Annotated in this window: 44 protein-coding genes, 1 tRNA gene and 1 pseudogene (2 of these 46 running past the window's edge); 23 read left to right on the top strand and 23 right to left on the bottom strand. The window is 56.8% G+C overall.

All coding sequences use genetic code 11. The features are described from left to right. The 6 genes from menH to HMPREF3143_RS20760 all read left to right on the top strand — a co-directional run. Positions 1-732, top strand: partial view of a 2-succinyl-6-hydroxy-2,4-cyclohexadiene-1-carboxylate synthase gene (menH, locus tag HMPREF3143_RS20785; protein WP_070534241.1) — the 3' portion only. 45 nt of this gene lie to the left of the window's left edge; only the last 732 of its 777 coding nucleotides appear in the window; the start codon falls outside the window, past its left edge; the stop codon is at positions 730-732. After that, on the top strand, positions 729-1,586 hold the full coding sequence (gene menB / locus HMPREF3143_RS20780) for a 1,4-dihydroxy-2-naphthoyl-CoA synthase (RefSeq protein ID WP_008500223.1): 858 nt from the start codon (positions 729-731) through the stop codon (positions 1,584-1,586). The genes menH and menB overlap by 4 nt, the downstream gene beginning before the upstream one ends. Further along, positions 1,586-2,551 (top strand): o-succinylbenzoate synthase, encoded by a 966-nt coding sequence (gene menC / locus HMPREF3143_RS20775; RefSeq protein ID WP_070534240.1) that lies wholly within the window; start codon positions 1,586-1,588, stop codon positions 2,549-2,551. Before menB ends, menC begins: the two co-directional genes overlap by 1 nt. After that, entirely contained in the window at positions 2,548-3,909 is a 1,362-nt protein-coding gene (menE, locus tag HMPREF3143_RS20770) for an o-succinylbenzoate--CoA ligase (protein WP_045414680.1), read from the top strand. Before menC ends, menE begins: the two co-directional genes overlap by 4 nt. A 124-nt stretch (positions 3,910-4,033) precedes the next feature. Then, positions 4,034-4,573 carry a YfaZ family outer membrane protein gene (locus HMPREF3143_RS20765; RefSeq protein ID WP_023294110.1) on the top strand — a complete coding sequence of 180 codons (540 nt, stop codon included), beginning with the start codon at positions 4,034-4,036 and terminating at the stop codon, positions 4,571-4,573. A 94-nt stretch (positions 4,574-4,667) separates the two neighbouring features. Continuing rightward, a complete protein-coding gene (locus HMPREF3143_RS20760; RefSeq protein ID WP_070534239.1) occupies positions 4,668-5,867 on the top strand; it encodes a nicotinamide mononucleotide deamidase-related protein YfaY in 1,200 nt (399 codons plus the stop codon). Between the two features lie 33 nt (positions 5,868-5,900). On the opposite strand, the gene glpC is transcribed toward HMPREF3143_RS20760, so the two are convergent. From glpC to glpA, 3 genes are read right to left on the bottom strand one after another with little or no spacing between them, the layout of a single operon-like run. Further along, entirely contained in the window at positions 5,901-7,091 is a 1,191-nt protein-coding gene (gene glpC, locus HMPREF3143_RS20755) for an anaerobic glycerol-3-phosphate dehydrogenase subunit GlpC (RefSeq protein ID WP_045414678.1), read from the bottom strand. Continuing rightward, positions 7,088-8,305, bottom strand: coding sequence for a glycerol-3-phosphate dehydrogenase subunit GlpB (gene glpB / locus HMPREF3143_RS20750; protein ID WP_045414676.1), 1,218 nt, complete (start codon positions 8,303-8,305; stop codon positions 7,088-7,090). Before glpB ends, glpC begins: the two co-directional genes overlap by 4 nt. Beyond that, the gene (gene glpA, locus HMPREF3143_RS20745; protein ID WP_070534238.1) at positions 8,295-9,923 is read right to left on the bottom strand and encodes an anaerobic glycerol-3-phosphate dehydrogenase subunit A; all 1,629 of its coding nucleotides are present in this window, start codon (positions 9,921-9,923) and stop codon (positions 8,295-8,297) included. The genes glpB and glpA overlap by 11 nt, the downstream gene beginning before the upstream one ends. Positions 9,924-10,174: 251 nt before the next feature. Here glpA and glpT point away from each other — a divergent pair, with 251 nt between their 5' ends. Both glpT and glpQ read left to right on the top strand, forming a co-directional pair. After that, the gene (glpT, locus tag HMPREF3143_RS20740) at positions 10,175-11,527 is read left to right on the top strand and encodes a glycerol-3-phosphate transporter (RefSeq protein WP_021241541.1); all 1,353 of its coding nucleotides are present in this window, start codon (positions 10,175-10,177) and stop codon (positions 11,525-11,527) included. Positions 11,528-11,538: 11 nt separating this feature from the next. Then, positions 11,539-12,594 carry a glycerophosphodiester phosphodiesterase gene (glpQ, locus tag HMPREF3143_RS20735; RefSeq protein WP_032675223.1) on the top strand — a complete coding sequence of 352 codons (1,056 nt, stop codon included), beginning with the start codon at positions 11,539-11,541 and terminating at the stop codon, positions 12,592-12,594. Between the two features lie 89 nt (positions 12,595-12,683). Here glpQ and yfaE read toward each other — a convergent pair whose 3' ends face one another. The 4 genes from yfaE to ubiG form a co-directional block, all read right to left on the bottom strand. Beyond that, on the bottom strand, positions 12,684-12,938 hold the full coding sequence (gene yfaE / locus HMPREF3143_RS20730) for a class I ribonucleotide reductase maintenance protein YfaE (RefSeq protein WP_070534237.1): 255 nt from the start codon (positions 12,936-12,938) through the stop codon (positions 12,684-12,686). After that, positions 12,938-14,068, bottom strand: a complete 1,131-nt coding sequence (gene nrdB, locus HMPREF3143_RS20725; protein ID WP_008500235.1) for a class Ia ribonucleoside-diphosphate reductase subunit beta — start codon at positions 14,066-14,068, stop codon at positions 12,938-12,940. The genes yfaE and nrdB overlap by 1 nt, the downstream gene beginning before the upstream one ends. A 54-nt stretch (positions 14,069-14,122) precedes the next feature. After that, positions 14,123-16,408 (bottom strand): class 1a ribonucleoside-diphosphate reductase subunit alpha, encoded by a 2,286-nt coding sequence (gene nrdA, locus HMPREF3143_RS20720; protein ID WP_008500237.1) that lies wholly within the window; start codon positions 16,406-16,408, stop codon positions 14,123-14,125. Positions 16,409-16,756: 348 nt separating this feature from the next. Further along, positions 16,757-17,485, bottom strand: coding sequence for a bifunctional 2-polyprenyl-6-hydroxyphenol methylase/3-demethylubiquinol 3-O-methyltransferase UbiG (gene ubiG, locus HMPREF3143_RS20715; RefSeq protein WP_021241539.1), 729 nt, complete (start codon positions 17,483-17,485; stop codon positions 16,757-16,759). Positions 17,486-17,631: 146 nt separating this feature from the next. Between ubiG and gyrA the strand changes: the two genes are divergently transcribed. Together gyrA and rcsC are read left to right on the top strand one after the other, a co-directional pair. Continuing rightward, a complete protein-coding gene (gene gyrA / locus HMPREF3143_RS20710) occupies positions 17,632-20,268 on the top strand; it encodes a DNA topoisomerase (ATP-hydrolyzing) subunit A (protein WP_021241538.1) in 2,637 nt (878 codons plus the stop codon). Between the two features lie 135 nt (positions 20,269-20,403). After that, positions 20,404-23,250, top strand: a pseudogene (rcsC, locus tag HMPREF3143_RS20705) (two-component system sensor histidine kinase RcsC). 111 nt (positions 23,251-23,361) lie between these two features. Here the strand turns inward: rcsC and rcsB are convergent. Beyond that, positions 23,362-24,012: a response regulator transcription factor RcsB gene (gene rcsB / locus HMPREF3143_RS20700; protein ID WP_003859405.1), complete on the bottom strand. Its 651-nt coding sequence runs from the start codon at positions 24,010-24,012 to the stop codon at positions 23,362-23,364. 16 nt (positions 24,013-24,028) lie between these two features. Continuing rightward, positions 24,029-26,701, bottom strand: a complete 2,673-nt coding sequence (gene rcsD, locus HMPREF3143_RS20695; RefSeq protein ID WP_070534236.1) for a phosphotransferase RcsD — start codon at positions 26,699-26,701, stop codon at positions 24,029-24,031. Between the two features lie 743 nt (positions 26,702-27,444). Here rcsD and HMPREF3143_RS20690 point away from each other — a divergent pair. The 6 genes from HMPREF3143_RS20690 to mgtE all read left to right on the top strand — a co-directional run bounded on the left by HMPREF3143_RS20690 (position 27,445) and on the right by mgtE (position 34,856). Further along, the gene (locus HMPREF3143_RS20690) at positions 27,445-28,557 is read left to right on the top strand and encodes a porin OmpC (RefSeq protein WP_070534235.1); all 1,113 of its coding nucleotides are present in this window, start codon (positions 27,445-27,447) and stop codon (positions 28,555-28,557) included. Positions 28,558-28,673: 116 nt separating this feature from the next. Beyond that, positions 28,674-29,729 (top strand): FAD:protein FMN transferase ApbE, encoded by a 1,056-nt coding sequence (apbE, locus tag HMPREF3143_RS20685; RefSeq protein WP_008500243.1) that lies wholly within the window; start codon positions 28,674-28,676, stop codon positions 29,727-29,729. Positions 29,730-29,801: 72 nt separating this feature from the next. Beyond that, positions 29,802-30,860, top strand: a complete 1,059-nt coding sequence (gene ada / locus HMPREF3143_RS20680; RefSeq protein WP_023294099.1) for a bifunctional DNA-binding transcriptional regulator/O6-methylguanine-DNA methyltransferase Ada — start codon at positions 29,802-29,804, stop codon at positions 30,858-30,860. Then, on the top strand, positions 30,860-31,516 hold the full coding sequence (gene alkB, locus HMPREF3143_RS20675) for a DNA oxidative demethylase AlkB (RefSeq protein ID WP_047748463.1): 657 nt from the start codon (positions 30,860-30,862) through the stop codon (positions 31,514-31,516). Before ada ends, alkB begins: the two co-directional genes overlap by 1 nt. Positions 31,517-31,585: 69 nt before the next feature. Then, on the top strand, positions 31,586-33,229 hold the full coding sequence (locus HMPREF3143_RS20670) for a multidrug ABC transporter permease/ATP-binding protein (protein ID WP_025913168.1): 1,644 nt from the start codon (positions 31,586-31,588) through the stop codon (positions 33,227-33,229). A gap of 190 nt (positions 33,230-33,419) precedes the next feature. Then, positions 33,420-34,856, top strand: coding sequence for a magnesium transporter (gene mgtE / locus HMPREF3143_RS20665; protein ID WP_021241530.1), 1,437 nt, complete (start codon positions 33,420-33,422; stop codon positions 34,854-34,856). Here the strand turns inward: mgtE and HMPREF3143_RS20660 are convergent. After that, positions 34,819-36,108 (bottom strand): SulP family inorganic anion transporter, encoded by a 1,290-nt coding sequence (locus HMPREF3143_RS20660; protein WP_025913169.1) that lies wholly within the window; start codon positions 36,106-36,108, stop codon positions 34,819-34,821. The genes mgtE and HMPREF3143_RS20660 overlap by 38 nt on opposite strands. Positions 36,109-36,295: 187 nt before the next feature. Between HMPREF3143_RS20660 and mqo the strand changes: the two genes are divergently transcribed. Continuing rightward, the gene (gene mqo, locus HMPREF3143_RS20655) at positions 36,296-37,945 is read left to right on the top strand and encodes a malate dehydrogenase (quinone) (RefSeq protein ID WP_023325740.1); all 1,650 of its coding nucleotides are present in this window, start codon (positions 36,296-36,298) and stop codon (positions 37,943-37,945) included. A 93-nt stretch (positions 37,946-38,038) separates the two neighbouring features. Here mqo and eco read toward each other — a convergent pair whose 3' ends face one another. Then, positions 38,039-38,542 (bottom strand): serine protease inhibitor ecotin, encoded by a 504-nt coding sequence (gene eco, locus HMPREF3143_RS20650; RefSeq protein WP_070534234.1) that lies wholly within the window; start codon positions 38,540-38,542, stop codon positions 38,039-38,041. A gap of 209 nt (positions 38,543-38,751) precedes the next feature. On the opposite strand from eco, the gene HMPREF3143_RS20645 reads away from it, so the two are divergent. Both HMPREF3143_RS20645 and HMPREF3143_RS20640 read left to right on the top strand, forming a co-directional pair. Then, positions 38,752-39,012 carry a DUF2534 family protein gene (locus HMPREF3143_RS20645; RefSeq protein ID WP_070534233.1) on the top strand — a complete coding sequence of 87 codons (261 nt, stop codon included), beginning with the start codon at positions 38,752-38,754 and terminating at the stop codon, positions 39,010-39,012. Positions 39,013-39,136: 124 nt separating this feature from the next. Then, complete coding sequence (locus HMPREF3143_RS20640; RefSeq protein ID WP_023294093.1) at positions 39,137-40,324, top strand: MFS transporter; 1,188 nt, start codon at positions 39,137-39,139, stop codon at positions 40,322-40,324. A gap of 37 nt (positions 40,325-40,361) precedes the next feature. Here the strand turns inward: HMPREF3143_RS20640 and HMPREF3143_RS20635 are convergent. The 3 genes from HMPREF3143_RS20635 to HMPREF3143_RS20625 all read right to left on the bottom strand — a co-directional run bounded on the left by HMPREF3143_RS20635 (position 40,362) and on the right by HMPREF3143_RS20625 (position 42,518). Next, positions 40,362-40,438 (bottom strand) — tRNA-Pro (locus HMPREF3143_RS20635). A 72-nt stretch (positions 40,439-40,510) separates the two neighbouring features. Next, positions 40,511-42,271, bottom strand: a complete 1,761-nt coding sequence (gene yejM, locus HMPREF3143_RS20630) for an LPS biosynthesis-modulating metalloenzyme YejM (protein WP_070534232.1) — start codon at positions 42,269-42,271, stop codon at positions 40,511-40,513. Positions 42,272-42,290: 19 nt separating this feature from the next. Continuing rightward, positions 42,291-42,518, bottom strand: coding sequence for a YejL family protein (locus tag HMPREF3143_RS20625; protein WP_008500958.1), 228 nt, complete (start codon positions 42,516-42,518; stop codon positions 42,291-42,293). A gap of 134 nt (positions 42,519-42,652) precedes the next feature. Here HMPREF3143_RS20625 and yejK point away from each other — a divergent pair, with 134 nt between their 5' ends. Next, positions 42,653-43,660, top strand: a complete 1,008-nt coding sequence (gene yejK / locus HMPREF3143_RS20620; RefSeq protein ID WP_070534231.1) for a nucleoid-associated protein YejK — start codon at positions 42,653-42,655, stop codon at positions 43,658-43,660. A 50-nt stretch (positions 43,661-43,710) separates the two neighbouring features. Here yejK and rplY read toward each other — a convergent pair whose 3' ends face one another. Beyond that, positions 43,711-43,995: a 50S ribosomal protein L25 gene (gene rplY / locus HMPREF3143_RS20615; RefSeq protein ID WP_008500956.1), complete on the bottom strand. Its 285-nt coding sequence runs from the start codon at positions 43,993-43,995 to the stop codon at positions 43,711-43,713. A gap of 125 nt (positions 43,996-44,120) precedes the next feature. After that, positions 44,121-45,881: a DNA repair helicase RadD gene (locus tag HMPREF3143_RS20610; RefSeq protein ID WP_070534230.1), complete on the bottom strand. Its 1,761-nt coding sequence runs from the start codon at positions 45,879-45,881 to the stop codon at positions 44,121-44,123. A 281-nt stretch (positions 45,882-46,162) separates the two neighbouring features. Between HMPREF3143_RS20610 and rsuA the strand changes: the two genes are divergently transcribed. The 3 genes from rsuA to HMPREF3143_RS20595 all read left to right on the top strand — a co-directional run bounded on the left by rsuA (position 46,163) and on the right by HMPREF3143_RS20595 (position 48,706). Beyond that, positions 46,163-46,870 (top strand): 16S rRNA pseudouridine(516) synthase RsuA, encoded by a 708-nt coding sequence (gene rsuA / locus HMPREF3143_RS20605; protein WP_021241522.1) that lies wholly within the window; start codon positions 46,163-46,165, stop codon positions 46,868-46,870. Between the two features lie 15 nt (positions 46,871-46,885). Further along, a complete protein-coding gene (locus HMPREF3143_RS20600) occupies positions 46,886-48,082 on the top strand; it encodes a Bcr/CflA family multidrug efflux MFS transporter (RefSeq protein WP_008500953.1) in 1,197 nt (398 codons plus the stop codon). A 279-nt stretch (positions 48,083-48,361) separates the two neighbouring features. Next, positions 48,362-48,706, top strand: a complete 345-nt coding sequence (locus tag HMPREF3143_RS20595) for a YejG family protein (RefSeq protein ID WP_008500952.1) — start codon at positions 48,362-48,364, stop codon at positions 48,704-48,706. 3 nt (positions 48,707-48,709) lie between these two features. Here the strand turns inward: HMPREF3143_RS20595 and yejF are convergent, their stop codons facing one another. The 7 genes from yejF to HMPREF3143_RS20560 all read right to left on the bottom strand — a co-directional run. Further along, a complete protein-coding gene (gene yejF / locus HMPREF3143_RS20590; protein ID WP_021241521.1) occupies positions 48,710-50,299 on the bottom strand; it encodes a microcin C ABC transporter ATP-binding protein YejF in 1,590 nt (529 codons plus the stop codon). A gap of 1 nt (position 50,300) precedes the next feature. Continuing rightward, positions 50,301-51,326 (bottom strand): ABC transporter permease, encoded by a 1,026-nt coding sequence (locus tag HMPREF3143_RS20585; RefSeq protein WP_032652768.1) that lies wholly within the window; start codon positions 51,324-51,326, stop codon positions 50,301-50,303. Beyond that, positions 51,326-52,420: a microcin C ABC transporter permease YejB gene (locus tag HMPREF3143_RS20580; protein WP_008500949.1), complete on the bottom strand. Its 1,095-nt coding sequence runs from the start codon at positions 52,418-52,420 to the stop codon at positions 51,326-51,328. The genes HMPREF3143_RS20585 and HMPREF3143_RS20580 overlap by 1 nt, the downstream gene beginning before the upstream one ends. Positions 52,421-52,429: 9 nt before the next feature. Continuing rightward, a complete protein-coding gene (locus HMPREF3143_RS20575) occupies positions 52,430-54,235 on the bottom strand; it encodes an extracellular solute-binding protein (RefSeq protein ID WP_008500948.1) in 1,806 nt (601 codons plus the stop codon). Positions 54,236-54,308: 73 nt separating this feature from the next. Continuing rightward, on the bottom strand, positions 54,309-55,865 hold the full coding sequence (locus tag HMPREF3143_RS20570) for a cyclic di-GMP phosphodiesterase (protein WP_008500947.1): 1,557 nt from the start codon (positions 55,863-55,865) through the stop codon (positions 54,309-54,311). 127 nt (positions 55,866-55,992) lie between these two features. After that, positions 55,993-56,562 carry a bifunctional murein DD-endopeptidase/murein LD-carboxypeptidase gene (gene mepS, locus HMPREF3143_RS20565; protein ID WP_008500946.1) on the bottom strand — a complete coding sequence of 190 codons (570 nt, stop codon included), beginning with the start codon at positions 56,560-56,562 and terminating at the stop codon, positions 55,993-55,995. Between the two features lie 415 nt (positions 56,563-56,977). Beyond that, positions 56,978-57,671, bottom strand: partial view of a phosphatase PAP2 family protein gene (locus HMPREF3143_RS20560; RefSeq protein ID WP_021241518.1) — the 3' portion only. The gene runs 20 nt beyond the window's last position; 694 of the gene's 714 nt are visible here — the last part of the coding sequence; the start codon falls outside the window, past its right edge — the gene reads right to left on this strand; its stop codon occupies positions 56,978-56,980.

Raw genomic sequence — 57,671 nt, 5'->3', positions numbered from 1 at the left:
TGGCTGGTCTTTTTGCACGGTTTTTCCGGCGATTGCCGCGAGTGGCAGGGTGTTGGTGAGCGGCTTTGCGATTACCCCAGGCTGTATCTGGATCTGCCGGGACACGGCGGATCCCGGAATCTGGGCGTGACGGGCTTCGACGAGATGAGCGCGTTGCTTATCCGAACTTTGATTAGTTACAACATACTGAAATTCTGGCTCGTCGGGTACTCCCTCGGCGGCCGCATTGCGATGTTCCATGCCTGCCAGCAGCCAAAGGGGCTGTTGGGCGTGACGGTAGAAGGCGGCCATCCGGGCCTGCAGGATGCCGATGCGCGACAGGCGCGGCTGGCATCAGACCGCCGCTGGGCGACGCGTTTTCGCAGCGAACCGTTGGAAAAGGTATTCGCTGACTGGTACCAACAGCCCGTGTTTGCCTCCCTGACGGACGCACAGCGCGACGCGCTGATTACCCTGCGCAGCCAGAACAACGGCGCGGCGCTGGCGATGATGCTCGAGGCGACGTCGCTGGCCGTGCAGCCCGACCTGCGTACCGCGCTCAGCGCACGTGATTTCACTTTTGATTATCTCTATGGCGAACGTGATGAGAAGTTTACGGCCCTTGCTGCGGAGCTGAACGCCGTTTGCCATGCAATTCCCAACGCCGGACACAACGCCCACCGGGAAAACCCCGACGCGGTTGCCGCGAGTCTGGCTCAGATACTGCGTCTTCGAATAAAGGACACTCTATGATCTATCCTGATGAACACATGCTTTACGCCCCGGTTGAATGGCAGGACTGCTCCGAAGGCTACACCGACATTCGTTACCACAAATCCACCGACGGTATTGCCAAAATCACCATCAACCGCCCGCAGGTGCGTAACGCCTTCCGTCCGCTGACCGTGAAAGAGATGATTCAGGCCCTGGCGGATGCGCGCTATGACGACAACATCGGCGTGATTGTCCTGACCGGCGAAGGCGAGAAAGCGTTCTGCTCCGGTGGCGATCAGAAAGTGCGCGGCGACTACGGCGGATACCAGGACGATGCGGGGACGCACCACCTGAACGTCCTCGATTTCCAGCGTCAGATCCGCACCTGTCCAAAACCGGTGGTGGCGATGGTGGCGGGCTACTCCATCGGCGGCGGCCACGTGCTGCACATGATGTGCGACCTGACCATTGCCGCTGAAAACGCCATCTTCGGCCAGACCGGCCCGAAAGTGGGATCTTTCGACGGCGGCTGGGGTGCCTCCTACATGGCGCGCATCGTCGGGCAGAAAAAAGCCCGTGAAATCTGGTTCCTGTGCCGTCAGTACAACGCGCAGGAAGCGCTGGATATGGGCCTGGTGAATACCGTGGTGCCGCTTGCCGATCTCGAAAAAGAGACCGTGCGCTGGTGTCGCGAAATGCTGCAAAACAGCCCGATGGCGCTGCGCTGTCTGAAAGCGGCACTCAACGCCGACTGCGACGGTCAGGCGGGTCTGCAGGAGCTGGCGGGCAACGCCACCATGCTGTTCTACATGACCGAAGAGGGTCAGGAAGGGCGCAACGCGTTTAACGAAAAACGCCAGCCAGACTTCAGCAAATACAAACGGAATCCGTAATGCGTCGCGCGCAGGTTTACCGCTGGCAGATACCGATGGACGCGGGCGTGGTGCTGCGTGAACGGCGGTTAAAAACCCGTGACGGTTTCTTCGTGTATCTGCAGCAGGACGAGCGGGAAGGCTGGGGCGAGATTTCGCCTCTGCCGGGCTTTAGCCTCGAGTCGCTGGAGGATGCGCAGGCTGCATTGCTGGCGTGGGCGGACGCGTGGCGTGAGGGGGCGGATCCGGCGCTGCCGGATGTCCCTTCCGCGGCCTTTGGTATCAGCTGCGCGCTGGCGGAGCTGGACGGCAGCCTGCCTGAAGAGGCTAACTACCGCGCGGCACCGCTCTGTACAGGGGATCCGGACGAGCTCTTCGCGCTTCTCTCTGCCATGCCGGGCGAGAAGGTCGCGAAAATCAAAGTCGGGCTTTATGAAGCGGTGCGTGACGGCATGGTCGCCAACCTGCTGCTGGAGGCGATCCCCGATCTGCATCTGCGTCTGGACGCCAACCGCGCCTGGACGCCGCTTAAGGCGCAGCAGTTTGCAAAGTACGTCAATCCGGCGTACCGCAGCCGCATTGCCTTCCTCGAAGAGCCGTGCAAAACCCGCGAGGATTCGCGCGCGTTCGCCCGCGAAACGGGGATTGCCATCGCCTGGGATGAAAGCCTGCGCGAGGCCGATTTTGAATTTGCTGCAGAGCCCGGCGTCAGCGCGGTGGTGATTAAACCGACGTTGACCGGCAGCCTGGCGAAAGTGCGCGAGCAGGTCGCGGCGGCGCACGCCTTAGGGCTGACGGCGGTCATCAGCTCGTCGATTGAGTCCAGCCTTGGGCTAACCCAGCTGGCGCGCATTGCCGCCTGGTTAACGCCTGACACGGTCCCCGGCCTCGACACGCTGAACCTGATGCAGGCTCAGCTTCTTCGCCCGTGGCCGGACAGCGCGCTGCCGTGCCTCGACGTCGCGGCGCTGGAGCCGTTGCGATGAGTTTTACCGACTGGCCGTGGCGGCACTGGCGTGCGCAATTTGCCGATAAACCGGCTCTGAGGCTGAACGACGAGGTGCTCAGCTGGCAACAGCTGTGCGCGCGCATCGACAGCCTTGCGGCGGGCTTTCACCGTCAGGGCGTGGAGGAGGGCGACGGCGTGCTGCTGCTGGCCCATAACCACCCGCACACCCTGCTGGCGTGGCTGGCTCTGCTCCAGTGCGGGGCGCGTATTCTTCCCGTTAATCCGCAGCTGCCGCGCCCGCTGCTGGACGTGCTGCTCCCGCAGATGACGCTGCGCTTTGCGCTGGTGCTGGACGGCAGCTACGACGGCCTTCCTGCCCTGAGCATGCGCGAGACCGCCGATGCGTATTGCGCTGCGTGGCAACCGGCGCGGCTGGCCTCCATGACGCTGACCTCAGGCTCCACAGGACTGCCGAAAGCGGCGGTCCATACCTGCGAGGCCCATCTTGCCAGCGCGCGCGGCGTTTTGGCGCTGATGCCCTACGGTGAAGATGACGACTGGCTGCTTTCGCTGCCGCTGTTTCACGTTTCCGGCCAGGGGATTTTATGGCGCTGGCTGCAGGCTGGCGCGCGGTTAACCGTGCGCGAGAAACAGCCTCTGGAGCAGGCGCTGTGCGGCTGCACCCACGCCTCGCTGGTGCCAACCCAGCTCTGGCGTCTGCTTAATGCCCACCAGCCTGTCGCACTGAAAGCGGTGCTGCTGGGCGGGGCGGCCATCCCTGTGGAATTGACCGAACAGGCGCGAGAGCAGGATATACGCACCTTCTGCGGCTACGGTCTGACCGAGTTTGCCTCTACCGTCTGTGCGAAAGAGGCGGATGGCGAGCCGGACGTGGGCCGTGCGCTGCCGGGCAGAGAGGTGCAGGTCGTTAACGGTGAAGTCTGGATCAGAGCGCAAAGCATGGCCTCAGGCTACTGGCGGGATGGCGAACTGATTCCGCTGACCAACGCGCAGGGATGGTTCGCCACCCGCGATCGCGGCGAATGGCATGACGGCCGTCTGACGATCCTCGGCCGCATGGATAACCTCTTTTTTAGCGGCGGAGAAGGGATCCAGCCGGAATCGCTCGAGCGCGTTATCGCCACGCACCCGCAGGTTAACCAGGTGTTTATCGTTCCGCTGGACGACGCTGAGTTCGGGCAACGTCCGGTGGCGGTGGTGGAGTGCGAGCCGGGAACGGATATCACCACTTTACCCGACTGGGTCAGGGACAAGGTGGCGCGTTTTGAGCAACCCGTCCGCTGGCTGCTTTTGCCGACCGAACTCAAAAATGGCGGCATTAAAGTTTCGCGCCGCGCGCTGCAGGAGTGGGTGAACGCAACGCTGAAGGGATAATAGCCGTTTCAAATAGTTACAATCTACTGGCCTGCCGCACGCAGAGTGCTTGATCCCCGGAAGACCCAGGTTAAAATCTCGCGGTTTTGGGACTTCTCTATAAAAATTGTGCGGGATCACGACAATGAAAAAAGTGGCATTACTGGGCTTCGGCCTGATGGTTGTATCTGCGGCGGCGAACGCCATTAGCATTAACGGCTCGGCGGGTCAGGATTATACCCACCTGGGCTTCGGCATGGGGACCGAGACATCCGGTCTGGCGATGACCGGCGGCTGGACGCATAACGATGACGACGGCGACGCGGCAAGCCTCGGCCTGGGCCTCAACATTCCTCTGGGCCCGTTCCTGGCGACCGTCGGCGGTAAAGGTATCTATACCAACCCAAATGACGGTGACGAAGGATATGCGGCGGCAGTGGGCGGCGGCCTGCAGTGGAAAATTGGCGACAGCTTCGGCCTGTTTGGCGAGTACTACTACTCTCCAGATTCCCTCTCAAGCGGTATCGACAGCTATGAGGAAGCCAACGCCGGCGCGCGCTGGACCATCATGCGTCCAATCACCATCGAAGCAGGCTATCGCTATCTGAACCTGGCCGGTAAAGACGGCAACCGCGACAACGCGCTGGCCGACGGTCCGTACGTGGGCGTGAGCGCAGGCTTCTAATCTCTCCGGCGCGGCATGCTGTCGCGCCAGTTTCTCCTCTTCTCCACCCCGCGTTTGCGCTATAGTGTTTTGACCAAATAAGCGGGAGAACACAATGATTAACGTGGAGATGTTATCCACCGGCGACGAAGTGCTGCATGGACAAATTATTGATACCAATGCTGCCTGGCTTGCCGATCTTTTCTTTGAGCAAGGATTACCGTTAACGCGCCGCAATACGGTGGGCGACAATCTTGAATCACTGGTCGCTGTTCTGCGCGAGCGCAGTGAACAGTGCGACGTGCTGATTGTGAACGGCGGGCTCGGCCCCACCAGTGACGATCTCAGTGCCCTGGCCGCCGCGACCGCAAAAGGCGAAGGGCTGGTGCTGCATGAGGCGTGGCTCTCGCAGATGGCGCGCTTTTTCTCCGAACGTGGCCGCGTCATGGCCCCCAGCAACCGCAAACAGGCTGAAATTCCCGCCAGTGCTGAACTGGTCGATAACCCGGTCGGTACCGCGTGCGGGTTTGCCATGCAGCTGAACCGCTGCCTGATGTTCTTTACGCCGGGCGTGCCCTCAGAATTTAAAGTGATGGTCGAGCAGCAGATCCTGCCGCGCCTTCGCCAGCGTTTTACCCTGCCGGAACCCCCGCTGTGCCTGCGTCTGACCACTTTTGGCCGTTCGGAAAGCGATCTGGCTCAGAGCCTCGATCACCTCTCACTCCCGCCGGGCGTGTCTATGGGCTATCGCTCCTCCATGCCGATCATTGAGCTTAAGCTGACCGGACCGGCCACCCAGAAAGAGGCGATGCTGGCGCTGTGGCCTGAGGTGCAGCGCGTAGCGTGTGAAAGCCTGATCTTTGAAGGCACGGAAGGGCTACCGGCGCAGATTGCGAAGCATCTGCAGTCGCGTCAGCTGAGCGTGACCTTAAGCGAGCAGTTCACCGGTGGCCTGCTGGCACTTCAGCTGTCGCGCGTCAACGCGCCGCTGCTGGCCAGCGAAGTGGTGCCGTTCCAGCAGGAGACTCTCGCGCAAACCGCCCGCTGGGCGTCCGAGAGAAGGGTGAAGCATTTTGCCGGTCTGGCGCTGTTTGTCGGCGGGCTGGATGAGGAATACCTCAACTTCGCGCTGGCGACGCCCGAGGGCACCCACGCCCTGCGGGTAAAAATGAGCATTACCCGCCACAGCCTGGCGGTGCGTCAGGAGGTGTGCGCCATGATGGCGCTGAACATGCTGCGCCGCTGGCTGAATGGCAAAGAGGTGGCCAGCGAGCACGGCTGGATTAACGTGGTTGAATCGCTGTTCGTGGAGTAACGCCTGTGCCGGGGCCTTTCGCCCCGGCCATGTTCACCCGAGCGCCTTTGCCAGCAGCGTAATCGGATGCTCGCAGCGCTTGCTGGTGGACATCTCAATCTGCCACTTGCAGGTTTCGCAGTCCGTCACCACGATATCCGCGCCGCTCTCCTCAATCTGACGGAACAGCGGGGCGCCGATCGCCTGCGACGTGTCATAGTTTTCACGCTTAAAGCCGTAGGTTCCCGCAATCCCGCAGCAGCGTGAATCCAGCACCGTCAGCTCCAGCCCCGGAATTAACCGCAGCAGCTCCAGCGTATAGAGCGACCAGCCCATTTTCTCCATATGACACGGCGTGTGGTACACCACTTTCAGCGGCAATTTCCCCAGCGGCAACGTCTGTCCGCTGTCCAGCTTGCGCCACAGGAAGCGCGTCGCCAGCTCGATGTGCTCGCGCAGGCCGGTGTTGTCCACGTCCAGCAGATGCGGATACTCGTCGCGCAGGGTGAAGGTACAGGTGGATGAGGTCGCCAATACCGGTATGCCTTTCTCGACAATCGCCTCGCGCAGGGAGGTGACATTGCTTTGAGCCTGCCTGCGTGCTTTATCGGTAAACCCGTTAGCAATCAGCGGCACGCCGCAGCACTTTTCTTTATTCAGTAGCTGAACGCCCGTTCCCATGGCGTTCAGCACCTTCAGCAGATCTTTACCCAGCTGCGGGTGGTTGTAATTCACGTAGCAGCCGTGGAAAAAAGCCACCTGCTCGGCGTACTGCGCCTGCTCCGCCGCCACGGATTTATACCAGCGGCGGAAGGTGCCGTGAGAATATTTCGGCAGGCTGCGGTGATGGTCTATCTTCAGCGTGGCATCCAGCAGCTGGCGCACCGGTTTGAGAGCGGTCGCGGCATTCACCAGCGGGGCAAACGGCGTCGAGACGCTGCCCATCAGATCGGTGTGGCTCAGAATCGCGTCCCGCAGAGACGGCTTTTGCGTGCTGTAGCGCGCCCGGGCGCGCTGGATAATATCGCCGATTTTCACATCCGACGGGCAGGCGACTTCGCAGCGTTTGCAGTTAATGCAGTATTTCAGCGCTTCATCGTACAGCTTGCCGTCCTTCAGGCGCAGACGCTCGCCGTCCGGCCCGGCCTGCTTTGGCCCGGGATAGCGTGGGTTCACGCCGCTGACCGGGCAGACGGTGGTACACACCGTGCATTTGATGCAGCTTTCAAAACGGGTATCGTTCATTGTTCAGCCTCCGTGCGCTGGCTAATCTGCTCTGCCACATACAGCGCCGTGACGGCGCAGACTCCGCCACCGCATCCCTGGGTAATGGGATCGTACCCGCCCAGCAGCGAGCCGATGGCAAAGAGATTACTGACGGGCTTACCGGCAAGCTGCGGATGCAGGTGGTTATCGACAATCACGCCGAACTGCTGCCAGGGCTGCGGCGAGAAGAAATCACTTTGATACCAGTCCGCGCGGGAGGCTCGCTGGCGAACATCCAGCCCCATAATGGCTTCCCGGATGCCCTCCCGGCTGCTCAGCAGCCCGTTGCTGAAGAAGCTGCCGCTTGCCAGCACCGTATAGCGGGCGCGAAGCGGAATATCGTCGTGGCTGCGCGTCCAGATTTCGCTCACCGCGCCGTCTGTCAGGGTGATTTTTTTCACTTCATCACCGGCCATCCAGACGCCACCCTGCGCAACAAACTTACGCTGGAGCTGGGTATGCAGGCGAATGCCGGGGACAGACGGGGGCAGCGTGGGCAACAAACCGAGCGTGCAGGGCAGACAGTCTGAGAGCCAGCGCCAGAGTCGGTTATCGTTCAGGCCAAAGCACGCGGGCATCAATAGCGCATCGCATCCTTCCGCAAGCGGGCTGAGCGCCTCATACAGCAGCGGCCATTTGTCCTCGTTATCCAGAAAACGGGCGATATTCACCGCGCGAAATTCGCTCGGGTTCTCGCGCAGGACATCAAGCTCAGGCAGCTCTATCTCTGCCGTTTCGGCGTTAACGCCCTGGCGACAAAGTGACGCCGCCGCGAGATGGGGCTGAAAATCCAGAAAGCCGCTAATCCCTACCACCCGCACGCGTCCCGCGTGAATGGGGGCAACGGGCACTTCCTCCGGGCTGAGCCAGGCGGAACGCAGGGTGCCGAGCGGCGTAACGCGCTGGTGATTGAACCTGGCGCTGCCCTGCAGACGCGCGCCGCACTCCGCCAGCAGCGCTTCGGTTTCCAGCGCAAAGCGGTCAATATGCTGTGCACCAACCAGGTGATACGGGTGCTCCGGCGGCAGCTTATCGCGGTACGCTTCGTCCACCAGATCCAGCGAGCCCGACGAGAAGTGCAGGGCGCTCTGCCCCCGGGTGATAATGGCGCAGCGCAGCCCCTGCTTCGTGAGCTTAATGCCGCAGAGCAGGCCCGCCAGCCCGCCGCCGACAATCACGGTATCAAATTTCATCGTGTTGCTCCTTCTCAAGACCGCAAAGCCCCTGGTAGACCCAGCGGGTAAATTCACTTTCACGCAGGGCATCGCCCCAGGCGACAGGCTGAATGCCTTTCCAGCGCTCGTTTAAAAACGCGCTGAGCTGATCGAGCGACTGGGTGGCGGTGGTGGTATGAAAACGCTGCAACAGCCCCGCAGCTCGGCAGGCGCACAGTTCGCCCTGACAGGTCCCCATTCCGACGCGGGTGCGGCGGCGGAGATCGAGCAGGCTGTTGACCGTCAGGTTCTCCACCGCGTACTGCACTTCACTGGCCGTCACGGCTTCGCACTCGCACACCAGGCTGCGGCTCAATCTTCCTTCACCAAGCCACGGTGGCGTTCTGTCGCCGTGGCGGTATACCGCGGACCCGCGCAGCGGCGCGGGCAGGGAGATGATTTTCTGCAGCGTTTTTTCGGTGGACTGACGCGATCCCGGCAGCGGCTGTTCTGCCGTGACGCACGGCTCGGTATTTCCGAGCTTGCGGCAGACGGCATCGGTCGCCCACTCGGCCATCAGGCGATAGGTCATCAGCTTGCCGCCGGTGATGGTGATAAACCCGTCCATGCCGTCGCGCGCGGCGTGATCGAGCAGCACGATGCCCCGGCTGACGTTCCGTCCGCTCGGGTCGTTGTCGTTGGCGACCAGCGGACGCACGCCCGCGTAGGCGCGCAGAATCCGCGTCTGCGCCATCACCGGGGCCAGTTTTTCCCCTTCCCGCAGCAGGATATCTACCTCTTCAGCGGTGACGCGGTTGTAATCAATCTCGCTGTAGTCCACGTGCGTTGAAGTCGTCCCGATTAACGAAATGGTGTCGCCCGGAACGAGGATATCGGCGTCAGACGGCTTGCGGCAGCGGTTAATCACGTGGTTATTGATGCGGTGGTCGAGGATCAGCAGCGAGCCTTTCGCCGGGAACATGCGCACCGACAGGTCCGCATATTCCGCTATACGCTGGCCCCAGATCCCCGCCGCGTTAACCACTACGGCGGCATACAGCTCGCCGTGCTCGTTGTACTGCGTATCAAACACCCGCACCCCACAGATGCGATGACCTTCGCGAATAAGCCCGGTCACTTCATGTCCGGTCAGAATGCGTGCGCCATGCTCACGGGCGTCCAGCATGTTGGCGGCGGTCAGGCGGAACGGATCGACGGTACCGTCAGGGACTTTCACCGCGCCGATAAGCGCCGGGTTGACCGACGGTTCCAGCCGCCGCGCCAGCGCCGGATCCATGGCCTCCGCCTGAATGCCCGCGGCAGTGCAGGCGGTAATAAAGGTGTCCTGAAAGGCGAGGTCATCTTCGGGAAGGGTAATAAAGAGGCCGTCGGTCGGCTCAATGCAGTGGCGGGCGATACGCTTGAGGATCTGGTTTTCAGCAATACATTCGCGCGCGGATTCCGCGTCGGTGACCGCATACCGGGCGCCGCTGTGCAGCAGGCCGTGGTTCCGTCCGGTTGCGCCCGTGGCGATATCATGGCGTTCCAGAAGCGTAACGCTTAAGCCGCGAAGGGCGCAATCGCGCGCGATCCCGGCGCCGGTTGCGCCACCACCAATGATTATCACATCACTATAACGAGGATCGTGACTGGTCATTGTTTACCCTCTATGTTCGTTTTTTATCATTTAGCCATAGTAATTTTGTGGTTTGTTTGATTTCGAACATAAACGCGCGGAATTCGAAAGTGAAACGTGATTTCATGCGCTTTTTTGCGCATTCTGTCATATTTCTGTAACAATCTGTGCGTTGATTCACAGTAACAATCACCGTGATTTCTTAACATCCCCGCCTCTGGAATTCAGGTGCGAGCCACCTGCTCATTCATTTCAAGGCCACGGAGGCTGTTATGCTCAGTATCTTCAAACCTGCGCCCCACAGGGCGCGTCTGCCAGAGGCAGAAATAGATCCGCTCTATCGCCGTCTGCGTTGGCAAATCTTCCTGGGGATCTTCTTCGGGTATGCGGCGTACTACCTTGTACGTAAAAACTTCGCGCTCGCCATGCCGTATCTGGTGGAGCAGGGCTTCTCCCGAGGCGATCTGGGGTTCGCGCTGTCGGGGATATCCATCGCCTACGGTTTTTCCAAATTCATCATGGGTTCCGTGTCGGATCGCTCTAATCCGCGCGTGTTCCTGCCTGCCGGTCTGATCCTTGCGGCAGCGGTGATGCTGTTTATGGGCTTTGTGCCATGGGCAACCTCCAGCATTGCCATCATGTTCGTGCTGCTGTTCCTCTGCGGCTGGTTCCAGGGAATGGGGTGGCCGCCGTGCGGACGCACCATGGTGCACTGGTGGTCGCAGAAAGAGCGCGGCGGCATCGTGTCGGTATGGAACTGCGCCCATAACGTGGGCGGCGGTATTCCGCCGCTGCTGTTCCTGCTGGGGATGGCCTGGTTCAACGACTGGCACGCGGCGCTCTACATGCCTGCCTTTGGCGCTATTCTGGTGGCGATTATTGCCTTCGCCCTGATGCGCGATACGCCGCAGTCCTGCGGCCTGCCGCCGATTGAAGAGTACAAAAACGACTATCCGGATGATTACAGCGAGAAGCACGAAGAAGAGCTGACCGCGAAGCAAATCTTCATGAAGTACGTCCTGCCGAACAAGCTGCTTTGGTACATCGCGGTCGCCAACGTGTTCGTTTATCTCCTGCGCTACGGCATTCTGGACTGGTCCCCGACCTACCTGAAAGAGGTGAAGCACTTCGCGCTGGATAAATCCTCCTGGGCGTACTTCCTGTATGAATACGCCGGTATCCCGGGCACCCTGATTTGCGGCTGGATGTCGGACAAGGTGTTTAAGGGCAACCGCGGTGCGACGGGCGTCTTCTTTATGACCCTGGTGACTATCGCAACGGTAGTGTACTGGCTCAACCCGCCGGGAAATCCGGGTGTGGATATGGCCTGTATGATCGTCATCGGCTTCCTGATTTACGGTCCGGTGATGCTGATCGGTCTGCACGCCCTGGAGCTGGCGCCGAAGAAAGCGGCGGGAACGGCGGCGGGCTTTACCGGCCTGTTCGGCTACCTCGGCGGTTCGGTCGCGGCGAGCGCCATCGTGGGCTATACCGTTGACTTCTTCGGCTGGGACGGCGGCTTTATGGTGATGATCGGCGGCAGCGTGCTGGCGGTACTGCTGCTGGTTGTTGTGATGATCGGTGAAAAACGTCACCACGCGGAAGTGCTGGCGCGTCGTCAATAAGGAGCTTTGCGATGAAATTAACTCAGTTAGCAACCGGCCTGCTGCTGGCGGGCCTGATGACAGGCTCCGCGCTGGCGGCGGATAAAATCGTTATTGCCCACCGCGGTGCGAGCGGCTATCTGCCAGAGCATACGCTGCCAGCAAAAGCGATGGCCTATGCGCAGGGGGCGGATTACCTGGAGCAGGATCTGGTGATGACGAAGGACGACCAGCTGGTCGTCCTGCACGACCATTATCTTGACCGCGTGACGGACGTGGCAGAGCGTTTCCCGGATCGCGCCCGCAAAGATGGCCGCTTCTACGCCATTGACTTCACGCTGGCGGAGATCCGCTCCCTGAAGTTTACCGAAGGCTTCGAGATTGAAAACGGCAAGAAGGTGCAGGTCTATCCGGGACGTTTCCCGATGGGCAAATCTGACTTTCGGATCCATACCTTCCAGGAAGAGATTGAGTTTGTTCAGGGACTGAACCACTCCACCGGTAAAAACATCGGCATCTACCCGGAAATCAAAGCCCCATGGTTCCACCATCAGGAAGGGAAAGACATTGCCGCGAAGACGCTGGAGGTGCTCAAACAGTATGGCTACACCAGCAAGCAGGACAAAGTCTACCTGCAGTGTTTTGACGCCGCCGAGTTGAAGCGTATCAAAACCGAGCTGGAGCCGAAGATGGGCATGAACCTCAATCTGGTGCAGCTGATCGCCTATACCGACTGGAATGAAACCCAGGAGAAGCAGCCGGACGGCAAGTGGGTGAACTACAGCTACGACTGGATGTTTAAGCCGGGCGCGATGAAGCAGATTGCGCAGTACGCCGACGGCATCGGGCCGGATTACCACATGCTGGTGGCGGAAGGCTCAACGCCGGGACACGTGAAGCTGACGGCGATGGTGAAAGAGGCGCATGCCAGCAAGATGCAGGTGCATCCGTACACCGTGCGTGCAGACCAGCTGCCGCCGTATGCCACGGATGTGAATCAGCTTTATGAGGTGTTGTATAACCAGGCGGGCGTGGACGGACTGTTTACGGATTTCCCGGATAAAGCGGTGAGCTTCCTGAAGGATTAACGCTGAAATTGCCGGGTGGCGGCTGTACCTTACCCGGCCTACGAACTGCGGTTTTGTAGGTCGGGTAAGCGAAGCGCCACCCGACACCATCACATCTCGATTTCGATATCGCCTTTTGCCCGGCAGCAGCAGGGCAAAATTTCCCCTTCGTTGATAAAGGCCAGTGGTTCGGTCAGCCAGTCCACCTGGCCGGCGACCAGACGACAGCGACAAGAGCCGCAGTAGCCGGAACGACACTGGTACTCTACTTCGATCTGATGCGCCTCAAGCGCTACCAGCAGAGAAGGGTGCTCTTCCCGACACAGAACCTCAGTGCCGGAAAGACTTAACGTGACGCGAGACATCAGAGCTGGAAGTCGCTCAGGTCGTCGGTGTTGACTTCAGAATCAATCTGACCGACCAGATAAGAACTCACTTCCACTTCCTGCGGCGCAACCTGCACGTTATCGGACACCAGCCAGGTGTTGATCCACGGGATAGGGTTAGAGCGCGTCTGGAACGGCAGGTCGAGACCGACCGCCTGCATGCGGATGTTGGTGATGTACTCAACGTACTGGCACAGGATGTCTTTGTTCAGGCCAATCATGGAGCCGTCGCGGAACAGGTAGTCTGCCCACTCTTTCTCCTGCTGAGCCGCCAGCACGAACAGGTCGTAGCACTCCTGCTTGCACTCTTCGGCGATTTCCGCCATCTCCGGATCGTCCGTGCCGCTGCGCAGCAGGTTCAGCATGTGCTGGGTACCGGTCAGGTGCAGGGCTTCATCGCGGGCAATCAGACGGATGATTTTGGCGTTGCCTTCCATCAGCTTGCGCTCGGCAAAGGCGAAGGAGCAGGCGAAGCTGACGTAGAAGCGGATCGCTTCCAGCGCGTTAACGCTCATCAGGCACAGGTACAGCTGTTTTTTCAGCGCGCGCAGGTTCACGGTGATGGTTTTACCGTTCACATGGTGAGTGCCTTCGCCCAGCAGGTGCCAGTAGCTGGTCATCTCGATCAGCTCATCATAGTAATGGGCAATGCCTTCCGCGCGCTTCTGGATCTGCTCGTTGGTGACGATATCGTCAAACACCACTGCCGGATCGTTCACGATGTTGCGGATGATGTGGGTGTAAGAGCGGGAGTGGATCGTCTCGGAGAACGCCCAGGTTTCCACCCAGGTTTCCAGCTCAGGAATCGAGATCAGCGGCAGCAGCGCCACGTTCGGGCTACGGCCCTGGATGGAGTCCAGCAGCGTCTGGTACTTCAGGTTGCTGATGAAGATATGTTTTTCGTGATCCGGCAGAGACTGGTAGTCAATACGGTCGCGGGAGACGTCCACTTCTTCCGGACGCCAGAAGAAGGAGAGTTGCTTTTCAATCAGCTTTTCGAAGATGTCATATTTTTGCTGATCGTAGCGTGCCACGTTGACCGGCTGGCCGAAGAACATCGGCTCTTTGAGCTGGTCGTTTTTCGTCTGTGAAAAGGTGGTATATGCCATGAGTGTGTCCTAAAAACGTAGGCCGGGTAAGCGTAGCGCCACCCGGCATTTACATTAGATCTTACATGCGCCGCTTTCGCAGCCATCGTCCTGAATTGACGGAACCAGGTCATCCTGCGCGTCTTCCGCACCGTCACGGGTGTTGTGATAGTACAGCGTTTTCACGCCAAACTTGTAGGCGGTGAGCAGGTCTTTCAGCAATTGCTGCATCGGCACCTTGCCGGACGGGAAGCGCGTCGGGTCATAGTTGGTATTGGCAGAGATCGACTGGTCGATAAACTTCTGCATGATACCCACCAGCTGCAGGTAGCCGTCGTTGTTTGGCATTTCCCACAGCAGCTCGTAGTTGTCACCCAGCGTCTCGTAATCCGGTACCACCTGACGCAGCACGCCGTCTTTCGAGGCTTTGATGCTGACGTGGCCGCGCGGCGGCTCAATACCGTTGGTGGCGTTAGAGATCTGCGAAGAGGTCTCGGACGGCATCAGGGCAGAGAGCGTGGAGTTACGCAGGCCGTGAGTCTTGATGGACTCGCGCAGGCCTTCCCAGTCGAGGTGCAGCGGCTCGCTGACAATCGCATCCAGGTCTTTCTTGTAAGTGTCGATTGGCAGAATGCCTTTCGCGTAGGTGGTTTCGTTGAACCACGGGCACGCGCCTTGCTCTTTCGCCAGCTCGTTGGACGCTTTCATCAGGTAGTACTGAATCGCTTCGAACGTCTGGTGCGTCAGGTTGTTGGCGCTGCCGTCGGAGTAACGCTTGCCGTTTTTCGCCAGCCAGTAGGCGAAGTTGATCACGCCGATACCCAGGGTACGACGCCCCATCGCACCGCGTTTCGCGGCCGGGATTGGGTAATCCTGGTAGTCCAGCAGGGCGTCGAGCGCACGAACCGCCAGCACGGCCAGCTCTTCCAGCTCGTCCAGGCTCTTGATGGCACCCAGGTTGAACGCGGACAGCGTACACAGCGCAATTTCACCGTTTTCGTCGTTCACGTCTTCCAGCGGTTTGGTCGGCAGGGCGATCTCCAGGCACAGGTTAGACTGGCGCACTGGTGCAACCACCGGATCAAACGGGCTGTGGGTGTTGCAGTGGTCAACGTTCTGGATGTAGATACGGCCGGTAGAGGCACGTTCCTGCATCATCAGGGAGAACAGGTCCACCGCCTTCACGCGCTGCTTGCGGATGCTGTCGTCTTTTTCGTATTTGGTGTACAAACGCTCGAATTCGTCCTGATCGGCGAAGAACGCGTCATACAGGCCCGGGACGTCGGACGGGCTGAACAGGGTGATCTCTTCGCCCTTCAGCAGGCGGGTGTACATCAGCTTGTTGATCTGCACGCCGTAGTCCATGTGACGCACGCGGTTGCCTTCAACACCACGGTTGTTTTTCAGGACCAGCAGGCTTTCCACTTCCAGGTGCCACATAGGGTAGAACAGGGTCGCAGCACCGCCGCGCACGCCGCCCTGAGAGCAGGATTTTACCGCCGTCTGGAAGTGCTTATAGAACGGGATACAGCCGGTGTGGAATGCTTCACCGCCGCGAATCGGGCTGCCCAGCGCACGGATGCGACCGGCGTTGATGCCGATACCGGCACGCTGGGAAACGTATTTCACGATGGCGCTGGAGGTGGCGTTGATGGAATCCAGGCTGTCACCACACTCGATCAGTACGCAGGAGCTGAACTGACGGGTTGGGGTACGCACGCCAGACATGATTGGCGTCGGTAGTGAAATCTTGAACGTCGATACCGCATCGTAGAAACGCTTCACGTAATCCAGACGGGTGTCACGCGGATAGTTAGAGAACAGGCAGGCGGCCACCAGAATATAGAGGAACTGGGCGCTTTCGTAGATCTCACCGGTTACACGGTTCTGAACCAGGTATTTGCCTTCGAGCTGCTTCACCGCCGCGTAGGAGAAGTTCATGTCGCGCCAGTGATCGATAAACCCGTTCATCTGCTCGAACTCTTCTTCCGTATAGTCTTCCAGCAGATGCGTGTCGTATTTGCCCAGCTCAACCATTTTCACCACGTGATCGTAAAGCTTCGGCGGCTCAAACTGGCCGTAGGCTTTTTTACGCAGGTGGAAAATCGCCAGACGTGCAGCGAGGTACTGATAATCCGGTGCTTCGCGGGAGATGAGGTCCGCCGCCGCTTTAATGATCGTTTCGTGGATATCAGATGTTTTGATGCCGTCGTAGAACTGGATGTGTGAACGCAGTTCAACCTGGGAGATAGATACGTTGTTCAGTCCTTCTGCTGCCCAGTCGAGAACTCGATGGATTTTGTCCAGATTGATACGCTCGGTAGTACCGTCGCGCTTTGTCACCAGCAGACTCTGATTCATGTGGGGTTTACCTGTCCGTGAAATAAAAAAATATCCCCCGCTTATCCACAGAACCGTCTTGTGACTAACTCTGTGGATAAATACTACATATAGGGGGTTTGCGATAAGAAAAACGCTATATGGTGAGTATTCTAGTAAGGATTCTTTTCAGTACAAGGGTTGATTTTGACGTTAAATTGAGGTTGTGAAAGGGTAAAAAAGGCTAAGTCCTCGTGCTGTAAGGCCTGGAAGACATGTCAATAATTAAGAAAAAAAATTCAAAATTTGATCGAGTGCTGATTTCTTCAACGGGCGGTCAGAATTGCGCAACATGATGTCGCGCAATCTTTATAAGAATAACGAATGACGTTAGTCGTTTTTGGCGGTTGTATGCAACATATAGTTAACATCAACGCCCGGTGCGAGTTTGAATTTATTGGTCAGCGGATTGTAGTGCAGGCCGGTGATGTGCTGCTCCTTGAGCCACGTCTGGTCGACCCAGCTTAACAGTTCCGCAGGCTTGATGAATTTCTTCACGTCATGCGTGCCTTTCGGCACCATGCGCAGCACATACTCCGCGCCAACGACGGCCATCAGCCAGGCTTTACCGTTGCGGTTGATGGTCGAGAAGAAGACCTGTCCACCCGGTTTCACCAGTTTTGCACAGGCGTGCACCACGGACTGCGGATCGGGAACGTGCTCCAGCATCTCCATGCAGGTCACCACATCGTACTGATGGGCATGTTTTGCCGCGTGTTCTTCCACGGTTTCCTGCACGTAGTCCACCTGTATGCCAGACTCCAGCGCATGAAGACGAGCAACCTGCAGCGGTTCAAAGCCCATATCCAGGCCCGTGACGTTCGCCCCTTCGCGCGCCATGCTTTCCGCCAGGATACCGCCACCGCAGCCGACATCGAGCACTTTTTTACCGAACAGACCGCCGGAACGCTCCGCGATATAGCCCAGACGCAGCGGGTTAATACGGTGCAGCGGTTTGAACTCGCCTTCGAGATCCCACCAGCGGGACGCCACCGCTTCAAATTTGGCAATCTCTTCGTGGTCAACGTTGTGAGCCACCGGGGATTTTTCGGCATTCATGGGCGCTTTTACTCCTTATTTAGCAAGACGAATGAGTATATCAGGCAATCCCTGTGAATAAAGCGTATAGGTTTACCTCAATCACCTCGGCTGTGTTATAATTTGCGACCTTTGAATCCGGGATACAGTAGAGGGATAGCGGTTAGATGAGCGACCTTGCGAGAGAAATTACACCGGTTAACATCGAGGAAGAGCTGAAGAGCTCCTATCTGGACTATGCGATGTCGGTCATTGTTGGCCGTGCGCTGCCGGACGTCCGCGATGGCCTTAAGCCGGTACACCGTCGCGTACTATACGCCATGAACGTATTGGGCAATGACTGGAATAAAGCCTATAAAAAATCTGCCCGCGTCGTCGGTGACGTCATCGGTAAATATCACCCGCATGGTGATATCGCCGTTTATGACACCATCGTTCGTATGGCGCAGCCATTCTCCTTGCGCTACATGCTGGTAGATGGTCAGGGTAACTTTGGTTCAGTCGACGGCGACTCCGCTGCGGCGATGCGTTATACGGAAATCCGTATGTCGAAAATCGCTCATGAGCTGATGGCCGACCTGGAAAAAGAGACCGTTGATTTCGTCGATAACTACGACGGCACCGAGCGCATCCCAGATGTGATGCCCACCAAGATCCCGAACCTGTTAGTGAACGGTTCGTCCGGTATCGCGGTCGGTATGGCAACCAACATTCCGCCGCACAATATCACCGAGGTGATCAACGGCTGTCTGGCTTATATCGACGATGAAGATATCAGCATTGAAGGGCTGATGGCACACATCCCGGGCCCGGACTTCCCGACAGCGGCGATCATCAACGGTCGTCGCGGCATTGAAGAAGCGTACCGTACCGGCCGCGGCAAGATTTACATCCGTGCCCGCGCTGAAGTAGAAGCGGACGCCAAAACCGGCCGTGAAACCATTATTGTTCACGAGATCCCGTATCAGGTGAACAAAGCGCGTCTGATTGAAAAAATCGCCGAGCTGGTAAAAGAAAAACGCGTTGAAGGCATCAGCGCGCTGCGTGACGAGTCTGATAAAGACGGTATGCGCATCGTGATTGAGATCAAACGCGACGCGGTGGGTGAGGTTGTCCTGAATAACCTGTACTCCCAGACGCAGCTTCAGGTCTCCTTCGGTATCAACATGGTTGCGCTGCACCATGGTCAGCCGAAGATCATGAACCTGAAAGAGATCCTGAGCGCGTTCGTCCGTCACCGCCGTGAAGTGGTGACCCGTCGTACCATCTTCGAACTGCGCAAAGCGCGCGACCGTGCGCATATCCTTGAAGCGCTGGCGGTTGCGCTGGCCAACATCGACCCGATCATCGAGCTGATCCGTCGTGCGCCAACCCCGGCGGAAGCGAAAACCGCGCTGGTTTCCCGTCCGTGGGATCTGGGCAACGTCGCCGCGATGCTGGAACGTGCGGGCGATGACGCGGCGCGTCCTGAATGGCTGGAACCTGAGTTCGGCGTGCGTGACGGTCAATACTACCTGACTGAACAGCAGGCCCAGGCGATTCTGGATCTGCGTCTGCAGAAACTGACCGGCCTTGAGCATGAAAAACTGCTCGACGAATACAAAGAGCTGCTGGAACAGATTGCTGAGCTGCTGCATATCCTGGGCAGCGCAGAGCGCCTGATGGAAGTGATCCGCGAAGAGCTGGAGCTGGTCCGCGATCAGTTTGGCGACGAGCGCCGCACCGAAATCACCGCCAACAGCGCGGACATCAACATCGAAGACCTGATCAACCAGGAAGACGTTGTGGTGACCCTGTCTCACCAGGGCTACGTGAAGTATCAGCCGTTAACGGACTACGAAGCACAGCGTCGTGGCGGTAAAGGTAAATCTGCAGCACGTATTAAAGAAGAAGACTTTATTGACCGCCTGCTGGTGGCGAACACCCATGACACGATCCTCTGCTTCTCCAGCCGCGGTCGTCTGTACTGGATGAAAGTCTATCAGCTGCCGGAAGCAAGCCGTGGCGCACGTGGTCGTCCAATCGTCAACCTGCTGCCGCTGGAAGCGAACGAACGTATCACCGCCATTCTGCCGGTACGCGAGTACGAAGAGGGCGTGAACGTCTTTATGGCGACCGCCAGTGGTACCGTGAAGAAAACCGCGCTGACCGAATTCAGCCGTCCGCGTTCTGCCGGTATTATCGCCGTGAACCTGAACGAAGGCGACGAGCTGATTGGCGTGGATCTGACCTCGGGCTCCGATGAAGTCATGCTCTTCTCTGCGGCCGGTAAAGTGGTGCGCTTCAAAGAAGACGCCGTCCGTGCAATGGGCCGTACCGCGACGGGCGTACGTGGTATCAAACTGGCTGGCGAAGACAGCGTTGTTTCTCTGATTATTCCGCGCGGTGAAGGGGCTATCCTGACCGTCACGCAGAATGGTTACGGTAAACGTACGGCGGAAGGGGAATACCCAACCAAGTCTCGCGGCACGCAGGGCGTTATCTCCATCAAGGTGACCGAGCGCAACGGTTCCGTTGTCGGCGCGGTGCAGGTAGACGATGCCGACCAGATCATGATGATCACCGATGCGGGTACGCTGGTGCGTACCCGCGTGTCTGAGATCAGCGTGGTGGGTCGTAACACCCAAGGCGTGATCCTCATCCGTACAGCGGAAGATGAAAACGTGGTGGGTCTGCAGCGCGTTGCCGAGCCGGTGGATGACGAAGAGCTCGACTCCATCGACGGTAGCGTCGCGGAAGGCGATGAGGACATCGCGCCAGAAGCCGACACCGACGATGACGTAGCGGATGACGCTGACGAGTAATGTCTCCTGATGTAAAAAAGGGCCGGATTCCGGCCCTTTTCTTTTGCAGAAGCAGATAAGTCAACGTTGCGACCTGGCGCGTTTACCGCTACCTTAACCACATTCTTTTGACCCCGACGGCGGAGCCTCGCCCCCTTGAAATACCTCGTCTCCTTTCGTACTACGCTGAAAGTCTCTCGCTATCTGTTTAGAGCGCTGGCGCTCCTGCTTTGGCTGCTGGTGGCCTTGTTCTCGGTGTTTTACATCGTTAATGCGCTGCATCAGAAAGAAGCGGAGATCCGCCAGGAGTTTAACTTAAGCTCCGACCAGGCCCAGCGCTACATTCAGCGAACGTCTGACGTCATGAAGGAGCTGAAGTATATTGCCGAGAATCGTCTGACGGCGGAAAACGGTATTCTTGCGCTCCGCGGGCGTAACGACAAAACCGAAGTTCCGGACTTCCAGCCGCTGTTCCCGGATTCCGATTGCTCCACCATGAGCAATACCTGGCGCGGGTCGCTGGAATCGCTAGCCTGGTTTATGCGCTACTGGCGCGACAACTTCTCCGCCGCCTATGACCTGAACCGCGTCTTCCTGATTGGCAGCGAAAATCTCTGCATGGCTGACTTTGGCCTGCGCGACGTGCCCGTTGAGCGTGACAATGCGTTGAAAAGCCTGCATGAACGTATTGTGAAATACCGCAATGCACCACAGGACGAGCGCGGGAATAACATCTTCTGGGTGAGCCAGGGCCCGCGCCCCGGTGTGGGCTATTTCTATGCCCTGACGCCGGTTTATCTCGGTAATCGCCTGCAGGCGCTGATGGGGATTGAGCAGACCATCCGCATGGAAAACTTCTTCACCCCTGGCAGCCTGCCCATGGGGGTGACCATTCTGGATGAAAACGGCCATCAGCTGATCTCGCTTGCCGGGCCCGATAACCGGCTGAACGTCGAACCGCACTGGATGCAGGAGCGGTCGTGGTTTGGCTATACCTCGGGCTTCCGCGAGCTGGTGCTGAAGAAGAGCCTGCCGCCTTCGTCGCTGAGTATCGTCTATTCGCTGCCGGTGGATATGGTACTTGAGCGGATACGCATTCTTATCATGAATGCGATTCTGCTCAACCTGCTGGCGGGGGGCGCGCTGTTTACGCTGGCGCGCATGTATGAGCGGAAAATCTTTATTCCCGCCGAAAGCGACGCCCAGCGCCTGGAGGAACACGAGCAGTTTAACCGCAAGATTGTTGCCTCGGCGCCGGTGGGGATCTGTATCCTGCGTACCCAGGACGGGACCAACATCCTGAGTAACGAACTGGCGCATAACTACCTGAACATGCTGACGCACGAAGACCGGCAGAGGCTGACGCAAATTATCTGCGGTCAGCAGGTTAACTTCGTTGACGTGCTCACCAGTACGCACACCAACCTGCAGATCAGCTTTGTCCATTCCCGCTATCGCAATGAAAACGTGGCGATTTGCGTGCTGGTGGATGTCTCCGCGCGCGTGAAGATGGAAGAGTCGTTGCAGGAGATGGCGCAGGCGGCGGAGCAGGCCAGCCAGTCATAATCCATGTTCCTTGCGACCGTCAGCCACGAGCTGCGTACGCCGCTGTACGGGATTATCGGTAACCTCGATCTGCTGCAGACGAAGGAATTGCCGAAAGGCGTCGACCGGCTGGTGACGGCGATGAACAACTCCTCCAGCCTGCTGCTGAAAATCATCAGCGATATTCTCGACTTCTCTAAAATTGAGTCCGAGCAGCTGAAAATCGAGCCGCGCGAGTTTTCACCGCGCGAGGTGATGAACCACATTAGCGCCAACTATCTGCCGCTGGTGGTGCGTAAACAGCTGGGGCTCTACTGCTTTATCGAACCGGACGTGCCGCTGACGCTGCACGGCGATCCGATGCGCCTGCAGCAGGTCATCTCTAACCTGCTCAGCAACGCCATCAAATTTACCGATACCGGCTGTATTGTGTTGCACGTCTGCCGGGCAGGAGATTACCTGAGCATTCGCGTGCGCGACACGGGGGTCGGCATTCCGGCGAAGGAGGTGGTTCGCCTGTTCGATCCGTTCTTCCAGGTCGGTACCGGCGTGCAGCGTAACTTCCAGGGCACCGGACTGGGGCTGGCGATTTGTGAGAAGCTCGTCAGCATGATGGACGGCGATATCTCCGTGGATACCGAGCCCGGCATGGGCAGCCAGTTCACCATCCGCATTCCGCTCTATTCGGCGCAATATCCGGCAAAAGCCACGGTAGATGGCCTGAGCGATAAGCGCTGCTGGCTGGCGGTGCATAACGCCTCGCTGAATGACTATCTGACGGCGCTGCTGACCCACTGCGGCGTGAGGGTGTGCCGCTATGAAGGTCAAACACCGGACGTTGACGATGTGCTGATCGCCGACGAGATGCAGGAGCAGCCGTGGCAGGGGAGAGGGTCGGTGCTCTTCTGCCGTCGCCACATCGGCATTCCAGTCGAGCGCGCGTCTGGGGAGTGGGTACACAGTGTTGCGACGCCTCACGAGCTGTTGAGCCTGCTGGCTCGCATCTACAAAGTGGAGCTGGAAGAGCGCGACGGCGCGGGCGGATTGCCGTCACCGGAGTCTCTGGCGTCGGTGAATGACGATATGATGATTCTGGTGGTGGATGACCATCCGATTAACCGCCGCCTGCTGGCTGACCAGCTTGGATCGCTGGGCTACCAGTGCAAAACCGCCAATGACGGCGTGGATGCGCTGAACGTGCTGAGTAAGAATCATATTGATATCGTGCTGAGCGACGTCAACATGCCTAACATGGACGGCTACCGTCTGACGCAGCGCATCCGGCAACTTGGCCTGACGCTGCCGGTGGTGGGCGTAACGGCGAACGCGCTGGCGGAAGAGAAGCAGCGCTGTCTGGAGTCAGGCATGGACAGCTGTCTGTCGAAACCGGTGACGCTGGACGTGCTGAAGCAGACATTGTCGATTTACGCGGAGCGCGTGAGAAAAACGCGGATATAAAAAAGGCCCGGAAGGGCCTTTTTTATTTGCCCGGCGGCGCTGCGCTTGCGCGGGCCTGCGGGTTCTGTAGGCCGGGTAAGCGCGAGCGCCACCCGGCATAAACAGCGGAGATCAATCCTTGTCGGTTGCGCTCAGCGTGACGGAGGAGAGATAGTTGAGCAGCGCAATATCATTGTCCACACCCAGCTTCATCATCGCTGATTTCTTCTGGCTGCTGATGGTTTTAATACTGCGGTTCAGCTTCTTGGCAATCTCGGTCACCAGGAAACCTTCTGCGAACAGGCGCAGAACTTCACTCTCTTTCGGCGACAGACGTTTGTCACCGTAGCCACCCGCGCTGATTTTTTCCAGCAGACGAGAAACGCTTTCAGGCGTGAACTTCTTGCCTTTCTGCAGCGCCGCAAGCGCTTTAGGCAGATCGGTCGGTGCGCCCTGTTTCAGCACAATCCCTTCGATATCCAGATCCAGTACCGCGCTCAGGATCGCCGGGTTGTTGTTCATGGTCAGAACAATGATCGAGATATCCGGGAAGTGACGTTTAATATATTTGATGAGCGTGATCCCATCACCGTATTTGTCTCCGGGCATGGAGAGATCGGTAATGAGCACGTGTGCATCAAGCTTTGGGAGGTTATTGATCAGTGCTGTAGAGTCTTCAAATTCACCGACTACATTCACCCACTCGATCTGTTCAAGTGATTTGCGAATACCGAACAGTACAATCGGATGGTCATCGGCAATAATTACGTTCATATTGTTCATGTATAAGGCTACCTTGCTACAGCAAGCTTTTGACGTAGGCGTCAATGTCGCTGATGTATTTTTCAATGCCAGAGGCATCTTTCTCACGAATTAGATGTTCCAGCGTTTCACATAACTGCTTGCCGGGAACCAGATTAAGCATGGCAAACACCCCTTTAAGCCGGTGTGCTGTCTGTGCCAGCGCTGCAAAATCATTCGCAGCGGACTCAGTATACAACCGCTTAACATCATCTGGTACTGTATCAACAAAGAGTGAATAGTATCCGCTGGCGTGAAGCTCGGCATTTTCATTACCGCCAAGCGGGGATTCCGCTATCTCTTCCTGCGCCAGCTGCTCTTCTATTAGTTGTAGTACAGCTTCCTGCATCGCATTGCTTATATTAAAGTTGACGCGCAGCTGGCCAGGGCCGATTTTCCGCACGCCTGACTCATCATCGCTTAAAAGCAAGCCGGAGGCAGTAAGATTAGACGGATTATCAGTTAAAAACAGATCAAATTCTTGACTTGCAAGTCTTTCATCCGGCGTGATGCAGGCCGCCCCCCAGTTTTCTAACTGACGAACGACAATATTGCGGATCTCGTTCGAGGTCACATCGACCATCACCACGACATCATCCAGCAGACGTTCTTCATCTTCTTCCTGCGGATTGGCCGCCATTTTCACGTGCAGAGAATAGCGGGTGCCGAGGGATTCACGAGCTTTGATATTCAGATGGCCGCCGAGCTTACGCGCCAGCTGATCGCACAGCCAGAAGGTGAGGGCATTGGCCTTGCCGTAGCGATCGCTTTGCGTGTCGTTCAGGAACGGGAAGTGGAGATTATCAATTTCACTCGTGGTGACGCCTTCCCCGGTGTCGAGGATGCGGAACGTCAGGCGGTCTTCTGCCGACTCCTCCGTACTGACTTCGAGGGTGATCTTGCCGATCTGCGTGGTCGTCACCGCGTACTGAATAATCATCAACAGTATGCGGCGCAGCGCGTCACGATCGCCGTGGCGCTCGTCATTTGCCGGAAGATTGTTATTGATCAGCAGCTGCAACCCTTTACGCTTAATCACGGGCAGGACTTCCGGAACCACTTCATCGATCAGATCCTGAATAGAGAAGAGGGTTGGTGTTCCTTTCCAGAAATCATTCTCCAGCATGTTCGCCAGCTGGATCTCGTCAACCATTCTGACCAGCGAGTCGGCCTGACAGGCAAGCTGGTGGCTTTCTGACGTATTTAACGCCGCCGCCTGGGTCGCCAGCGTTTTTAACGGCTGCTTGAAGGCATCGCCAATATTCTGCATAAATGCGGCGCGCCCCTGCTGGTTTTTCTCATACAGTCTTTGCGCCTGCTTGAGCTTTTTATTCACCAGCACCTCGCGATCCTGATCGCGAATGATGAAAATTTGCGTGCGGGAGGCGACCTGGCTGCGGAACTGACGGATCTCGTACAGCTCATTGTTGATGGTGGCCTGGATCACCCCCTGGTGCTGATCCGCCATGGTGGTGATGTTCTGCAGGTTAAGATGCGGCAGCAGATGGTCGGCAATTTTATTGCTCATTACCGTACGATTCGCTTCCTGATCGTGAACTAAGACCCCAAGCGGCAGCACGGAAATAATCTCTTCATTTAGCGCACGTAACACGCGCAGTTCATTGCTGGTGCCTGCCGGGACCGCAGAGGCGTCGCTCTGACGCCCCGGCTGGAAACGGAAGGTGCTGTAGCCAAACAGCGCCAGCGCCAGCAGACCGATATTCAGCAGCAGAGGCAGCAGGATATTTTGCAGGGTATCGAGCAGCAGCGTGCCAAACGGCACCTGCCACACCAGACGCATACCGGTCGAGTTCAGGGATGAGGCAATTTCGATTTTTGAGCCGTTAAAGGAGATCGAGACGCTTTCTGCGGCCTCTTTGTCAGAAGCCGCACGCATGTTCTGGGTGCTGTTGTCGGGCTCCAGACGGAAGCTGTCGAGCGGCATGTCCGGCGGGATTAAATCGTTAATCGGTAAATCGAAGGCCACAACCGTCGCCAGATGTCCTGGCTGGTTGAAGGTGGTGCGCAGGGTAAAATAATGACCGTTTTGCCAGGCCAGACGACGCAGGGAAGAGAAGCTCTCACGTTCATCAAGGGCATTCGCCTGCTGCAGCATCTCTGCCCGGCGGGAGTCGACGATGCTGCCCACGGTAGTCTCTTTAAACCCGGAAGAGAGATCTTTTAACGGCAGGGTTGAGATCAGGATCATGCTGTTGTCCTGACCGTTCAGATAGTACATCGACCACGGCACCGTTTCGGCCCCCCAGAGAGTATCCAGATAGGTCGAAATACGCTGTGTCATCTCGAGCGTTGCGCTGTCGTGAGAGCCAAAAATGAGCGCCTCAGTCTTACGCTGCGGTTTTTCGAGGTAATAGACATCCTGCTTAAGCCGCGTCTCCTGAAGTCCATCTCCGGATGAGGAGGCCGGGGCGGCCGCAATATTGTCGTAAATCTGCCAGGTGGCGTAGCGCCAGGTATCGATGCGCTTATGCACGGCGTGGGTGATATCGACGACCTGATAGCTTTTATCCTTCAGCCAGGCGTTAACCGCGCTTTGTACCATCACCCCCATGGTCACTAACAGCACAACGATCAAAAGAAGAAAGAAACGGGTGATGCTCCCGGGGAGGAGGGAGAATTTGCTCGGGGCGGTGGTTTCAGTCTGACTCATTGATATCTTTAACCCGTCATGGTCATGCTCTGTGGCGATAGGGCAGTATAAAGGGTAATAACTGAATTTCCAGCGCCACCGTCCGGGAACAGGCGACTTTTTCAACGGACAATACCGGCGGCGGGTGGCGCGGTAAACATGTACAAACTCGTCCTGCGCGTACAAATAAAAAGTGCGGCTGGCCAGCAAATAGCACGAATTAACAAGAAATTAAGTTTTACATCAATTGTGTGTTAGCGAACGATCGCCGGGGAGAATTTAGTTAATAGTCGTTACAATTTCGGTGCGGTAGCACAAAAAATGAGGCGTTGCGTAAAGAAAGGTAAAAAAAAACCGAATGCGAAGCATCCGGCTCAATTAGGGATAAACAGACATTCAAAACTGAATGACGGTAATAAATAAAGTTAATGATGATAGCGAAAGATATTTTAGAGATTAGCCGCGATCTTGTTTTGTCATTCAGTGCTGTAACGATTTTTATTATAAGTTATTGATTACTATATGTATGATTTTTCTTTTGATTATAAGTGCTAAATTTATAAGCTATTTGTGCTTTGTAAAAGTTCCTTGATATTTACATTTTGAAACATCTTGATGGACAAATGAAACATCTTCAAAGTTTTCGTATCATATTCGCATTGGATTATTCTGTAATTTTGCGGAGAATGAAATTGCCGACTGGTTAATGAGGGTTAACCAGTAAGCAGTGGCAATTATAAGGCATATAACAGAGGGTTAATAAAATGAAAGTTAAAGTACTGTCCCTCCTGGTACCAGCACTCCTGGTGGCAGGCGCAGCAAATGCGGCCGAAATTTATAACAAAGATGGCAACAAATTAGATCTGTACGGCAAAGTCGATGGTCTGCATTATTTCTCTGACGACAAGGGTAACGACGGCGACAAGACCTACATGCGTCTTGGCTTCAAAGGTGAAACTCAGGTTAACGATCAGCTGACCGGTTATGGCCAGTGGGAATACCAGATTCAGGGCAACAAGGACGAAGGCGACAACCAGTCCTGGACTCGTGTGGCGTTTGCAGGTCTGAAGTTCGCGGAAGCAGGTTCATTCGATTATGGTCGTAACTACGGCGTGATTTACGACGTGACCTCCTGGACCGACGTTCTGCCAGAATTCGGCGGTGACACCTACGGTGCCGACAACTTCATGCAGTCTCGTGCTAACGGCGTGGCAACCTACCGTAACCAGGACTTCTTTGGTCTGGTTGATGGCCTGAACTTTGCTCTGCAGTATCAGGGCAAAAACGGCAGCGTAAGCGGTGAAAACACCGACGGTCGCAGCCTGCTGAACCAGAACGGCGATGGCTACGGTGCATCCGTGACCTATAACCTGGGCGAAGGTTTCAGCGTGGGTGGTGCGATGTCCTCCTCCAAACGTACCGCCGATCAGAACGCACTGGGCGTATACGGTAAAGGGGATCACGCAGAAGTCTATTCTGGTGGCCTGAAGTACGATGCCAACAACATCTATCTGGCAGCACAGTACTCTCAGACCTACAACGCAACCCGTTTTGGTACCTCTAACGGCAGCAACCCAACTACCGCTTACGGCTTTGCTAACAAAGCGCAGAACTTCGAAGTGGTTGCTCAGTACCAGTTCGACTTCGGCCTGCGTCCATCCGTGGCTTACCTGCAGTCTAAAGGCAAAGACATCGAAAACTTCGGCGATCAGGATCTGCTGAAATATGTTGATGTGGGTGCGACTTACTACTTCAACAAAAACATGTCCACCTACGTGGATTACAAAATCAACCTGGTTGATGAAAATGAATTCACCCGTCAGGCGGGTATCGGTACTGACGATATCGTCGCGCTGGGCCTGGTTTACCAGTTCTAATCGCGCCATCGTGTGACGTAAGGGGGCCTGATGGCTCCCTTTTTTGTGCCTCTCTGATTCTCACAACTCACCCGTTTTGGTGTACTCTTGCCGCCCTGGCATGAGGATAATAATGAATGGACATGACTTTTTTACGCGCCAGCTTTCTGGCTATGCTTTTTTTCCTGACCGCGTGTAACGATCCCGCGCCCGTGGCGAAAACCGACGCACCTGCCGCGACGGTGCTCGAAGGCAAAACGATGGGCACCTTCTGGCGCGTCAGCGTGATGAACCTCGATAAAACGCGCACGGATGAGCTTCGCGGCAAAATCCAGGCACAGCTGGACGCCGACGATCAGCTGCTGTCGACCTATAAAAATGACTCGGCGCTGATGCGCTTTAACCTCTCAACCAGCACCTCTCTGTGGCCGGTGAGCGAGGCGATGGCCGATATCGTGACCGAGGCAATGCGCGTAGGTTATAAAACCAACGGGGCGATGGATGTGACCGTCGGTCCTCTGGTGAACCTCTGGGGATTTGGCCCGAATAAACAGCCGGTGAAGACGCCCGAACAGGCGGCCATTGATGACGCCCGCGCCCGGACCGGGCTACAGCATCTGACCGTCATCAACCAGTACGGGCAGCAGTACCTGCAGAAAGATATTCCCGATCTGTTTGTCGATCTGTCGACGGTCGGGGAAGGCTATGCGGCGGATCATCTTGCTGCACTGATGGCGCAGGAGGGGATTTCCCGTTATCTGGTCTCCGTGGGCGGCGCGTTGGTCAGTCGGGGCATGAACGCCAGCGATAAACCGTGGCGCGTGGCGATTCAAAAACCGACGGATCGGCAAAATGCCGTGCAGGCGATAGTGGATATCAACGGACATGGCATCAGCACTTCCGGAAGCTATCGCAACTATTACGAGCTTGACGGGAAGCGTATTTCGCACGTGATTGATCCGCAGACCGGCCGCCCCATCACGCATAACCTGGTCTCGGTAACGGTCATTGCCCCCACCGCGCTGGAAGCGGATGCCTGGGATACCGGATTAATGGTTCTTGGCCCGGAGAAAGCCAAAGAGGTGGTTCGTCAGGAAGGGCTGGCGGTTTATATGATCACCAAAGAGGGCGACGGGTTTAAAACCTGGAGCTCGCCGCAGTTCAACAGTTTCCTGGTCAGCGACAAAAATTAAAAAGCAAGGTTGCGGGTTTTTTATCGGTGGCGCTCAGGCACGCTCTATGTATGCTTATACGAGGAGCCGATCATGAAAAACCCAACCTTCACTACCGATGAGGATCGCTGGCAGGCCGTGCTGGCCCGCGATCCGCTCGCTGACGATCAGTTTGTCTTCGCCGTGCAGACGACCGGTATTTTCTGCCGTCCGTCATGCCGCGCCCGCCACGCGCTGCGTAAAAATGTCCGCTTTTATCCCGATGCCCGGCACGCCGCTCAGGCGGGCTTTCGTCCGTGCAAGCGCTGCATGCCGGACAAGCGCGACCCGCAGGCGCAGAAGCTGGCAAAAGTGGAACACGCCTGCCGGCTTCTGGAGCAGGATCCTGCGCTAACTCTGGAGAGGCTGGCGGAGCAGGTTGCCATGAGTCCTTTCCATTTCCACCGCCTGTTTAAATCCGTGACCGGCATGACGCCAAAAGCCTGGCAGCAGGCGGCGCGGGGTCAGCGTCTGCGCACCGCGCTTGCGCAGGGAGACAAAATTACCGATGCCGTGCTGGCAGCGGGATTTCCCGACAGCAGCAGCTATTATCGTAAAGCCAACGATGCGTTGGGCATGACGGCGAAGCAGTACCGTAAAGGAGAGGTGGCCGTTCGGTATGCCATCGATGACTGTTCGTTAGGACGCTGTCTGGTCGCCGAAAGCGAGCGGGGGATCTGCGCGATTCTGCTGGGTGACACCGATGCTGAATTAACCGCAGAGCTTGCCACGCAATTTCCAAAAGCGACGCACGCGCCGCGGGACGACGCCTTCGTACAGCGGATCCACCAGGTCATTGCCAGTATTGATAACCGCGACGTACCGCTTGCGCTGCCGCTGGATATTCGCGGTACCGCGTTCCAGCAGCGCGTCTGGCAGGCCCTTCGCGCAATTCCCTGCGGTGAAACGGCAAGTTACCAGCAGGTGGCGCAGGCGATTGGTCAGCCCGGTGCGGTACGCGCCGTCGCCGGAGCCTGTGCGGCCAACACGCTGGCGATTGTGATCCCCTGTCATCGCGTGGTTCGCAACGACGGCGCGCTGTCGGGCTATCGCTGGGGGGCGGCGCGAAAAGCGCTATTGCTAAAACGTGAGGCGAAACGCCGGGAGGGATAATGCTCGATCTTTTTGCGGATGCTGAACCCTGGCAGGAGCCGCTTGCGCCGGGGGCAGCGATCCTGCGTCGCTTTGCTCTCTCCCGTGCGGAGGCGTTGCTTGCCGGTATTGAAGAGGTCACAGCGGCTTCACCGTTTCGCCATATGGTGACGCCGGGCGGCTACACCATGTCGGTGGCCATGACCAACTGCGGCGAACTGGGCTGGGCGACAAACGAACGTGGGTATGTGTATGCTCCGAACGATCCCACGACAGGTCGGCCGTGGCCTCCCATGCCTGCGGTTTTCCAGGCACTTTGTCACGAGGCTGCCGTGGCGGCGGATTATCCTGACTTCCGTCCTGACGCCTGTCTGATCAACCGCTACGCCGTCGGGGCGAAGCTCTCGCTGCATCAGGACAAGGATGAGCCCGATCTGCGCGCGCCTATCGTTTCGGTATCGTTAGGCCTGCCCGCCGTCTTTCAGTTTGGGGGATTACGCCGCAACGATCCGCTCAAACGCATCATGCTGGAACATGGCGATGTGGTGGTGTGGGGCAGGGAATCGCGGCTTTACTATCACGGCATTCAGCCGCTGAAACCCGGCGTTCACCCCCTCACGGGCGAGTACCGCTTTAATCTGACCTTCCGTCAGGCGGGGATGCGTAAACTAAAATAAGAATTATTCTTGATGTCCGCGCAGGGCAGTTTACACTGCTCGCTGATTTTTATTGTCCGGATTGCCTGCATGCAACTACTTCTCCTTGTCTGGCGTCAGTACCGCTGGCCCTTCGTCGCCGTCATGGCGTTAAGCCTGGCCAGCGCCGCGCTGGGTATTGGCCTGATCGCGTTTATTAACGTGCGGTTGATTGAGATGGTCGACACCTCGCTCTCCGTATTGCCAGAGTTTCTTGGCCTGCTCTTGCTGTTGATGGCGGTTACGCTCGGCTCCCAGCTGGCGCTGACCGCGCTCGGGCACCATTTCGTTTTTCGCTTGCGCAGCGAGTTTATCAAGCGCATCCTGGACACTCAGGTCGAGCGCGTCGAGCAGCTCGGCAGCGCCTCCCTGCTGGCGGGGCTGACCAGCGACGTTCGCGCCATTACTATCGCGTTCGTTCGTCTGCCGGAGCTGGTGCAGGGGATCATTCTGACCTTCGGCTCGGCGGCCTATCTCGCCTGGCTCTCCAGCAAAATGCTGGCGGTGACTGCGCTGTGGATTGCCATCACCATCTGGGGCGGTTTTGTGCTGGTGTCCCGCGTCTATAAACACATGGCGGTGCTGCGCGAAACCGAAGATAAGCTCTATAACGATTACCAGACGGTACTGGAAGGGCGCAAAGAGCTCACCCTGAACCGCGAGCGCGCCGAGTATATCTTTAACCATCTCTATATTCCGGACGCGCGCGAATACCGGCACCATATCATTCGCGCCGATACCTTCCACCTGAGCGCGGTGAACTGGTCAAACATTATGATGCTGGGCGCCATTGGCCTGGTGTTCTGGATGGCGAACAGCCTGGGCTGGGCGGATACCAACGTCGCGGCAACCTACTCACTGACGCTGCTGTTTTTGCGCACGCCGCTGCTCTCGGCGGTCGGCGCATTGCCCACCTTGCTGAGTGCGCAGGTGGCCTTTAATAAACTCAAAAAATTCGATCTCGCGCCGTTTAAGCCCGAATTCCCGCGCCCGCAGGCCTTCCCGAACTGGCAGACGCTCGAGCTGCGTAACGTCACGTTCCGCTATCAGGACAGCGCCTTCTCCGTGGGGCCGCTCAATCTGACGATCCGCCGCGGCGAGCTGCTGTTCCTGATTGGCGGCAACGGCAGTGGTAAATCGACGCTGGCGATGCTGCTCACTGGCCTTTATCAGCCGCAGTCGGGCGAGATTTTACTGGATGGCAGGGCGCTGAGCGCGGAGAAGCCCGAGGACTACCGCAAGCTTTTCTCGGCGGTGTTCACCGACGTCTGGCTGTTTGAGCAACTGCTGGGTCCGGAAGGGCAGCAGGCCAATCCTGCGCTGGTGGAAAAATGGCTGGCGCACCTGCAGATGTCGCACAAGCTGGAACTTCAGGACGGCAAGATCCTTAACCTCAAACTCTCCAAAGGGCAGAAAAAACGCGTGGCGCTGCTGCTGGCGCTGGCGGAAGAGCGTGACATCATTCTGCTCGACGAGTGGGCGGCGGATCAGGACCCGCACTTCCGCCGCGAGTTTTATCAGGTGCTGCTGCCGCTGATGCAGGAGATGGGCAAAACCATTTTCGCCATCAGCCACGACGATCATTACTTTATTCACGCTGACCGCTTGCTGGAGATGCGCGACGGCAGGCTGAGCGAGCTGACCGGTGAAGCGCGCGATGCGGCCTCGCGTGACGCGGTGGCGCGAACGGCCTGATGCCCGTGTGCCGGGTGGCGGCTTCGCCTTACCCGGCCTGGGATTTTGTAGGCCCGTGCAGCGTAGCGCCGCCGGGCACAATGATTTGCACGATATGCCGCTTTTTTCTCCATCCCGGCCCGTTGTTTATTCTTATTTACATATCCTCGCGCTATGCTTAATACCAACTTATTTCATGGATTTATGATTGATGTCGGTATTAAAGAAAAACAGCGCCAGACAGCGTGACCAGGAACGTGCGCGACTGATCTGGCTTCTCACGACCGATAAAGCGGTCACGTCTACGCTATTAGGCAAACTGACCCTGGCTGAGCAATATGATGTCGGCACGTTAGCCGACGATATTGCTGAGGTAGGTGCGCTGGTTGCTCACTTACCCCCGCCGGATCTGGCGGACACCCTTGAAGCGCTTCCCTCAGAAGAGCGTCATGCCCTGTGGAGGCTGGTGCAGGATCACGAGCGCGGGCAGGTGCTGCTTGAGGCCTCCGAAAACGTCTGGGACGACCTGATCGACGAGATGAGCGACCGGGATATTCTCGACGCTCTGCAAACCCTGGATATCGACGAACAGATTTATCTGGTTCAGCACCTGCCGCGAAACCTGACCGGCCGCCTGCTGGCGTCACTGCCTGCCGATGAACGCGCGCGCGTGCGCCAGGTGATGCATTACGAGAAAAACAGCGTCGGCGCGATTATGGAGTTCGGCGTTATCACGGTGCGCCCGGACGTGACGCTCGGCACCGTGCAGCGCTATCTGCGTCGCCTGGGCAAAATGCCGGATAACACCGATAAGCTGTTTGTCACCTCCCGGGATAAAACCCTGCTCGGCGAGCTGGAGCTGAAAACCATCCTGCTCAACAGCACCCAGCGGAAGGTGAGCGAGGTGATGGAAAACGAGCCGATGGTCTTCTCCCCGGAGGACGATGCGGAAAAAGCGGCGCGTACCTTCGAACGTGATGACCTCGTGAGTGCCGCCGTCGTGGACTCCGTCGGCAAACTGATGGGGCGTCTGACCATCGACGAGATCGTTGACGTCGTTTATGAAGAAACCGATAACGACCTGCGTGCGCTGGGGGGGATCAGCGCGGAAGATGACGTCCATGCTTCCGTCGGCAAGGCGGTGAAAACGCGCTGGGCGTGGCTGGCCATTAACCTGTGTACCGCGTTTATCGCCTCCCGCGTGATTGACGGCTTTGAACACACCATTTCGCAGCTGGTGGCGCTGGCCTCGCTGATGCCGATTGTGGCCGGGATTGGCGGCAATACCGGCAATCAGACTATCACGATGATTGTTCGCGCGCTGGCGCTGGAGAATATTCAGCCCGGCAACTTCGCCTTTCTGATCTTCAGAGAGATGGGCGTGGCGCTGATCAACGGCCTGGTGTGGGGCGGCATTATGGGCGGCATCACCTGGTGGCTGTATGACGATATGGCGTTAGGCGGCGTGATGATGCTGGCGATGGTGCTGAATCTGCTCGTGGCATCGATGATGGGCGTCATTATCCCGTTGACCATGACCAAACTGGGGCGCGACCCCGCGGTGGGGTCGAGCGTGATGATCACCGCCATCACCGATACCGGCGGTTTCTTTATTTTTCTTGGGCTGGCGACGATTTTTCTGCTTTAAGCCGACGCTTAATGCGGGCGGGAAGCAGCACCATGACGATAATCCCGCCCAGCACGCCAATCGCCAGATTGCCGGTTGATACCGTGGCGGCAACGGTCACCAGCATGACGACCGTTTCTGCAATCGGGGCCGTTTTCAGCGTGGCCGGCTGAAGGCTGTGCCAGCTGAAGGTTTTAACGGCGACGATGGCCATAATGCCCGCCAGCACCGCCATCGGGATGTTGGCCATCACGTCGCTGAGCGCCGTCACCAGGATCAGCAGCACGATGCCCGCAGCGAAGGTTGAAATGCGGCTTCGGCCTTTCCCCATCTCTACGTTAACGATGGTTTGTCCGATCATCGCGCAGCCCGCAATACCACCGTAAAATCCGGCCAGGATATTGCCGACGCCTAATCCAATGCTTTCGCGGCGTTTACTTGACGGCGTCGCGGTCAGCTCATCCACCAGCTTTGCGGTCAGCAGGGATTCCAGCAGGCCGACAAACGCGATGCTCAACGCGCACGGCCAGATTATGCTCAGCGTCTGTAAATTGAGGGGGACCAGAAGTTCACTAAGACCCGGCAAGCCGCCGCTCATGGCGCCTTCATCGCCCACGGTCGGCAGGTTTTGCCCGGTTGAAACGGTAAACAAGGTTAACAGCACAATCGCAATCAGTGGGGAAGGGATGCTTTTGAAATAGCGCGGCACCCACAGCACGATCAGTACCGTCAGCACGAACAGGCCCACAATCAGCGGGCTTCGGCTCCAGAAATGCGGAACCTGCGCAAAGAAAATCAATATCCCGAGGGCGTTAACAAACCCGGTCATGACCGACTGGGGAATAAAGCGCATCAGCCTTGCCATGCCCAGCACGCCAAACAGAATCTGAATTACGCCAGCCATGAGCACGGCGGGAAGAATGTACTGTACGCCGTGCTGATGCACCATGGGTCCAATAACCAGCGCCACGGAACCGGCCGCGGCCGTGACCATCGCCGGGCGACCGCCCAGCACGGACAGGGCAAGACAGAGCACAACGGAAGCGATCAGGCTGACCTTCGGGTCAACGCCCGCCACCACCGAAAATGAGATGACCTCGGGGATCAGCGCCAGGGCGGTAATCACGCCAGCCAGCGTTTCACGCGTCAGCTGCTTAGGGGAACGCAGCACGCTGGCGACACGGTTTTCGGGAGAGACAGCAGAATGGGGTAGGGACATAACGTTTCGCTGGTTAGGGCAGGCTTCCGTGCGCGCGATCACAAAACGCAACATACTAGCCAGTTAAACCGCCCTTTACCAGACGCTTCGATAATTCCTCACAAACAATCCATCATTAAATTTCACAATTACAATAATTTCGTAACCTTTAAACAATATTTAAAAGTTGTTACCGTGCCCCCGCAGCTTGTTTCACCTGCAATTTCCACGCATCAAGCACTTTTACACTAAGGCATAAATTATGAAAAAAATGACTGCCATGCTCTTTTCTCTGGCCGTGGGGCTTAACACCGTCTCCATGGCGGCGAAAGCTGACGCACCAAAAGAGCAGGAAACGGACGTCCTTTTAATCGGTGGCGGTATCATGAGCGCCACGCTGGGAACCTATCTGCAAGAACTGCAGCCGGACTGGTCAATGACCATGGTCGAGCGCCTTGATGGCGTGGCGCAGGAGAGTTCGAACGGCTGGAACAACGCCGGTACCGGCCATTCGGCACTCATGGAACTGAACTATACGCCGCAGAAAAAGGACGGTTCCATTAGTATCGAGAAGGCGGTAGAGATCAACGAGGCGTTCCAGGTATCTCGCCAGTTCTGGTCTCACCAGGTCAACAGCGGCGTACTGCACGACCCGCACTCTTTCATCAACACCGTACCGCACATGAGCTTTGTGTGGGGCGAGCAGAACGTCAACTTCCTGCGCGCGCGCTACGCCGCGCTGCAGCAGAGCACGCTGTTCCGCGGAATGAAATACTCTGAAGACCACGCGCAGATTAAAGAGTGGGCTCCGCTGGTCATGGAAGGTCGTGACCCGAACCAGAAAGTGGCGGCGACCCGTACCGAAATTGGTACCGACGTCAACTACGGTGAAATTACCCGTCAGCTGGTGACGTCTCTGAAGAAAAAAGAGAACTTCAACCTGCAGCTCAGCACCGAAGTGCGCGGTTTCAAGCGCAACGCGGATAACAGCTGGAGCGTGACCGTTGCCGATCTGAAAAACAACGAAGCCGAGCACGTCATCAAGGCGAAGTTTGTCTTTATCGGTGCGGGCGGTGCCGCGCTGAAACTGCTGCAGGAGTCCGGTATTCCGGAAGCGGATGACTACGCGGGCTTCCCGGTGGGCGGTCAGTTCCTGGTGTCCGATAACCCGGAAGTGGTGAATCGTCATCTGGCAAAAGTGTACGGTCAGGCTTCCGTGGGCGCGCCGCCAATGTCTGTTCCGCACATCGATACCCGTATGCTTGACGGCAAACGCGTGGTGCTGTTTGGCCCGTTCGCGACCTTCTCCACTAAATTCCTGAAAAACGGCTCCCTGTGGGATCTGCTGAGCGCAACCACCACCTCTAACGTCAAGCCGATGATGGACGTGGGGCTGGATAACTTCGATCTGGTGAAATACCTGATTAGCCAGGTGATGCTCTCTGACGACGACCGTTTCGAAGCGCTGAAAGAGTACTATCCTGAGGCGAAGAAAGAAGACTGGCGTCTGTGGCAGGCGGGTCAGCGCGTGCAGATCATCAAGCGCGATCCGAAAGAGGGTGGCGTGCTGCGTCTGGGCACCGAAGTGGTGAGCGATAAGGACGGCACCATCGCCGCGCTGCTGGGTGCGTCACCGGGTGCGTCTACCGCTGCGCCAATCATGCTGCACCTGATGGAAAAAGTGTTTAAAGATAAAGTCGCCAGTCCGGAATGGCAGGCGAAGCTGAAGACCATTATTCCATCCTACGGCACGAAGCTGAACGGTAACGTGAGCGCGACGGAGCAGGAGCTGGAATACACCAGCCGCGTACTGCAGCTGCAGTACATCAAACCGCAGGCTGCGGATGCTGCGCCAAAAGCGGAGCTGAAGCCTCAGCCGGAAAACAAACCGGTTGCGGATATCGCGCTGTAAGGTAAAAAAGCCGGGTGGCGCTGACGCCTACCCGGCCTATGTTCGGTGTTGTTTTGTAGGTCGGGTAAGGCGAAGCCGCCGCCCGACTTAATTTCAACGTACGACAGCCTGCTCAATCTTCTCTTCAGCCTTCCACACGCGATACTTCACTTCCACATTTTCAGGCGTATAAACCACGATCGGCAACTTGCTGTTGTAGCGCAGCAGGCTGTTGTCGCCCAGATAGGCGGTCACAAATTTCTTCTCTTTCTTGCCATCCGGGCAGGCCATCATGGTGGAGACCGGCGAGGTCACTTTATCAAAGACGTAGTAGTCGTAACCCCAGCCTTCCAGCGTTTTGCTTTCCAGCTGACCACCCAGACGATGCTGGTTGCAGTCCACTTCCAGCGTCTTGCCAATTAACAGCTCCACTTTGTAGTTCGCTTCATCCTGCTGTGCCGGCAGCTGGATCACCTGACGCGTCATCCCTTTATCCGCTTTCGGATACGGGGCGACTTTTTCCAGCGGCTGCTCTTTAGGGGTTTCGCTGGCGAAAGCGCTGGTGCTGACACACGCGGCGGCGATGAGTGCGATGGCAAATTTAGGTGCGTTTTTCATTGTCATTCCTTTATGTCAAAACGATCCTGCACAGGTTAACATAGCGACCGTGAATGATTGGTGTTATTTACTTACATTTTCAATATATACAGCGTAATAAACCAGGTATTTGTTATTTATGCAGGTGTTTGTACTGGCGTGGAGTCTGACGGGCGTTTGTGTTATTTTAGACTCTATATAATGTTATTCATCTGTAAAAGGGAAGAGAGATGGTTCGTGCAAAACTGAAAACGCCTGAAGGCCGCAAATTCCTCCTGGCGCTGCTGGTCGTGTTTATGATTGCTGCCGCGTGCGTGGGGCGTGCCACGATTGTTGGCGTCATCGAACAGTACAACATTCCTCTCTCTGCCTGGACAATCAGCATGTACGTCCTGCAGTCGGCGATGATCTTTGTCTACAGTCTGGTATTCACCGTTCTGCTGGCTATACCGCTGGGTATTTTTTTCCTGGGCGGACGTGAGAAGCACTAAGCACCGATTTGCGAAAACTAAGCCATCCTGCGGGGTGGCTTTTTTTATGCCTGATAATTTTTATTCGCCTTTCCAGGATATTCTGTTGAGAGCACCTTTGTTTACAGAAAGCAGGAGAGGCTTAATGCAATCCCGGTTTGCCACGCTCCGCCAGATCCCAAAAGGTGTCTGGGTGGTCGGTGGAGTAAGTATGTTGATGGATATCTCTTCGGAGATCATTCACAGCCTGCTGCCATTGTTTATGGTCACGACGCTGGGCGCCAGCGTCATTTTCATTGGTTTGATTGAAGGCCTGGCTGAGGCCACTGCGCTGTTTATCAAGGTGTTTTCCGGCGCCATCAGTGACTATCTGGGCAAGCGTAAAGGGCTGGCGGTTCTGGGCTACGGTCTTGGCGCGTTGAGTAAACCGTTGTTCGCTATCGCCTCTTCTTCCGGCATGATTCTGGGGGCACGCTTAATCGACCGGGTCGGGAAGGGGATCCGGGGAGCGCCGCGCGATGCGCTGGTTGCTGACGTTACGCCGCCGGAACTTCGCGGCGCGGCCTTTGGGCTGCGTCAGTCGATGGACACCATCGGCGCATTTCTCGGGCCGCTGCTGGCCGTAGGATTGATGCTGCTGTGGAACGATGATTTCCGCACGATTTTCTGGATCGCGGTGATCCCCGGCGTGCTCGCCGTGGCGCTGCTTTTCTTCGGCCTGCATGAGCCGAAAACGCCCGTCGAACATAAACGCACGAACCCCATCAAAAAAGAGAACCTCAGGCGTCTCGGGAAAGGCTGCTGGTGGGTGATTGGTCTGGGGGCCATCTTCACGCTCGCACGCTTCAGTGAAGCCTTTCTTGTCCTGCGCGCACAGCAGTCGGGGGTGCCGCTGGCGCTGATCCCGCTGGTGATGGTGGCCATGAATCTGCTCTATTTCCTCTCTGCCTATCCGTTTGGCAAGTTATCGGACCGGATGAGCCACACCCGGCTACTGCAGTGGGGTCTGGTGATGCTGATTGGAGCAGATATTGTGCTGGCGCTGAGCACCCACTGGGCTGGAATGCTTCTGGGCGTTGCGCTTTGGGGAGTGCATATGGGGATGACGCAGGGGCTGCTGGCGGCAATGATCGCAAAAACGGCGCCTGCGGATCTGCGCGGTACCGCCTACGGCATTTTTAGTCTGGTCAGCGGCGTGGGATTGTTAGTCGCCAGCCTGGGGGCAGGAGCCATCTGGGAAACGTTTGGGGCGGAATATACGTTTTATGCCGGGGCGGTGATTTGTCTGGTAACGCTTGTGTACCTGCGCAAAACGCCGGACGAAGCGAAATAAAAAACCAGCCATGAGAGGCTGGTTTTCAATGTATTTTTGGTCGGCACGAGAGGATTTGAACCTCCGACCCCCGACACCCCATGACGGTGCGCTACCAGGCTGCGCTACGTGCCGACGCATAGAAAGAATACTACTCGATTCCGTTTTGAATGCAAGGAAATCCGTCGCTAACTGGTTTATTATTAATCAGTTAGCGACAAAACGCTTCTCATCCGTCAGGACCTGCAGCAGCAGGCTCAGTTGCGGTTTCTGGTCTTTCAGCCGCTCACCCTGCAGGTTATACGTCTGATAATTCCCGTTGCTGTTCAGCACCAGCGTCAGCTTCGGCGTGGTCACCACCAGCGTATTATTCCCTGCTGCCGTAACCCAGTTATGGCGGCGCGCGGCGTTGAAGAGATCCTGGCCCTGCGAATACTCGTTTGCTGGCGTGCTGACGTGCAGCAGGCGTTGCATCAGGGTGGTCATCACATCTTTATGCTCGGTAAGCATAGTGATGCGCTGCGCCGGGGTGCCCGGCCAGTGGATGACCAGCGGAACCTGCAGGTTAGGGCGTGACCAGCTCATGCTCTTCGTCTCGTCACCTAACGGGACGCCATGGCCTGCCGTCACGATCACCACGGTGTTGTCCAGCTTGCCGGACTCACGTAGCGCGTCAAGCACGCGGGCAATCTGCGCATCAACATCACCCGCCGCGCGGCCGTAGCGGCGCGCGAAATCACTCTTATTGCTGTTAGCAAGCGTTGTGCCGTTAAAGGCAACCCATGAGAACCAGCGGTTATCTTCCTGGGCATAGCGCTGCAGCCAGTTTATCCATTGGCTGGCGGTCTGCGCATCGGACTGATTCTGTGCCGCCGGCAGTGAAAAATCGGACAGCAGCGCCTGGCGGTAGAGCGGGCTGTTAAAGCCATCGGATGAGAACAACCCTAACTGATAGCCCTGCTGATTCAGCCCGGTGATCAGCGCCGCAGGCGTGCGGGTAGAGAGTACGCCGTCCATGTATCCGGCTGAAATGCCATAGAAGAGGCCAAAGATGCCCGCGTCGGTTGTGTTACCGGAGCTCATGTGCTGAGTAAACGTGACGTTTTGACTCGCGAAATTGGCCAGGGCTGGCATCTGCTTCTCATAACGGGAATAGTTCAGGCCGTCGACGGTGATGAGCAGGACGTTTTGCCCGCGGCCCATATCGCGATAGCGCAGGTCGCTCAGAGGATACTGCACGCTGACGGCTTCCGGGTTACCCTGCTCGATAAGACGGCGCTGGTACTCCTGCGCATCAAGCAGGCCATGTTTCTCGAGGAAGCGACGGGCCGTCATCGGGTACGAGAGCGGCAGGTTCGCGCGCTGCATAGTAATAGGACGATAGAAGTTCGCATCCGCCCAGATATACATGATGTGCGAACTGATAAAGGAGACGAAGAAGAGCGCGGCGACGGGCTTCGCGTAATGGCGTCGGCGGGTCAGGCTACGCAGTTTTTGCCAGCTCCAGGTGGCAAACAGCATCTCAATCAACAGGATCACCGGGACGCTGATAAACATCAGCTGCCAGTCGCGGGCCGTTTCGTTCTGGTCGGGGTTAATCACCAGCTCCCAGACGATGGGGTTGAGATGCAGGTGGAAGCGGGTGAACACTTCACTGTCGATAAGCAGCAGCGTCATCCCCACTGTCGCAAGGATGGCGGACAAGAATCGCATCAGACGCTGCGACATGACGATAAACGTCAGGGGGAACAGGATCAGCAGATAGGTGGCGAAAACCAAAAAGCTAAAGTGACCGACAACGCTTATCCAGGAGTAGATACGCCCGGTGAGCGTTGTTGGCCAGTCTGCGACAAACAGATAACGACAGCCAATGACCGTCGCCAGCAGAATGTTGAACAGGGCAAACCAGTGCCCCCAGCTGACCATCTGGGAGACTTTTTCACGGTAGCGCTGACGATTCGTCACCATAAACTGTTGTTCGTATCCCTTAATGGGCCGGGTCGTTGCTGACGGACGACTGTAAAGCCTGGGCGAAAGATTTTGCGATCGCCTGACGTTGAGCCGGAGCAACGCTGGTGTTAATCAGGTTGGTGACCATATTTCCCAAAACCATCAGGGAGAGATCGGTCGGCGTTTTATGTTTTTCCAGTACGTTGACCAGCTCACTGAGCAGTTGTTCAACGTGTTCATCACTGTAGCGGGAATGTTGTGGCATAAATCAAAATCAGTTTGTTGATGAAAGGGCAACATATTACCGTAGCAACAGCTTTTTTTCCCCTTTTTTATCTGTTGTTGCACACATGTCCTGGTGGTGGTTGAATACCGCCCGGTCTAAAAGGAGAGTTTATCATGAGTCTGGAAATCAACCAGATTGCCCTGCACCAGCTTATCAAGCGCGATGAGCAAACCCTTGAAGTGGTGCTGCGCGATTCGTTACTGGAACCTACGGCGACCGTTGTGGAGATGATGGCAGAACTGCATCGCGTCTACAGCGCCAAAAATAAAGCCTATGGGCTGTTCAGCGAAGAGAGTGAACTGGCCGATAGCCTGCGCCTGCAGCGCCAGGGTGAAGAGGATTTCCTGGCGTTTAGCCGTGCGGCAACCGGGCGTCTGCGCGACGAGCTGGCGAAATACCCGTTCGCCGACGGCGGGATCGTGCTGTTCTGCCACTACCGCTACCTGGCGGTCGAGTACCTGCTGGTTACCGTGCTGAATAACTTAAGCAGCATGCGCGTGAACGAGCAGTTGGATATCAGCTCAACGCACTATCTGGACATTAACCATGCGGATATCGTGGCGCGTATTGATTTGACCGAGTGGGAAACCAACCCGGAGTCGACCCGCTACCTGACTTTCCTGAAGGGACGCGTGGGCCGCAAAGTGGCGGATTTCTTTATGGATTTCCTCGGTGCCAGTGAAGGGCTTAACGCCAAAGCGCAGAACGTAGGGCTGCTCCAGGCGGTTGACGATTTCACAGCCGAAGCGCAGCTTGATAAATCTGAGCGCCAGACGGTGCGCCAGCAGGTTTACAGCTACTGCAACGAACAGCTGCAGGCTGGGGAAGAGATTGAGCTGGAGTCGCTGTCAAAAGAGCTGGCGGGGGTCAGCGAAGTCAGCTTCCAGGAATTTACCGCAGAGAAGGGCTATGAGCTTGAAGAGAGCTTCCCGGCGGATCGCAGCACGCTGCGTCAGTTAACCAAGTTTGCCGGCAGCGGCGGCGGGTTAACCATCAACTTTGATGCGATGCTGCTGGGGGAACGTATCTTCTGGGATCCGGCCACCGATACGCTGACCATTAAGGGGACGCCGCCGAATCTGCGCGATCAGCTTCAGCGCCGCACCTCGGGCGGTAAATAGCAGGCACAAAAAACCCCGCAGAAGCGGGGTTTTTTTCGACAGGTTTGCGATTACGCGCGAACGAAGTCGATGTGAGTCAGTTTTGGCTTGAACGCGTGACGCTGAACAGCCTGAACTTTCACTTTTTCTTCTTTACCGCCAACAACGATGGTCAGAACTTCGCTGTAGAATTCAGCTTTGGTCTGCAGGTTCCACAGTTTGTCGTGATCCAGTTCGATTGCAACTGGAGCAGCTTCGCCACCGTAAACGATAGCCGGGAACTTGTTAGCGGTACGCAGGCGGCGGCTCGCACCCTTACCCTGCACGTTACGTACTTCTGCTTCGATAGTGAACATTGATTTCTCTCTGTATTTAAAACCCTACTACAGGCGACCCAGCAGCAGGTGAGTGTTCTGCCTCACGGATGTGAAGCGGGCGGCATTTTATACTCAAATGCCCCTCACATCAATGAAAAGTCCCGCTAACCGCGCAATTCGTTGGCGCGACGGAAGCGACCTTCGTAGTCAAAGAGCTTCTCGCGCACCTGCCAGTACTGGCCTTTCTTACGGGCGACGACAAAATCCGGATGGCGCAACAACACCTGCTGGCGCACGATATCGGCCACGGTGATCCAGCTCAGGGGCACGCCCGGGGTGCGGGTGTGCGGGCGAATAAACAGCTGTTCGAAGGCCGTTCGCTGGGCAGGCGTCTGGACCCGGAAGCGCTCGCTGACGTCCGCCCCGTCCTCGTCGTAATAGGTGATTTTCAACCATTCGCCTTTTTCATCGGCGCCGGACTGTAGCGCCATGCCGGAACAGCGCAGCACCAGCGCATCTTTCAGCTTTAGCGCCGCTTTCAGCATGTCGTCCGGGTCAACCAGCACCGTGTCGCACTCCCAACAGCGGCGAGCGGCAATGTCATTTTCGGCGTTGCACTGTGGGCAGTTTTTGAAGCGGAAACGAAAATCGCACTGCTCGCGATGCCCTTCATCATCTTCAAACCAGCCCTGACAGCGGCGGCCAAAATGTTCGATCAGCGTGCCGTCGGCGGTGGTTTTGCCCCAGAAGGTGTTGGCAAACCCGCAGGCAGGGCAAAAGACCTGCACGGGCACGTTGTCGCTTTTTCCTTTTGGCGCGCCGACCTCAGGCGTATAGAGATCGTGCGGGTTACCGGCATAATCGAGGATCAGGCAGTCGGTTTTCCCCGGCGCCAGACGCAGGCCGCGGCCAACAATTTGCTGATACAGACTGACCGATTCGGTCGGGCGCAAAATAGCGATCAGGTCAACGTGCGGGGCGTCAAAGCCGGTGGTCAACACCGACACGTTAACCAGATAGCGGAACTGCTGGGCTTTAAAGGCCTCAATCAGGCGGTCGCGCTCGGGGCCGGGCGTCTCGCCGGTGATGAGCGCCGCGTCGCCGGAGGGCAGTAACCCGGTGATTTCGCGCGCGTGCTCAACGGTGGCGGCAAAGATCATCACCCCTTTGCGCGTCGCGGCGAACTCCTCAATCTGGCTGATGATATGCGGCGTAATGCGCTTTTGCTTTTTCAGCTCCTGGTTAAGATCCGCTTCGCTGAATAACCCGTTGCTCTGCGCCTGCAGGCGGCTGAAATCGTACTGCACCACCGGCATATCCAGCCGTTCAGGCGGCGTCAGGTAGCCATGTTTAATCATGTAGCGCAGCGGAAGTTCGTAAATGCAGTCGCTAAACAGGGCCTTGTCATCGCCGCGCACCATGCCGTGATAATGGTAACGATAGATCCAGCCTTTACCCAGACGAAACGGGGTCGCCGTCAGGCCCAGCAGGCGCAGGTAAGGGTTCACGTCCTTCAGGTGCGTCAGGATTTGCTGATACTGGCTGTCGTCGTCATCGCTGATGCGGTGACACTCGTCGACAATCAGCAGCGAAAATTCGCTGCGAAACAGATCCAGATTGCGGGCCACCGACTGCACGCTGCCAAACACCACCTTGCCGTGGCTCTCTTTACGCTTTAGACCGGCGGCGAAAATGTCGGCTTCCAGTCCAAGTGCACAATACTTGGCATGGTTTTGCGCGACGAGCTCTTTAACGTGCGCCAGCACCAGTACGCGGCCGCGGGCCAGACGCGCCAGTTCGGCAATGACCAGGCTTTTGCCTGCACCGGTCGGGAGCACAATCGCCGCCGGCTCGCGATGTTTACGGAACCAGGCGAGGGTGGCGTCAACGGCTTCCTGCTGATAGGGACGAAGTGTAAAAGTCATGGGGTCTCGGTTTCGTTATTCCGCACATATACCCGTCATACTTCAAGTTGCCTGTGCGTTGGCTGCACTCGTTCACCCCGGTCACTTACTTATGTAAGCTCCCGGGGATTCACTCCTTTGCCGCCTTCATGCAACTCGAATTATTTAGGGTATAGATAGTATGCCACGAAACTTTTTCCCTTGAGTGGCGCAACCAGACCATTATACTGAACCGTTCCAGACTGCTTCTATTTTCGGACCTGTTGTCCGACTTCCTGCACCATTAAGGCTAAAAAGATTTCATGCGACTTGATAAGTTTATCGCTCAGCAACTCGGCGTAAGCCGCGCTATTGCCGGGCGCGAAATTCGCGCCAGCCGCGTTACCGTGGATGGCGACATTGTGAGAGACAGCGCGTTCAAACTGCAACCTGACCATCAGGTGGAGTACGACGGCAATCCGCTGACCCAGCAGCACGGTCCTCGCTACTTTATGCTCAATAAGCCGGAAGGCTACGTCTGCTCAACGGACGATCCGGATCACCCGACGGTGCTCTATTTCCTCGACGAACCGGTGGCGCACAAGCTGCATGCCGCAGGCCGCCTCGATATCGACACCACCGGTCTGGTGCTGATGACCGACGACGGTCAGTGGTCGCATCGCATCACCTCTCCACGCCACCACTGCGAGAAAACCTATCTCGTGACGCTGGAGTCACCGGTGTCGGATGACACGGCTGAGCACTTCGCGAAAGGCGTGCAGCTGCATAATGAAAAAGATCTGACTAAACCGGCGGTGCTTGAAGTCATCACCCCGACGGAGGTCCGTCTGACCATCAGCGAAGGGCGCTACCATCAGGTGAAACGTATGTTTGCCGCGGTGGGGAACCACGTTGTTGGCCTGCATCGCGAACGGATTGGTGCGATTGAACTCGATCCCGACCTTGCGCCAGGCGAATACCGTCCGTTAACGGAAGAAGAGATCGCCAGCGTCGGTCTGCCTTCGCACTAATTTCAGGAGAACTCTGTGACCACCAGGCCACACTCGTCGTTCAAAATCGTCTTCATTCTTGGCCTGCTGGCCATGCTGATGCCGCTGTCTATTGATATGTACCTGCCCGCGCTGCCGGTCATTTCCGCGCAGTTTGGCGTCCCGGCGGGCAGCGCGCAGATGACGCTCAGCACCTATATTCTCGGCTTTGCCCTTGGTCAGCTGTTTTATGGCCCGATGGCGGACAGCCTTGGACGCAAGCCCGTCATTCTGGGCGGGACGCTGGTCTTTGCGGCCGCAGCGGTTGCCTGTGCGCTGGCCCAGACCATTGATCATTTGATCATCATGCGTTTCTTCCACGGTCTGGCGGCGGCAGCGGCAAGCGTGGTGATTAACGCCCTGATGCGCGATATCTACCCGAAGGAAGAGTTCTCCCGCATGATGTCGTTCGTGATGCTGGTGACGACGATTGCGCCGCTGGTGGCGCCAATGGCGGGTGGTGCGGTGCTGGTGTGGTTCAGCTGGCATGTGATTTTCTGGATCCTGGCCCTGGCCGCGCTGCTGGCCTCGGCAATGATCTTCTTCTTTATAGATGAAACGCTTCCCGTCGAGCGCCGCCAGAAGTTTCACATCCGTACCACCATCGGCAACTTTGCCTCGCTGTTTCGCCACAAGCGCGTGCTCAGTTATATGCTGGCAAGCGGGTTCAGCTTTGCCGGAATGTTCTCTTTCCTGAGCGCCGGGCCGTTTGTCTACATCGAGCTTAACCACGTGTCGCCGCAGCACTTCGGCTATTACTTTGCGCTTAACATCGTCTTCCTGTTCATCATGACCATCATCAACAGCCGCTTTGTCCGGCGGGTGGGGGCGCTGAACATGTTTCGCGCGGGCCTGTGGATCCAGTTTGTGATGGCGATCTGGCTGGTGGTGAGCGCGTTTCTGGGCGTGGGCTTCTGGGCGCTGGTGGTCGGCGTAGCGGCCTTTGTCGGCTGCGTGTCGATGGTGTCGTCCAATGCGATGGCGGTGATTCTGGATGAGTTCCCGCACATGGCGGGGACCGCCTCTTCCCTGGCGGGGACGTTCCGCTTCGGCATCGGCGCTATCGTTGGCGCGTTGCTTTCTATGGCCACCTTTACGACGGCATGGCCCATGCTGTGGGCCATGGCTTTTTGCGCAACTAGCTCGATACTCTTCTATCTTTACGCCAGTCGACCGCGAAAAGCGGCCCACTAAAACACAGAGAAGGCCCGGCAGGGCCTTTTTTGTTGATGCATATCAACCAAACCCCCGTTCGTTTATGCCGTGTTTGTTTATTTTATGTAAAATCTATTTGTGTAAAAAGTCACATCATTGTATTCAAAAAGGTTGAGTTAGATCGCAGAAACGGGTACATATAGCGCCGACGCGAGCCTGAATACCGATAAAAAAGTGCTGAATAGTGCAGGCTGGCGATGATGTGTTACTATAAATGTAAATAAATTGTGAAGTAAATTTTGCTTCCGGGGAACGAACGTGAATACATTACAACTTTCTATTGTCCATCGCTTGCCCCAGAGCTATCGCTGGTCGGCGGGTTTTGCTGGTTCGAAAGTTGAACCGATTCCGCAAAACGTCGCGGGCTGTGAAAACTGCCTGGTGGCGCTCAAGCTGCTGAGCCCGAGCGATGAAAATGCATGGCGGGTGATGGAGCGTCTCAGTCAGGCCCTGACGGATATCGAAGTGGACAGCTCCGTGCTGGAATGCGAAGGGGAGCCGTGCCTGTTTGTGAAAAGCCAGGACGAGTTTGCTGCCACCTGCCGCCTGAAAAATTTTGGCGTTGCTATTGCAGAGCCTTTCTCCGGCCAGTATCCATTCTGAGCGCTAGTCTGACGACAACAGCTGGCGCGTGTAGCGCTGCGTTGGCGCGCTAAATACGCGCTGGCACTCTCCCTGCTCGACCACCTCTCCCTGTCGCAACACAATCACCTGATGGCATAGCGCCCGCACCACCTGCAAATCATGGCTGATAAAGATATAGGCCAGCCGGTGCTTTTCCTGTAGCCCTTTAAGCAGCGCCAGGATCTGCGCCTGTACGGTCCTGTCCAGAGACGATGTCGGTTCATCCAGAATAATTAGCTCTGGTTTCAGGATCAGCGCGCGGGCAATCGCGATACGCTGGCGCTGCCCGCCGGAAAATTCCGCAGGATAGCGGTGGCGCGTCTCGGGATCTAAACCCACTTCAACCATTACCCGCATGACCTCCTGCTCACGCTGCTGCGCGCTCAGGCCGGGCTGATGGACGCGCAGGCCCTCTTCGACAATCTGTAACACGCTGAGCCGCGGGTTAAGCGAGGAGTTGGGATCCTGAAAGACCACCTGCATGCGAGGACGTACGGGCAGCATCTGCCGCCGGTTCCAGCGGTGCAGCGGCATGCCGTCAAACAGGATTTCGCCCTGTGAGGCAATTAATCGCAGCAGCGCCAGACCGGTGGTGCTTTTACCCGAGCCGGATTCGCCCACCAGCCCGAGGGATTCGCCCGGGCGCAGCGAGAAGCGGATATTTTTTAACACCGGGTTGCGATCGACAATGCGGCGCAGAATACCTTTGCGGATCGGGAACGAGACGGACAGATCCTCAACGCGCAGCAGCGGCGTGCTGTCAGCGTCGAGGGGAACCGGGTCGCCGGAGGGTTCGCTGTCGAGCAGGCGCTGCGTATAGGGGTGTTGCGGCGCGCTCAGCAGCGTGGACGCCGCATTCTGTTCAACACAGCGGCCGTTTTGCATCACCGCGACGCTGTCGGCCAGCTTTCTCACAATGCTCAGGTTGTGCGTGATAAACAGCAGGCTCATGTTCAGCTCGTCACGCAGGTCCCGCAGCAGCGTCAGTATTTGCGCCTGTACCGTCACGTCCAGCGCCGTTGTGGGCTCGTCGGCAATCAACAGCTCGGGGCGCGTCAGCAGGGCCATGGCGATCATCACGCGCTGGCGTTCGCCGCCGGAGAGCTGATGCGGAAAATCATTCAGCCGTTTGGCCGCATTGCGTATGCCTGTGCGTTCAAGACAATCCAGAATTTCTCCCCGCGCGGCCTCTTTGCGCATCCCACGGTGCAGGGAGAGCACTTCATAGAGCTGTTTTTCCAGGCTGTGCAGCGGGTTAAGCGACACCATCGGCTCCTGGAAGATCATCGCGATTTTGTTGCCGCGAATGCCGCGCAGGGTCTGTTCGTCGGCGTGCAGCAGCGAACGGCCATGAAAAAGGATATCCCCTTGCGGGTAGCTCACCGGCGGAGAAGGCAGCAGCCGCAGGATGGAGAGCGCCGAAACGCTCTTGCCTGAACCCGACTCACCCACCAGGGCCAGCGTTTCACCGCGCTGGATCTGCAGCGTCAGGTCGCTGACCACGGTGCGCGTCTCGTCCTGTTTTGAAAAGGCAATCGACAGGTTATCAATACGGAGCAGGGGCTGGGTCATTTTAAACCGCCTTGTTCGGATCAAAGGCATCGCGCACGGCTTCGCCAATAAAAATCAGCAGCGACAGCAGCACGGCCACGGAAAGAAAGGCGGCGATGCCTAACCACGGCGCCTGCAGGTTGTTCTTGCCCTGCAGCAGCAGTTCGCCGAGCGACGGGGAACCCAACGGTAGCCCGAAACCGAGAAAATCCAGTGAGGTGAGGGTGGTGATGGAGCTGCACAGAATAAACGGCAGGAAGGTGAGCGTTGCCACCACGGCGTTGGGCAGCATATGGCGGAAGATGATCCCGCGGTCGCTCACGCCAAGCGCCTGCGCGGCGCGAATATAGTCGAAATTACGGGTGCGCAGAAACTCGGCCCTGACCACACCGACCAGCGCCATCCAGCCGAACAGGACGGTAATGCCTAATAACCACCAGAAGTTGGGCTGTACGACGCTGGAAAGCAGGATGATCAGAAACAGCGTCGGCATGCCTGACCAGACCTCAATCACCCGCTGGCCCCAGAGGTCAATTTTCCCGCCGTAGTAGCCCTGAATGGCGCCCGCCACGACGCCCATCACGCTGGAGAAGATCGTCAGCATCAGCCCAAAGAGAAGCGAAATACGCGTGCCATATAGGATGCGCGCCAGCACGTCACCGCCGTTAGCATCCGTTCCCAGCCAGTTTTGCGCGGAGGGCGGGGAAGGGAAGGGGGTCGTGGTGGCGAAGTTAATGCTGTTTGCGCCAAAACGCACCGGCGCCCAGAGCGCCCAGCCGTGCTGCTCAATCTGCTGGCGAAGCCACGGATCCTGATACTCCGCCGGCGTCGCAAACGGGCCGCCAAAGTCGCTTTCGCTGTAATTGGCGATGACCGGCACGTACCAGCGGTCGTTAAAATGCACCAGCAGCGGTTTATCGTTAGCGATCAGTTCTGAAAACAGGCTTAAGACAAACAGCACGGCAAAAATCCACAGCGACCAGTAGCCGCGGCGGTTGTGGCGAAAGCGGGCCCAGCGGGCCTGGTTGACGGGGCTTAAACGCGGCATCATCGGCCCTCAAAATCGATTCGGGGATCGACCAGCGTATAGCTGATATCGCTGATGATATTCAGCAGCAGGCCAATCAGGGTGAAAATATAGAGCGTGCCGAACATTACCGGATAATCACGCGACACGGTGGCCTCATAGCCCAGCAGGCCCAGACCGTTAAGCGAGAACATCACCTCTATCAGCAGCGAGCCGGTAAAAAACATACTGATGAACGTGGCCGGAAATCCGGCGATCACCAGCAGCATGGCGTTGCGGAACACGTGCTTCCACATGATCTGCTTTTCGCTCACGCCTTTAGCGCGGGCCGTGACGACGTACTGTTTACGAATTTCATCGAGAAAGGCGTTTTTGGTCAACATGGTCAGGGCCGCAAACCCGCCAATGACCGTGGCCAGAACCGGCAGCGTGATATGCCAGAGGTAGTCGGTGATTTTCTGGTACCACGGCAGGGAGCTGAAATCGGCGGAGACGAGCCCCCGCAGCGGGAAGAGATCAAAATAACTGCCCCCGGCAAAAAAGACGATCAGCAGAACGGCGAACAGAAACGCCGGGATGGCATAGCCGATAATGATGAACGTGCTGCTCCAGATATCGAACCGGCTGCCGTTGTACACCGCTTTGCGGATCCCAAGCGGTATAGAGACCAGATAGATGATCAGCGTACCCCACAGCCCGAGCGTGATCGAAACCGGCAGGCTTTGCTTGATCAGCGTCAGCACTGACGCACTGCGAAACAGGCTATCGCCAAAATCAAAGCGGATGTAATCCCAGAGCATCTTGAAATAGCGCTCGTGAATCGGTTTATCAAAGCCGTAGCGGTGGGTGATCTCGGCGATCACCTCCGGATCCAGCCCGCGTCCGCCGCGGTAATGGCTTTCGCTGATATTCCCTACGCCAGTTCGCGCATGGCTGGCGCCCATCCCTTCACCGCCGCCGCCCGGCATGCCGCCGCTGTTGCCAAATTCAATGGCGGCAATGGCCTGATCGACCGGCCCACCGGGAGCGATTTGCACGATGAAAAAGTTAATCGTGATGATGGCCCACAGGGTGGGGATGACCAGCAGCAGACGGCGGAGAAGATAGGCACCCATGATAATTCCTTATCGCCGCTCAGCGGGAAGTCTGGCGGCTTTGTTAACGTCATACCACCAGGTGTCAAAGCCCAGAGAATAGACCGGGCGCACGGCAGGCACGGAGAACTTATCCCAGCGCGCAAGGCGATCTTCGCCCATATACCACATCGGCAGCATGTAGTAGTTCCAGGTTAAGACCCTGTCGAGGGCGCGCCCGAGCGGCACGAGCTTGTCTTTATCCCCCTGCGCCGCCACGATTTTCGCAATGAGCGCATCAATCGCCGGGCTTTTTACCCCCGGCGCATTGTACGAGGAGTCGATGTAGCTGGAGGCCCAGGAGATTTGCAGGTCCGAGCTAGGCCACGGCTGCGCGGGCCACAGGCGCTGCATCATGTCGTAATCACGGCTGCGCATGCGGCTGGTGATCTGCGCGTTATCGACCTGGCGAATGTTCATGGTCACGCCCAGCCGCTCAAGGTTGTGCTTAAACGGCAGCACCCACTGGTCGTTGCCCCCGGACGAGAGCAGCAGTTCAAAGCTGAGTGGCTTGCCCGTTTTGGCATCCACACGTTTTTGGTTCTTCAGGTGCCAGCCTGCGTCATCCAGCAGCTTGCTGGCTTTGAGCAGGTTGTCGCGGTCGTAACCGTCACCCTTCGATGCGGGCGGCTGAAACACCGTTGTAAACACCTCTGGCGGTACCTCTGCTTTAAGGGGGGCCAGCAGGACCAGTTCGTCGGCTTTCGGATAATCACGCGCGGCGTATTCGGTATTCTGAAAATAGCTGTTGGCGCGGCTATAAGCCCCGTAAAACAGCGCTTTGTTCATCCACTCAAAATCAAAGGCCAGGGAGATGGCTTCCCGCACCCGGCGGTCATTAAATACCGGACGCTGAATATTAAACGCCAGCCAGCGGGTGTCCTGGGCAGATTCATTTTTGTGTTCGTCTTTGACGATATAGCCTTTGGCGAAATTTTTGCCGATATAGCGGGTCGCCCAGTTTTTGGCGCTGCTCTCGACGCGCAAATCGAATGCCCCGGCTTTGAACGCTTCAAACGCCACGTTATCGTCGAGGTAGTAATCATAGCGAAGGGTGTCGAAGTTCCAGCGTCCGCGGTTGACCGGCAGATTGGCCGCCCAATAGTCTTTGACGCGGGAATAAACGACATATTGCCCCATTCGCCAGTCGGTAATGCGGTAGGGGCCGCCAGCCAGAGGAGGCGTTGAAAGCGGGTCGCTCAGCTTATGATTTTTCCAGAACGATTCCGGCATCACCGGCAGCGAGAACAGGCTGAGCATATTCTCTTTGTTCGGTTCGCTCAGCTCAATGCGCACAGTGAGCGGCGCGATGGCTCTGACCGACGCGCCTTTATATACGATGCGGAACTGGGGGACGCCTTCGGTCATGAATTTATGGAAGGTGAACGCAACGTCGCTGGCCTTCACCGGTGTGCCATCGTGAAAACGTGCCCGCGGGTTCAGCGAGATTTCCGCCCAGGCGAAGTTATCGGCGTAACGTACGTTCTCGGCAATCAGCGGATAGTAGCTGCCGGGCTCGTCATCGGAGGTGACAAAGAGCGTATCGTAAAGCGATTCCGTTCGCGCGGCCGCCACGCCGCGCAGGGCGTAGCGGTTGAAGTTGTCGAAGGTTCCCGTGGCGGAAAGCGTGACCTTACCGCCTTTTGGCGCGGCTGGGTTGACGTAATCGAAGTGCGTAAAATTGACCGCGTATTTCGGCTCGCCAATCACCGCGAAGGCGATATTCTCTTTGATGGTTTGCGCCTGGCTGGACAGGCTCGTGAATGCCAACATCAGCAACATAAAGCGCATAAGCATCTCGCGGCAGCTCCCTCTCTACAGACCGGCTCGGTTAAGCTGAATAATAAGTGACGTCACGGGCAATGTGAAATTAATCGCCTTCGGGCGAAATATCAGGCCGCCATTCGCGGAACTGCGCCAGCGGCATCGGGCGGCTAATCCAGTATCCCTGCAGGAAGTTAACGCCGTGTTCGCGCAGCCAGGCCGCCTGTTCCGGCGTCTCTACCCCTTCGGCGACGGTCGACATATTCAGTCGTCTTGCCAGCGTCAGAACGGCATCCAGCACCGGCGACGTCACGGTCTCGGTACCGATCGCATTAACAAAACCACGGTCGATTTTGAGGTAGTCCATGGTGAAATGCTCAAGGTAAATCAGCGCGCTGTGGCCGGTACCAAAATCATCAATGGCGATTTCAAACCCTTCGTTATGCAGCCATTCGAAAAGGGTGTTGGCTTCCCGATGGTTGAGCATATCGCGCTCGGTAATTTCCAGCACGATCTGGAAGTAATCCGGCGGCAGCAGGGCTTTGAAGGTGCGCATATCGTCCTTGAAGCTTTCCGCATGCAGATGCCCCGGTGCAATGTTAATACCCACCTTTGCGCCCGGAGGTAACAGCGTTTGTAACACGGGCGCATCGTGAATGATAAGGTCAAAGAGATGCAGCGTCAGCGGGACAATCAGCTTCTGTGCTTCGGCAAAATTGATAAACGCGTCCGGCGGAATTTCCCCCATTGTCGGGTGTTTCCAGCGCATCAGGACTTCAAGCCCGGTCATCCTGAGCGATTTGGCATCGACGACGGGCTGATAAACCACATAAAACTGACCGCGCTTGATAGCGCTTAAAATTTCTTTACCCGGGTTGAGCCGAATGCTGAGGATGTAGTAGTTAAGCGATCCGGCACAAATCCCGCATACCAGCCCAAAGAACAGCGCGTAGAGAATTTCATCGCTGGTCCATGCGTCCGCATACAGGTTGATGGTCAGGGGGAGGTCTTTCAGCGTCGCCGTGCGGACCGGGATGTCATGCAAGTCGCGGGTATGAACCAGCGTGCTGGACCGCGTCGACAAAGCGTTATCGCCGATAATGATAGCGATACCCGCGAACTCGTCCTGGCGCTCAGTATAAAGCAGGTAAGGCGTCAGATTAATATTCACAGAAGTGAACACCCCGCCGTCCTTCACTAATGGGTTGCGGTACCAGATCGCAATCGCAGGTTCATCAGGCAGCATGGGGGTACCCGGAAGCAACGCCATATCGATCTGTTTATTGATGTTCAGCTCAGGTATGAGCGTCTCCATCGGGGCATTCATCGGGCCTGTTGCCGAGGAGCAGAATGCCATCTTGTCCCGGACCAGCAGGAAGGCGCGAACGTTAATGCTGAAGGCCGCGCGTGAGGTGAGTTCCTGGTTGACGTCCTGGCACGTGTTCAGCGTGAGAGGCTGGAGGACATTGACCGCTTTTTTTAGGTCTTCGAAATAGCTCCCCATGTAGGCGCTCACATCATTCACCAGGGTGTCGAATTTGACTTCCCGCTTGTGGTAACTCCACGAAAATTGCAGGGAACCCAGGAGCAGGGCGGTGATGAGACCCGTGATAATACTGAGGATCAGTATTTTACGATTACTGGAGAAGTAGCGGGTGAGCATAGACGTCGTGATTCCTGAAAAGCCGCTTGATGTATTCAGTGTAACGGGCAAAAAAAAACACTGCCGAAGCAGTGCTTTTTTTCATCATATCGCCAGCCAAGGGATAACCAACGATACAATAGTTATATTAACTGCGGGTCAGTACGCGGCGCGCTTCGTTATAACGCTTCTTCCAGTACGGTTCGTTCATGCTGGAAATGGTCACACCGCTGCTGGTGGAGGCATGTACGAACTGGTCATTACCAATGTAGATGCCAACATGTCGACCGGTAGAACCGGCACGGAACAGAACTAAATCACCGGTGCGCAGTTTGGTACGTGAAATCGACTTGCCCATCTCCTGCTGTTCATAGGTTGAACGCGGAAGATCTAACCCAAATTGCTCGCGGAACGTACGCTGTACAAAACCGGAACAATCAATACCTGTTTTCGTGCTGCCGCCAAGACGATAACGCACGCCTTTCCAGTCAGCATACTGGTCCATAATGCGGGACTTCACGTCCAGATTACGTACCATATTTTCAAATTCATCCTGAGAGGCTTGCAGTGAAGAGGAATCTTCCATTCCCACAACACGCGTCTCAGGATGCATATTCTTCGCGGTGTTCGATGTACTACATGCAGATAACAGTACCGCGACTGCTATCGCCGGGATCCCCCGCAAGATATATCTCAGAAACGGTTGAGATTTGACCATTTTGTTTATTTTCCCTTGAAGTCCTTAACGACAAATATCGTTATAAAAATGCCAAACGTGACGAGACTAATTATCTGTTCACATCGAGACAATTCTTTCTGGTCACATTTGTGGCATAGCGCACAAAATTATTCACCATCGAAATAATTATCCCTATGGGGCAAAACGAGTTCGAGATTAACCGATTGCCAGGGGTATTGCGAGTAAAAAAAGCCTTTTTTTTATAAGAAAATGTGATACAGAAAGTAAAAATCCGTAATTGCTTAAAATGCGGTCAGATCCGACGCGTGATCGCGCAATTGCTTCATTTTTATCATGAATGTGATGACAGGAATATGACAGAGGGAAAAGATCGTGGCGGGAAGGCTATCGGGGATCATGTCGATCCCTGATAGCTCACGTTAATTTAGGTTAGTTATTTGTTTAATTGTTGTTGCGCCTTACCGGGAAGATAGCGATCGAACAACGCTATTATCCTGTCGCTCAGCGGGGTCATTAAACACCACGGCAGCGCAATCAGCGCAACGGAGAGCGAACCGACAGCAATATCGGTGAACCAGTGAGCGCCAATCATTACGCGCGGGAAGGCAAAAACCACAAAAATAATCAGGGCTATGGCAAACGCTTTTCGGCCGAAATAGCGAAGCATGACTGCGGAAAAAATGAGCAGCATCATGCCGTGATCGCCGGGGAAACTGTCCTTCGACGCATCTTTTGTTGGAATATGCAGCAGCTCACTGACGCGATAAATATCGGTGAAAAAGAGCGTAGGGCTGGAACGCTTAACCGGAATAATCGCGGTAGCCAGCTGATTAATGACGACAGCAAACAACAGCATTACCAGACCGATAATCAGAATACGCCGACGTCCCGCTTTATCCTCTTTCAGCCAGAAAGAGAGCATCAGGCAGCCCATGGCCAGCAGCGAGAAACCGTCGAAGGCGCGGTTGTTGGTGATGGCCACCAGCCACAGGAATGCGTCGCTCTTCACCAGCGCCTGGTTGAAGAAGTGAAAGATGCCAGAATCCAGGGGGAACCAGAAACCATGATTCGCCGGGATATACCAGGAGAAGAAAAGCGCCAGACCGGCGACATTAAGCAGTAATATC

This window comes from Enterobacter sp. HMSC16D10, from assembly GCF_001807145.1.
Taxonomy (GTDB): Bacteria; Pseudomonadota; Gammaproteobacteria; order Enterobacterales; family Enterobacteriaceae; genus Enterobacter; species Enterobacter roggenkampii.
This window is presented reverse-complemented; position numbering and strand designations above follow the sequence as displayed.

Excerpts from the sequence above, each read along its gene's own strand:
- menB (WP_008500223.1), top strand. The coding sequence starts at position 729 with ATGATCTATCCTGATGAACACATGCTTTACGCCCCGGTTGAATGGCAG.
- menC (WP_070534240.1), top strand. The coding sequence starts at position 1,586 with ATGCGTCGCGCGCAGGTTTACCGCTGGCAGATACCGATGGACGCGGGC.
- menE (WP_045414680.1), top strand. The coding sequence starts at position 2,548 with ATGAGTTTTACCGACTGGCCGTGGCGGCACTGGCGTGCGCAATTTGCC.
- HMPREF3143_RS20765 (WP_023294110.1), top strand. The coding sequence starts at position 4,034 with ATGAAAAAAGTGGCATTACTGGGCTTCGGCCTGATGGTTGTATCTGCG.
- HMPREF3143_RS20760 (WP_070534239.1), top strand. The coding sequence starts at position 4,668 with ATGATTAACGTGGAGATGTTATCCACCGGCGACGAAGTGCTGCATGGA.
- glpC (WP_045414678.1), bottom strand. The coding sequence starts at position 7,091 with ATGAACGATACCCGTTTTGAAAGCTGCATCAAATGCACGGTGTGTACC.
- glpB (WP_045414676.1), bottom strand. The coding sequence starts at position 8,305 with ATGAAATTTGATACCGTGATTGTCGGCGGCGGGCTGGCGGGCCTGCTC.
- glpA (WP_070534238.1), bottom strand. The coding sequence starts at position 9,923 with ATGACCAGTCACGATCCTCGTTATAGTGATGTGATAATCATTGGTGGT.
- glpT (WP_021241541.1), top strand. The coding sequence starts at position 10,175 with ATGCTCAGTATCTTCAAACCTGCGCCCCACAGGGCGCGTCTGCCAGAG.
- glpQ (WP_032675223.1), top strand. The coding sequence starts at position 11,539 with ATGAAATTAACTCAGTTAGCAACCGGCCTGCTGCTGGCGGGCCTGATG.
- yfaE (WP_070534237.1), bottom strand. The coding sequence starts at position 12,938 with ATGTCTCGCGTCACGTTAAGTCTTTCCGGCACTGAGGTTCTGTGTCGG.
- nrdB (WP_008500235.1), bottom strand. The coding sequence starts at position 14,068 with ATGGCATATACCACCTTTTCACAGACGAAAAACGACCAGCTCAAAGAG.
- nrdA (WP_008500237.1), bottom strand. The coding sequence starts at position 16,408 with ATGAATCAGAGTCTGCTGGTGACAAAGCGCGACGGTACTACCGAGCGT.
- ubiG (WP_021241539.1), bottom strand. The coding sequence starts at position 17,485 with ATGAATGCCGAAAAATCCCCGGTGGCTCACAACGTTGACCACGAAGAG.
- gyrA (WP_021241538.1), top strand. The coding sequence starts at position 17,632 with ATGAGCGACCTTGCGAGAGAAATTACACCGGTTAACATCGAGGAAGAG.
- rcsB (WP_003859405.1), bottom strand. The coding sequence starts at position 24,012 with ATGAACAATATGAACGTAATTATTGCCGATGACCATCCGATTGTACTG.
- rcsD (WP_070534236.1), bottom strand. The coding sequence starts at position 26,701 with ATGAGTCAGACTGAAACCACCGCCCCGAGCAAATTCTCCCTCCTCCCC.
- HMPREF3143_RS20690 (WP_070534235.1), top strand. The coding sequence starts at position 27,445 with ATGAAAGTTAAAGTACTGTCCCTCCTGGTACCAGCACTCCTGGTGGCA.
- apbE (WP_008500243.1), top strand. The coding sequence starts at position 28,674 with ATGGACATGACTTTTTTACGCGCCAGCTTTCTGGCTATGCTTTTTTTC.
- ada (WP_023294099.1), top strand. The coding sequence starts at position 29,802 with ATGAAAAACCCAACCTTCACTACCGATGAGGATCGCTGGCAGGCCGTG.
- alkB (WP_047748463.1), top strand. The coding sequence starts at position 30,860 with ATGCTCGATCTTTTTGCGGATGCTGAACCCTGGCAGGAGCCGCTTGCG.
- HMPREF3143_RS20670 (WP_025913168.1), top strand. The coding sequence starts at position 31,586 with ATGCAACTACTTCTCCTTGTCTGGCGTCAGTACCGCTGGCCCTTCGTC.
- mgtE (WP_021241530.1), top strand. The coding sequence starts at position 33,420 with ATGTCGGTATTAAAGAAAAACAGCGCCAGACAGCGTGACCAGGAACGT.
- HMPREF3143_RS20660 (WP_025913169.1), bottom strand. The coding sequence starts at position 36,108 with ATGTTGCGTTTTGTGATCGCGCGCACGGAAGCCTGCCCTAACCAGCGA.
- mqo (WP_023325740.1), top strand. The coding sequence starts at position 36,296 with ATGAAAAAAATGACTGCCATGCTCTTTTCTCTGGCCGTGGGGCTTAAC.
- eco (WP_070534234.1), bottom strand. The coding sequence starts at position 38,542 with ATGAAAAACGCACCTAAATTTGCCATCGCACTCATCGCCGCCGCGTGT.
- HMPREF3143_RS20645 (WP_070534233.1), top strand. The coding sequence starts at position 38,752 with ATGGTTCGTGCAAAACTGAAAACGCCTGAAGGCCGCAAATTCCTCCTG.
- HMPREF3143_RS20640 (WP_023294093.1), top strand. The coding sequence starts at position 39,137 with ATGCAATCCCGGTTTGCCACGCTCCGCCAGATCCCAAAAGGTGTCTGG.
- yejM (WP_070534232.1), bottom strand. The coding sequence starts at position 42,271 with ATGGTGACGAATCGTCAGCGCTACCGTGAAAAAGTCTCCCAGATGGTC.
- HMPREF3143_RS20625 (WP_008500958.1), bottom strand. The coding sequence starts at position 42,518 with ATGCCACAACATTCCCGCTACAGTGATGAACACGTTGAACAACTGCTC.
- yejK (WP_070534231.1), top strand. The coding sequence starts at position 42,653 with ATGAGTCTGGAAATCAACCAGATTGCCCTGCACCAGCTTATCAAGCGC.
- rplY (WP_008500956.1), bottom strand. The coding sequence starts at position 43,995 with ATGTTCACTATCGAAGCAGAAGTACGTAACGTGCAGGGTAAGGGTGCG.
- HMPREF3143_RS20610 (WP_070534230.1), bottom strand. The coding sequence starts at position 45,881 with ATGACTTTTACACTTCGTCCCTATCAGCAGGAAGCCGTTGACGCCACC.
- rsuA (WP_021241522.1), top strand. The coding sequence starts at position 46,163 with ATGCGACTTGATAAGTTTATCGCTCAGCAACTCGGCGTAAGCCGCGCT.
- yejF (WP_021241521.1), bottom strand. The coding sequence starts at position 50,299 with ATGACCCAGCCCCTGCTCCGTATTGATAACCTGTCGATTGCCTTTTCA.
- HMPREF3143_RS20585 (WP_032652768.1), bottom strand. The coding sequence starts at position 51,326 with ATGCCGCGTTTAAGCCCCGTCAACCAGGCCCGCTGGGCCCGCTTTCGC.
- HMPREF3143_RS20580 (WP_008500949.1), bottom strand. The coding sequence starts at position 52,420 with ATGGGTGCCTATCTTCTCCGCCGTCTGCTGCTGGTCATCCCCACCCTG.
- HMPREF3143_RS20575 (WP_008500948.1), bottom strand. The coding sequence starts at position 54,235 with ATGCTTATGCGCTTTATGTTGCTGATGTTGGCATTCACGAGCCTGTCC.
- HMPREF3143_RS20570 (WP_008500947.1), bottom strand. The coding sequence starts at position 55,865 with ATGCTCACCCGCTACTTCTCCAGTAATCGTAAAATACTGATCCTCAGT.
- mepS (WP_008500946.1), bottom strand. The coding sequence starts at position 56,562 with ATGGTCAAATCTCAACCGTTTCTGAGATATATCTTGCGGGGGATCCCG.